We start from the raw sequence: 57,671 nt of genomic DNA, 5'->3' as shown, positions 1-57,671 counted from the left end.
TTAAGAGATTGTCGTAGTAAGTCTTGTAAGAAGAGGCGGAATCAGTGATCCTATGTACGTCGACAGGAAGTCGCGGATGAAGAGAACATCAGGATGATGGCTCTTCTACAGGACCCGTCAGGATGGCGTTGCAAGGACAGGCTTCAGGATGAAGCAAGGATAACGCAGGAAAGCGTAAAGGACACCTCCAGGATGGAGAACGAGAGCCGCTCAGGATGAACGGTGGATCAGGAAGATCTGGACACACTTAGGGATAAGTTATTTCACATCGGGGTGGTGTGAAAGCAGGATGCGCTAGTTTATGGATGAACTTGGTCAGGAGACCTCAGGAAAAGTTTTCAAGGACGAGCAGGGAGCACCAATGTAGCTGGAATGCTGCAAAACGAACCGGGAGCACTGTTTATACAGTGCTCCCTTTTTTTATTTCTCTCGCGGATTTGCTATCCTGCGCCCGGTTTACAATTCATCGAGGTTTCCCCATGACCCTTCACGCTAGCGTGCGCGATCGCCTGCACGCCATTGAAGCGCTGCTGCGCGAAACAAACCACTGGCAGGAACAGGCCCCGGATAGCCGCGCTTTCGCCAGCGAGCAGCCGTTTTGCCTGGACACGCTCGAGCCGCTGGAATGGCTACAGTGGGTGCTGATCCCACGTATGCATCAACTGATTGCCAGCGGTATGCCGCTGCCGCAGAACTTTGCCGTCGCGCCCTATTACGAGATGGCGCTGGATAAAGCCCATCCGGCGCGCGAAGCTATCGTGGCCGAGTTGCTGCTGCTGGATGCATTATTCGCGGACGAAAACGCCTGATGCTGGAGATTATTTATCAGGACCAGTGGCTGGTGGCGGTGAACAAACCATCCGGTTGGCTGGTGCATCGCAGTTGGCTGGATCGCGATGAGAAAGTGGTGGTGATGCAGACCGTGCGCGATCAAATTGGCCAGCACGTTTTCACCGCTCATCGCCTGGACCGGCCGACTTCCGGCGTGCTGCTGATGGGATTATCGAGCGAAGCCGGCAGGCTGCTGGCGCAGCAGTTTGAACAACACCAGATGCAAAAACGCTATCATGCGATCGTTCGCGGCTGGCTGACTGAAGAGGATGTACTGGATTACCCGCTGGTGGAAGAGCTGGACAAAATCGCCGATAAGTTCGCTCGTGAAGATAAAGGCCCGCAGCCGGCGGTGACCCACTATCGCGGGCTGGCGACGGTAGAAATGCCGGTCGCCACCGGCCGTTACCCGACCACCCGCTACGGGCTGGTGGAGCTGGAGCCGAAAACCGGGCGTAAGCATCAGCTGCGTCGCCATTTGGCCCATCTGCGCCATCCGATCCTCGGTGACAGTAAACATGGCGATCTACGGCAAAACCGCAGCGCCGCTGAACATTTCGGCTGTAATCGCCTGATGCTGCATGCCAGTCAGCTGTCATTAACGCATCCGTTTACCGGCGAGCCGCTGACGATTCGCGCGGGTCTGGATGATGTCTGGATGCGCGCGCTGTCGCAGTTTGGCTGGCGCGGGCTTCTCCCGTTAAATGAAAGGGTTGAGTTTGCCGACGACAGCGGTCAGGATGAGAGTATCGCGGATAATCCAGGGAGATAATCACTATGGCAGAAGTCGGAATTTTTGTCGGCACGATGTACGGAAACTCGCTGTTGGTCGCCGAAGAGGCGGAAGCCATTCTGAGCGGGCTGGGGCATAAAGCGACGGTCTTTGAGGACCCGGAAGTAAAAGACTGGGAATCCTATACCGGCAAATACGTGCTGGTCGTGACCTCGACCACCGGGCAGGGCGATCTGCCGGACAGCATCGTTCCGCTATATGAAGGCATTAAAGATATGTATCAACCGCATCTGCGCTACGGCATTATCGCGCTTGGCGATAGTACCTACGCCAACTTCTGCGGCGGCGGTAAAACCTTTGATGCATTGCTACAGGAGCAGGGCGCGCGTCGTATTGGCGAGATGCTCACCATTGACGCCAGCGAAAACCCGGAACCGGAAAGCGTTTCCAACCCTTGGGTAGAAGCGTGGGCTAAACTGCTCGACTAATCCTATTAAGAACGCCCTCTCCCTACGTAGAGGGCGCGCTTAAGCTGCCAGTGGCCGGATAAACGGTCAGGGTTATCTTAACGTTATCCATCGCGCCCGGCTTCGGGCATCTGCCTGATAACCACTTTATCGATATGGCTTTTTTCTTTGCGTTTCCCCGGCGTCAAGAGAGCCGATTCACACTCTGAAGGTAATGTCGTCCATCGACCCATCAGCGGGCGGCGGTTTTCCATTTCCGTGAACTACTCCCCACAACCTTAGGCATACGCCATAAACTAACGCAGTATCACCCGCTAAAGCTGTGTATATGCACGGTGAGCCCGCCGACGCCTCTTTTTATACTTTTCCTGCCAGTGACAAAAGCAGTACGCCAGATATAACGAAAAAAACACTAACACGTCATTCTGATTACCCTACAGGTTGTGCTGTTCAGAATGAACGTAGCTAAACGCTATGATTCAGGAGTACAACGATGAGTTCATTAAGTCAGGCTGCGAGCGCCGCTGAAAAGCGCACCAATGCTCGCTATTGGATAGTGGTGATGCTGTTTATCGTCACATCCTTTAACTATGGCGACCGCGCGACGCTGTCGATCGCCGGTTCTGAAATGGCCAAGGATATCGGCCTCGATCCTGTTGGCATGGGTTACGTTTTCTCCGCGTTTTCATGGGCCTATGTGATCGGACAGATCCCAGGCGGCTGGCTGCTTGACCGCTTTGGTTCTAAACGCGTCTATTTCTGGTCCATCTTTATCTGGTCCGTGTTTACCCTGCTGCAGGGCTTCGTGGATATCTTTAGCGGCTTTGGCATTATCATCGCGCTGTTTACCCTGCGCTTCCTCGTCGGCCTTGCCGAATCGCCCTCGTTCCCGGGTAATAGCCGCATTGTGGCCGCCTGGTTCCCGGCGCAGGAGAGAGGGACGGCGGTATCGATTTTTAACTCCGCGCAGTATTTTGCCACCGTTATTTTCGCGCCGATTATGGGTTGGTTGACCCATGAAGTGGGTTGGTCGCACGTATTCTTCTTTATGGGCGGATTGGGTATTGTCATCAGCTTCGTGTGGCTGAAAGTGATCCACGATCCCAATAACCACCCAGGCGTTAACCAGAAAGAGCTGGACTACATCGCCGAAGGCGGCGCGTTGATCAACATGGATCAGAAGAGCAGTGCGCAGAAGGTGCCCTTTAGCGTAAAAATGGGCCAAATCAAGCAGTTGATCGGCTCGCGAATGATGGTCGGGATCTATATCGGCCAGTACTGCATCAACGCGTTAACCTACTTCTTTATCACCTGGTTCCCGGTTTATCTGGTGCAGGCGCGCGGCATGTCGATCCTCAAAGCGGGCTTTGTCGCCTCGATTCCGGCGGTGTGTGGCTTTGTCGGCGGCGTGTTGGGCGGGATTATTTCCGACTGGTTGATGCGCCGTACCGGCTCGCTGAATATCGCGCGTAAAACGCCGATCGTACTGGGCATGCTGTTGTCCATGACCATGCTGATGTGTAACTACGTCAACGCGGAATGGATGATCATCGGCTTTATGGCGATGGCCTTCTTCGGCAAAGGCATTGGCGCGCTGGGCTGGGCGGTAATGGCTGACACCGCGCCGAAAGAGATCAGCGGCCTGTCCGGCGGTCTGTTCAACATGTTCGGTAATATTTCCGGCATCGTCACCCCTATCGCTATCGGCTATATCGTCGGCACCACCGGCTCTTTCAACGGCGCGCTGATTTACGTCGGTATCCACGCTCTGGTGGCGGTATTCAGCTACCTGGTGCTGGTTGGCGATATCAAACGTATCGAACTTAAACCGATTGCGGGGCGTTAATCATGAATACCCAATCCAGCCCAATCGTTACCGAAATGAAGGTGATTCCGGTCGCCGGGCACGACAGCATGCTGATGAACATCGGCGGCGCGCATAATGCCTGGTTTACCCGCAATATTGTGGTGTTAACCGACAACGCCGGCCATACCGGCGTCGGCGAAGCGCCCGGCGGCGAAGTCATCTACCAGACGTTGGTCGATGCCATACCCCAGGTGGTTGGGCAGGAAGTCGCTCGCCTCAACCGCGTGGTGCAGCAGGTACATAAAGGCAATCAGGCGGCGGATTTCGACACCTTCGGCAAAGGGGCATGGACCTTCGAATTGAAAGTCAATGCGGTAGCGGCGCTGGAAGCCGCGCTGCTCGACCTGCTTGGCAAGGTGTTGAATGTCCCGGTGTGCGAACTATTGGGGCCGGGCAAACAGCGTGATGCGGTGACCGTGCTGGGCTACCTGTTCTATATCGGCGACCGCGAAAAAACCGATTTGGACTATCTTGCGCGGACGCCGGGCGACCACGAATGGTACCGTCTTCGTCACCAGCAGGCGCTGAATAGCGACGCGGTAGTGCGACTGGCGGAGGCGGCGCAGGATCGCTACGGTTTTAAAGACTTTAAGCTAAAAGGCGGCGTATTACCTGGCGAGCAGGAAATCGACACCGCCCGCGCGCTGAAAAAACGCTTCCCTGACGCGCGCATTACCGTTGACCCGAACGGCGCCTGGCTGCTGGATGAAGCGATTACGCTGTGCAAAGGGCTGCAGGATGTCCTGACCTATGCCGAAGATCCGTGCGGCGCTGAACAGGGCTTTTCCGGTCGGGAAGTGATGGCCGAGTTCCGCCGCGCCACCGGGTTGCCGGTGGCGACCAACATGATAGCCACCAACTGGCGCGAGATGGGTCATGCGGTCATGCTCAACGCCGTCGATATTCCGCTGGCGGACCCGCACTTCTGGACGCTCTCCGGCGCGGTGCGGGTAGCGCAGTTGTGCGATGACTGGGGGCTGACCTGGGGCTGTCATTCGAACAACCACTTTGATATTTCGCTGGCGATGTTTACCCACGTCGGCGCCGCGGCGCCGGGCAATCCGACCGCTATCGATACCCACTGGATTTGGCAGGAGGGCGATGCGCGCCTGACGCAAAATCCGCTGCAGATTATCAACGGCAAAATCGCCGTGCCAGACGCGCCGGGACTCGGCGTGGAGCTGGACTGGGAACAGGTGCATAAAGCTCATGAGGCCTATAAGGTGCTGCCAGGCGGCGCGCGTAACGATGCGGGTCCGATGCAGTATCTGATTCCCGGTTGGACATTCGACCGTAAACGCCCCGTTTTCGGCCGTCATTAATTAAAAAGGATTACGCTATGACTACATCATCTTCAACGCCAATTGTGACCGCTATGCAGGTTATCCCGGTCGCCGGGCATGACAGCATGCTGATGAACCTGAGCGGCGCGCACGCGCCGTACTTCACCCGTAATATCGTTATCATCAAAGATAACTCCGGGCACACGGGCGTTGGCGAAATCCCCGGCGGCGAAAAGATCCGCCAGACCCTGGAAGACGCCGCGCCGTTGGTGGTGGGTAAAACGCTGGGCGAGTACAAAAATGTGCTGAGCGCCGTGCGTAACCAGTTTGCCGATCGCGATGCCGGCGGCCGCGGCCTGCAAACCTTCGATCTGCGCACGACCATTCACGTGGTGACCGGGATTGAAGCGGCGCTGCTGGATCTGCTGGGCCAGCATCTGGGCGTGAACGTTGCTTCTCTGCTTGGCGACGGTCAGCAGCGGAGCGAAGTCGAAATGCTGGGCTACCTGTTCTTTGTCGGTAACCGCCACGCGACGCCGCTGGCTTATCAAAGCCAGCCGGATGAACAGTGCGACTGGTATCGTATTCGTCATGAAGAGGCGATGACGCCGGAGGCTGTGGTTCGTCTGGCGGAAGCCGCTTACGAAAAATATGGCTTCAATGACTTTAAACTGAAGGGCGGGGTGTTGGCCGGTTTTGAAGAAGCCGAAGCGATTAGCGCGCTGGCGAAGCGTTTCCCTGATGCGCGCGTGACCCTCGACCCGAACGGCGCCTGGTTGCTGGATGAAGCCATCCAGATAGGTAAACAGCTGAAAGGCGTGCTGGCCTATGCGGAAGATCCTTGCGGCGCTGAACAAGGTTTCTCCGGCCGCGAAGTGATGGCTGAATTCCGTCGGGCGACCGGGCTGCCGACCGCGACCAACATGATCGCCACCGACTGGCGGCAGATGGGCCATACGCTGTCGCTACAATCGGTGGATATTCCGCTGGCGGACCCGCACTTCTGGACCATGCAAGGGTCGGTACGCGTGGCGCAGATGTGTCATGAATTCGGCCTGACCTGGGGTTCGCACTCTAATAATCACTTCGACGTGTCGCTGGCGATGTTTACCCATGTTGCCGCGGCGGCGCCGGGTAAAATTACCGCTATCGATACCCACTGGATCTGGCAGGAGGGCAACCAGCGTCTGACCAAACAGCCGTTTGAAATCAAAGGCGGTATGGTGCAGGTGCCGGCGACGCCGGGTCTGGGCGTTGAGCTGGATATGGACCGCGTGATGCAGGCTAATGAGCTATATAAGAAACATGGCCTGGGCGCGCGTGATGACGCCATGGCGATGCAATATTTAATCCCGAACTGGACCTTTGATAACAAACGTCCTTGCATGGTTCGCTAAGATAACGCCGACCCTGTAAGGGTCGGCAACTGCCGGTCGCCGGGGTTATTCATATTAAGGACACTTATGAAGATAGTGATCGCGCCGGATTCTTACAAAGAGAGCCTGAGTGCGCTGGACGTCGCCACCGCGATAGAAACGGGGTTCCGCGAAATTTATCCCCATGCGGAGTACGTTAAAGTCCCGGTTGCCGACGGCGGCGAGGGTACCGTTGAGGCGATGGTGGCCGCGACTCAAGGGCATATCGTACAGGTCAGCGTTACCGGGCCGCTTGGCGAGCCGGTCAACGCCTTTTACGGCCTCTCCGGCGATATGCGCTGCGCCTATATCGAAATGGCGGCAGCCAGCGGACTGGAAAGCGTGCCGCCCACGCGACGTAATCCGCTACTGACTACCTCCTGGGGAACCGGCGAGCTGATTCGTCACGCGTTGGATGCGGGGGTTTCGCAGATTATTATTGGCATCGGCGGCAGTGCGACCAATGACGGCGGCGCCGGCATGGCGCAGGCGCTGGGGGCAAAACTGTTGAGCGCCGGGCAACAGCAAATTGCGCCGGGCGGCGGCGCGCTGGAGACGCTGGCGCGGATCGATCTCAGTGAACTGGATCCAAGATTGGCGGATTGCCGGATTGATGTCGCCTGCGACGTTACCAATCCGTTAACCGGCCCGCAGGGCGCAAGCGCGGTGTTTGGCCCGCAAAAAGGGGCGACGGCGGCGATGATTGAGCGTCTTGACCGCGGCCTGCAACACTTTGCGCAGATTATCGACCGTGATTTAGATATTGACGTGCTGAGCCTGGAAGGGGGAGGGGCGGCGGGTGGTATGGGGGCGGCGTTGTATGCGTTTTGCGGCGCTAACCTACGTCCGGGAATTGAGATTGTGACCGATGCGCTAGGGTTGGCGGATTTAGTGGCTGATGCCGATTTAGTAATTACCGGCGAAGGTCGCATCGACAGCCAGACCATTCACGGCAAGGTACCGGTGGGGGTGGCGAAGGTTGCGAAACGCTTCAACGTGCCGGTGATTGGGATTGCCGGCAGCCTGACCGCCGATGTTGGCGTCGTGCATCAGCATGGCCTCGATGCCGTCTTTAGCGTGCTCTATTCCGTCTGTACCCTGGACGAGGCGCTGGCGAACGCCGCCGCCAACGTGCGGATGACGGCACGTAACGTGGCGGCGGTATTAGAGATGGGCGGCAAGCGGTAACCTGGCCGGGGCAGTGGTATTGGTAGCCCGGATAAGGCACGTAGCGCCTTATCCGGGAACCCTCCCCGGCGGCGCTTACGCTTACCGGGGCTACCAACCGAGTACCGGATCGTAGCCCGGATAAGACGCGTAGCGCCGCTATCCGGGGTTTACACTCCCATCTTGCACGCTTCGCGGGCGACGTTATCCATCTCGTCTAACAGTTCCAGCAGTTCCGGCTCCAGCTCTTCCGGCGCGGTACCTGCGCGCAACTGGCTTTCAAGGGTATGGCACAGTTTTTTCAGCCGCGGTACGCCGCTATAGCTGCAGCTGCCGTGCAGTTTATGAATTAAATCCAGCAACCCTTCCGGCGTTTCGCCAACCAGCTGTTCTTCAACTTTATTGCGCACCTCCGGCATAAAGGCGAGCAGCATTTGCAGCATCTCCCGCGCGAGGTCTGGTTTCATGGCAGCCTGACGCAGCGCCAGCTGCCAGTTGAGAGTGACGTTATGATCGATAACCGGCTCCACCGGTTCGGCTAATTGCGACGCGGCGACGTGCATGCCGGGCTGATAGCGCAACAGCAGGGTGCTAAGCTTATCTTCTTCAATCGGCTTCGCCAGATAATCGTTCATCCCGGCGGCCAGCAGTTTCTCGCGCTGCCCCTCAAGGGCGTGGGCGGTCACCGCGATCACCGGGGTCTGCTGCTGATGCGGGAGATGGCGGATCAATTCACAGGCGCGAATGCCGTCCATATCCGGCATTTGAATATCCATCAGAATGAGATCCAACTGCGACTGTTTGGCCTGCTCTACGGCATCCTGGCCGCTATCGCACAGAATGACATGCTGCACCAGATCGTCCAGCAGCGCGCCAATAAGCTTGAGGTTGGCCGGGTTATCATCTACCGCCATTACCGTCATCGCCAGTTTATCACTATCGATATAGGGCTGTGGCACCGGCGGCTGCGCGCGGCAAGAGGCCATCAGCACCGGGAAAAGCCGCGTGGAGGTCAATGGTTTAAGCAGGCAGGCGGTAACACCGTTTCTTTTCAGCTCTTCGGCGCTAACCTGCGCGTGGCAAGGCAGCCCCAGCACCAGGGTATCGGAAAGTGAGCAAGCGCGGACCAGTTTTTCCCGCTGGTTGCTGAGATCGCGCATCGACACCGGAATACCGGCCAGTAAAATATCGTAGTGCGCATCCGGCAGCGCTGACAGCGTCGGGCTGTAGACCACTTCCAGCGGTGTGGTTGCCAGCAGTTCCATCGTGCTTTGCGCAGCGGTGGTATTGGCTTCAATGTAGGCCAGCTTCTTGCCCGCCAGGCAATGGGTATCGAAACCGTCGGTAATAGCGTTCGGATTCAGGTCAAGGCTGATATGGAACCAGAAGGTGGAACCGCGGTTCGGCTGACTATGGAATGAGATATCGCCGCCCATCTCTTTGACCAGCCGCTGAGTGATAACCAGCCCCAGGCCGGTGCCGCCGTGGCGGCGTGAGATACTGGCATCGGCCTGACGGAAGGCCTGGAACAACCGCGACTGATCGCGCTCCGGAATGCCGATGCCGGTATCATGAATCTGTACTTCGATTTGTACTCGCGAATTGCTCATCGCCCGCTGTTCAACCAGCACATCAATGTTGCCGTGTTCGGTGAATTTAATCGCGTTACCCACCAGATTGGTGATCACCTGCTGCAGGCGCAGCGGATCGCCAATCACATTATCCGGGACATCGCTTTTAATGTTGAGGGTGAGCTCAAGGCCTTTATCGTGCGCCGAATGTGCCAGCAAGGTCACCACTTCATCCAGGGTATTACGCAGCAGGAAAGGAATGCTTTCCAGAATCAGCTTGCCCGCTTCGAGCTTGGAGAAATCCAGCACATCATTGATGATGGCCAGCAGATTATTCGCCGAACGTTCGATGGTGGTCAGGTGGTCGCGCTGGGTAGCGTTGAGATCGGTTTTCAAGGTCAGGCGGGTAAAGCCAATCACGCCGTTAAGCGGAGTTCGTAGCTCGTGCGACATATTGGCAAGGAACTCGGACTTGATGCGCGCGGCCTCCTGGGCGCGCTTTTTCGCCAGATCCAGCTCGACGTTCTGAATCTCCATCTGCTCCAGCGTTTCGCGCAGATCCGAGGTCGCCTGATCGACATTGTGCTGCATCTCCTCGTGGTAGGCCGCCAGCGACATCGCCATCGAGTTAATGCCGTTTTTCAGCATATCCAACTCGCCGAGCATAAAACCTTCAACGCGGCTATCCAACTGGCCGCGGCGGATGCGGTCAACGGTGTTGACCATATTACGAATCGGTCCGGTCACGTCGCGCATCAGGCGCCAGCCGAAAATCAGCGCAATGCCGATACAAAACAGCATCATGACGCTTGAGATAAATATCTCTTTGTACTGCTGCAGGCGCACAGATTTAAGGTCGAGCTCCAGCGCCACATAGCCGAGCATATTGTCCGGCATTTTAGCATCGCTTTCCGGCGACTCATCGGGCAGATAGCTTTCTGACACAATAGGCGTGCGCAGCACCATGATGTCGCCGTGGCGGGTGACGCTCAGCCGGCGAGGGAAGGGCGCGCCGCGCGGGAGCTGTATTTCCCGCGGATCGAGCTGGAAGTTAGAGGTAACGAACAGCCGGTTTTTAGCATCATAAATAGAAATAGCCCGCACGATATCGGAATGGCGGCGGTGAAGCACGCTGATAAGTTGGCCGATCGCCTCGCGATTTTGCAAATTCATGCCGTACTCACTGGATACCGCCAGCGGTTCGATAATACTGGCGCCGGCATCTTCCAACTGCCGCTGCAGGTCGTTATAGCGGTGGGCAACGAAGAAAATACTGAGCAGCAGACCAATCAAAACGGTCGGCGCCAGAATAAGAATCATCATGCGAGCACGTAGGCTGTAGTTGGTCATGCGGTTCCATTATGGGAGAATATACATATCAACCTTCAGACGGCTTCTGCATTGGTAGCCCGAATGATTTCATGTATAGAGTCAGTATATTTTTGAGATAATCCTCTACGATGGCGCAATTCTACTCTGCAAAACGGCGTGTGACGACGCGCCAGATCATAACCGTGACGGTAAATGACCTTGATCCCTTTGGCCAGGGCGTAGCCCGTCATCAGGGTAAGGCGCTGTTTATCCCCGGCCTGTTGCCGCAAGAGCAGGCGGAAGTCGTGCTGGTAGAGGATAAAAAACAGTATGCCCGCGCTCAGGTTAAACGCCGCCTCAACGACAGTCCACAGCGCGTTGCACCGCGCTGCCCGCATTTCGGCGTCTGCGGCGGATGTCAGCAGCAACATGCGAGCATTGAACTACAGCAGCAAAGCAAGCGCGCCGCGCTCTCCCGCCTGATGAAACGTGACGTTGACGACATTATAGCCGCTGAACCCTGGGGCTACCGGCGTCGGGCGCGTTTGAGCTTGAATTATCAGCCAAAGACCCAACAACTGCAGATGGGTTTTCGCAAGGCCAACTCCAGCGAAATCATCGATGTGGTGCAGTGCCCCGTTTTGGTGCCCCAACTTGAGGCGTTGTTACCCGCGGTGCGCGAGTGTTTAACCAGCCTACAATCACAACGTCAACTTGGCCACGTTGAACTGGTGCAGGCGGATAATGGCCCGCTGATGGTTTTACGCCATACCGCCGCGCTGACGGCGGCGGATAAAGAAAAACTGGAACGTTTTTCGCAAACTCACGGTCTATCCCTGTACCTCGCGCCGCAAAGCGAGATACTTGAACATATTCGCGGCGATGAACCATGGTACACGTCAGACGGACTACGCTTAGTGTTCAGTCCGCGCGATTTTATCCAGGTAAACGATGGCGTAAACCAGAAAATGGTGCGTACGGCGCTGGCCTGGTTAGATATTCAGCCGCAGGACCGCGTTCTGGATCTGTTTTGCGGTATGGGCAATTTCACCCTGCCGCTGGCCAAAGCGGCGGCGAGCGTGGTGGGCGTCGAAGGCGTACCCGCGCTGGTGGCAAAGGGGCGGGAAAATGCCGCCCTCAATGAATTGCAGAACGTGACTTTCTTTCATGAAAACCTGGAAGAAGATGTTACCCGGCAGGCCTGGGCGAAGCATGGCTTTGATAAAATTCTTCTCGACCCGGCAAGAGCCGGGGCGCCGGGCGTGATGGCGCATATTATCAAGCTGGCACCGCGGCGGATGGTCTATGTTTCATGTAACCCGGCGACGCTGGCGCGCGATAGCGAAGCGTTGCTTCAGGCGGGATATCGCATTCAACGTCTGGCGATGCTGGACATGTTCCCGCACACCGGGCACCTGGAATCGATAGTATTGTTTGAGCGCGAGCTTACATAAAATTGTTCAGCCCGCATCGAGGCGACAGTGAAGATGCCTGATGGCGGTGTGGACTGAAGGATGAAGTATGACGGGTATAAAATACGGCTTGCTGACTTCGGTAGGCTGAGTCCCTTAAGGAGAGGACAATGGTTGCGGTAAGAAGTGCACATCTTAATAAAGCTGGTGAGTTTGACCCGAAGAAATGGATCGCGAGTCTGGGGATTTCCAGCCAGCAGTCGTGTGAGCGCTTAGCCGAGACCTGGGATTATTGTCGCGTAACAACGCAGGGACACCCGCAGGCGGATCTCCTGCTTTGGCGCGGCGTGGAGATGGTAGAAATTCTCTCTATGCTCAATATGGATATCGATACCTTGCGGGCCGCTTTACTGTTTCCGCTGGCGGACGGCAACGTCGTCAGCGAAGAGGTCCTGCAAGAGAGTGTCGGCAAATCCGTCGTAACCCTAATTCACGGCGTGCGTGATATGGCGGCGATTCGCCAGCTTAAAGCCACGCACACCGACACCGTCTCCTCAGAACAGGTCGACAATATTCGCCGCATGCTGCTGGCGATGGTCGATGATTTCCGCTGCGTGGTTATCAAGCTTGCGGAACGTATCGCTCACCTGCGCGAGGTAAAAGATGAACCCGAAGATGAGCGCGTACTGGCAGCAAAAGAGTGTACCAACATCTATGCGCCGCTGGCGAACCGCTTAGGCATCGGTCAACTGAAGTGGGAACTGGAAGACTACTGCTTCCGTTACCTGCATCCAGCCGAATATAAGCGTATTGCTAAGTTGCTGCACGAACGCCGTATCGACCGCGAACATTACATCGATGAGTTCGTCGGCCACCTGCGCTCAGAAATGAAAAATGAAGGCGTGAAGGCTGAGGTATACGGGCGTCCGAAGCATATCTATAGCATCTGGCGCAAAATGCAGAAGAAGCATCTCGCTTTTGATGAGCTGTTTGACGTGCGCGCGGTACGTATCGTCGCTGAACGTTTGCAGGATTGCTACGCGGCGCTGGGGATCGTGCATACCCACTATCGTCATCTGCCTGACGAATTTGATGATTACGTCGCCAACCCGAAACCGAACGGCTACCAGTCTATTCACACCGTGGTGCTTGGGCCGGGCGGGAAAACGGTTGAGATCCAAATTCGCACCAAACAGATGCATGAAGACGCCGAGCTCGGCGTGGCGGCGCACTGGAAGTATAAAGAGGGCGCCAGCGCCGGGGCGAGCGGCGGTCGCGGCCATGAAGACCGTATCGCCTGGCTGCGTAAGCTGATCGCCTGGCAGGAAGAGATGGCCGATTCCGGCGAAATGCTCGACGAAGTGCGCAGCCAGGTCTTCGATGACCGGGTCTACGTGTTTACCCCGAAGGGCGACGTGGTTGATCTGCCGGCGGGCTCAACTCCGCTCGACTTTGCCTACCATATCCATAGCGATGTCGGGCACCGCTGCATCGGCGCCAAAATTGGCGGGCGCATTGTGCCGTTCACCTATCAGCTGCAGATGGGCGATCAGATTGAGATAATCACCCAGAAGCAGCCGAACCCAAGCCGCGACTGGCTGAACCCGAACCTTGGCTACGTGACCACCAGCCGTGGACGCTCCAAAATTCACGCCTGGTTCCGTAAACAGGATCGCGATAAAAACATTCTCGCCGGGCGGCAGATCCTCGACGATGAGCTCGAGCATCTGGGCATCAGCCTGAAGGATGCCGAGAAACATCTGCTGCCGCGCTACAACTTTAATGAACTGGATGAACTGCTGGCGGCTATCGGCGGCGGCGATATTCGCCTTAACCAGATGGTCAACTTCCTGCAGGCGCAGTTCAACAAACCGAGCGCCGCCGAGCAGGATGCCGCCGCGCTGAAGCAACTGCAGCAAAAAACCTACACCCCGCAGAACCGCAGCAAAGACAATGGCCGGGTGGTGGTTGAGGGCGTCGGCAATCTGATGCATCACATTGCCCGCTGCTGCCAGCCGATCCCCGGCGACGAAATCGTCGGCTTTATCACCCAGGGGCGCGGGATTTCAGTACACCGCGCCGACTGCGATCAGCTGGCTGAGCTGCAGTCTCACGCGCCGGAACGCATCGTTGATGCGGTATGGGGTGAGAGCTATTCGGCGGGATATTCGCTGGTGGTGCGCGTGGTCGCCAACGACCGCAGCGGCCTGCTGCGCGACATTACCACTATTCTTGCCAACGAGAAGGTGAACGTGCTGGGGGTGGCCAGCCGCAGCGATACGAAACAGCAGCTGGCGACCATCGATATGACCATTGAAATCTACAACCTGCAGGTGTTGGGCCGGGTGCTCGGCAAGCTGAACCAGGTGCCGGATGTGATCGACGCGCGTCGTCTGCACGGCGGTTAATTCGTCTGTAGGCCGGATAAGGCATAGATGCCTTATCCGGCCTACTATTTTTAAATTTCCAGGATTGTTACATGACTCAAATTGACCGCCTGCTCGGTATTATGCGTCGCCTGCGCGACCCGGAAAACGGCTGCCCGTGGGATAAAGAACAGACCTTTGCCACTATCGCCCCTTATACCCTTGAAGAGACCTATGAAGTGCTGGACGCCATTGCGCGCGAAGATTTTGACGATCTGCGCGGCGAGCTTGGCGATCTGCTGTTCCAGGTGGTGTTCTATGCGCAGATGGCGCAGGAAGAAGGGCGTTTTGATTTCAACGATATCTGCGCCGCCATCAGCGACAAACTGGAACGTCGTCATCCGCATATCTTTGGCGATGCTTCGGCCGGGAACAGTGCGGAAGTGCTGGCGCGCTGGGAGCAGATTAAGAGCGCGGAACGAGCGGAAAAGGCGCAACACTCGGCGCTGGATGATATTCCGCATAGCCTGCCGGCGCTGATGCGCGCGCATAAAATTCAGCGTCGCTGCTCGGCTGTGGGCTTTGACTGGACCTCGCTTGGCCCGGTGCTCGATAAAGTGCATGAAGAGATAGATGAAGTCATGCATGAAGCGCAGCAGGCGGTGGTTGATGAAGCTAAACTTGAGGAAGAAGTGGGCGATTTGCTGTTCGCCACGGTGAATTTGTCCCGTCATTTAGGGGTTAAAGCCGAGGTCGCATTGCAGAAAGCGAACCTCAAATTTGAGCGCCGCTTCCGCGAAGTTGAGCGTATTGTCGCCGCCAGAGGTCTGGAAATGACCGGCGTTGACCTCGAAACCATGGAAGAAGTGTGGCAGGAAGTAAAACGCCAGGAAACTGATCTCTAACGGGTTTTCGTGATCAAGCGCTATTTGTGTGATTTTATAAATAACAAGCGCTTGATTTACGTCAAAAACATTTCGCCAAAAGCGGCTATTTTCTCATTCCGTTATGTTGTTGAAACACCATGTAGCCTGCCTCTTCGAGTTGTTCGAGTCGCAACGCAGGTGCGGCTGGTAGAAAGAAGAGGAGGGGAGAATGAAAGTTTGTGGCGTCACGCATGTTCGGGTATACTACTTTCCCGTCCTGGTTATTCCATCGTTTTACCCTAACTTCTCAGGTTCAGCATGACAACGAACTATATTTTTGTGACCGGCGGGGTCGTATCCTCTCTGGGTAAAGGCATTGCCGCAGCTTCCCTGGCAGCCATTCTTGAAGCCCGTGGGCTCAATGTAACTATCATGAAACTGGATCCGTACATCAACGTCGATCCGGGCACCATGAGCCCAATCCAGCACGGGGAAGTGTTCGTTACTGAAGACGGCGCTGAAACCGATCTGGACCTGGGTCACTACGAGCGTTTCATCCGCACCAAGATGACTCGCCGCAACAACTTCACTACCGGTCGTATCTACTCCGACGTTCTGCGTAAAGAGCGCCGTGGCGACTATCTGGGCGCAACCGTACAGGTTATCCCGCACATCACCAACGCCATCAAAGAGCGCGTACTGGCTGGCGGCGAAGGCCATGACGTGGTGCTGGTTGAAATCGGCGGTACCGTAGGCGATATCGAATCCCTGCCGTTCCTCGAAGCTATTCGCCAGATGGCGGTAGAAATCGGCCGTGAGCATACTCTGTTCATGCACTTAACCCTGGTGCCATACATGGCGGCGGCGGGTGAAGTCAAAACTAAACCGACTCAGCACTCTGTTAAAGAGCTGCTCTCCATCGGTATCCAGCCAGATATCCTGATTTGCCGCTCCGATCGCGCGGTTCCGGCCAACGAACGTGCAAAAATTGCATTGTTCTGTAACGTCCCGGAAAAGGCTGTGATTTCTCTGAAAGACGTCGATTCCATTTATAAAATTCCAGGCCTGTTGAAATCTCAGGGGCTGGACGATTATATTTGTAAACGATTCAGCTTAACTTGTCCGGAAGCAAACCTGGCCGAATGGGAACAGGTAATCTATGAAGAAGCTAACCCGGCAGGCGAAGTCACCATTGGTATGGTTGGTAAGTACATTGAACTGCCGGATGCCTACAAATCGGTGATTGAAGCGCTGAAACACGGTGGTCTGAAAAACCGCGTGACCGTCAACATCAAGCTTATCGATTCGCAAGATGTTGAAACGCGCGGCGTCGAAATCCTTAAAGATTTGGACGCGATCCTCATCCCGGGCGGCTTCGGCTACCGCGGCGTTGAAGGTAAGATCGCCACCGCGCGCTATGCGCGTGAGAACAATATTCCATATCTGGGTATCTGCCTGGGTATGCAGGTTGCGCTGATTGAGTTCGCGCGCAACGTAGCGGGCATGGAAAACGCCAACTCTACGGAATTTGTGCCAGACTGTAAGTACCCGGTGGTGGCGCTGATTACCGAATGGCGTGACGAAGAAGGCAACGTTGAAGTTCGTTCCGAGAAGAGCGACCTCGGCGGCACCATGCGCCTTGGCGCGCAGCAGTGCCAGCTGGGTGATGATTCTCTGGTCCGTCAGCTGTACGGCGAGCCGACTATCACCGAGCGCCATCGTCACCGCTACGAAGTCAACAACATGTTGTTGAAACCGATTGAAGCTGCCGGCCTGCGCGTTGCGGGCCGTTCCGGGGATGATCAGTTGGTCGAGATCATCGAAGTGCCGAACCATCCGTGGTTTGTGGCCTGCCAGTTCCACCCGGAGTTTACTTCGACGCCGCGTGACGGCCACCCGCTGTTTGCCGGCTTTGTGAAAGCCGCGAGCGAGTACCAGAAGCGTCAGGCGAAGTAAAAAGAGTTAGAACGGCAATGCACCCAATTGGGTGCATTGTTTGTCTGGAGTTTTAGTTTAACTTGTACTGAGGAAAACCTAATGTCCAAAATCGTTAAAGTCATCGGTCGTGAAATCATCGACTCCCGTGGTAACCCGACTGTTGAAGCCGAAGTACACCTGGAAGGTGGTTTCGTCGGTATGGCAGCTGCTCCGTCAGGTGCTTCTACTGGTTCCCGCGAAGCGCTGGAACTGCGCGATGGCGACAAATCCCGTTTCCTGGGTAAAGGCGTAACCAAAGCTGTTGCTGCGGTAAACGGCCCGATCGCTCAGGCAGTCCTGGGTAAAGATGCTAAAGATCAAGCTGGCATCGATAAGATCATGATCGACCTGGACGGTACTGAAAACAAATCCAACTTCGGTGCGAACGCAATCCTGGCGGTATCCCTGGCGAACGCCAAAGCAGCAGCTGCTTCTAAAGGCCAGCCGCTGTTCGAACACATTGCTGAACTGAACGGCACTCCGGGCAAATACTCTATGCCGGTTCCGATGATGAACATCATCAACGGTGGTGAGCACGCTGACAACAACGTCGACATCCAGGAATTCATGATTCAGCCGGTTGGCGCGCCGACTCTGAAAGAAGCCGTACGTATGGGTTCTGAAGTGTTCCATCACCTGGCGAAAGTTCTGAAATCCAAAGGTATGAACACTGCAGTTGGTGACGAAGGCGGCTACGCGCCGAACCTGGGTTCCAACGCCGAAGCGCTGGCTGTTATCGCTGAAGCGGTTAAAGCAGCAGGCTACGAACTGGGCAAAGACATCACTCTGGCGATGGACTGCGCAGCTTCTGAATTCTACAAAGACGGTAAATACGTTCTGGCTGGCGAAGGCAACAAAGCGTTCACTTCTGAAGAGTTCACCCACTTCCTGGAAGAGCTGACCAAACAGTACCCGATCGTCTCCATCGAAGATGGTCTGGACGAGTCTGACTGGGACGGTTTCGCATACCAGACCAAAGTACTGGGCGACAAAATCCAGCTGGTTGGTGACGATCTGTTCGTAACCAACACCAAGATCCTGAAAGAAGGCATCGAAAAAGGCATCGCTAACTCCATCCTGATCAAATTCAACCAGATCGGTTCTCTGACCGAAACTCTGGCTGCAATCAAGATGGCGAAAGACGCTGGCTACACCGCTGTCATCTCTCACCGTTCTGGCGAAACTGAAGACGCTACCATCGCTGACCTGGCTGTTGGTACCGCTGCAGGCCAGATCAAAACTGGTTCTATGAGCCGTTCTGACCGCGTTGCTAAGTACAACCAGCTGATTCGTATCGAAGAAGCGCTGGGTGAAAAAGCGCCGTACAACGGTCGTAAAGAGATCAAAGGCCAGGCTTAATCCTGACTTTTTGTGAAATAAAAATGCCAGTCTGCGGACTGGCATTTTTTTTACCTGCTAATTGCACTTACTTGAAATCGACGGCCATCTGCTGCGGGATAGAGAGCCCGCGGGTGGTTTGTACGCAGCGGTCGATATAATCGGTGAAGCGCGGCGGTTTGGGCATGCCCAGGCTGAGCAGCTTATCATTGCTGAAGCGGACGTTAAGCGTCGCGAAGGCGCCATACAGGCGCATCGCTTTGAGCATCAGGCGCTCGTTGCACGGGCCAAAAATATCCTTCAACTCACGGCGCATTTTAACCAGCGTCTCGTAGCTGACCTGCGCGTATCGGTCGCCTACCGGAGCCTGCTCCAGCGCTGAGGCCATCGCGCGATCGATTTCCGCAAATTTCACGCTGTTTTCTTCTCCGGCGGAGATATGCACGACTTCACCACGCGCCAACGGGCGTTGTAATAACATCAGCAGCGCATCGGCGCAGTAGTCGACCGGGATCACGTCAACACGGTCTTCCAGGGAGCAGAGGAATTTTTGCAGCATCAGCCCCATGCTGAACACCCAAAAAATGCTGCTTGAGGGCTGGCAACCGTGATGAGTATGACCAACGACGATAGAAGGGCGGGCGATGGCTAACGGTAACGTCGGACATTGCTCCTGCATCAGGCGCTCAATCGTCGATTTGGAATGGGTATACTCCACCAGATGCTCGGCGTGCTCGCGGAATTCAGCGCTTTCTGCGACCAGTGAATCTGGCTCCGGGGTACAGGACATCGCGGTGCCGACGTGGAGAAAACGTTGTAGTCCAGCTACACGGGACATCCGTTGGGCAAATTTGAACGTTCCTTCGACGTTCACTTTCCAGATGAGTGGATTATTACCAAATGAGGCGACGGCGGCGCTGTTGATCACGTGAGTGACCTGCTCCAGACGCGGGTCGCTCAGGAACGTCTCCGGTGATGACAAATCGCCGAGCAGGATCTGCCGGGGGGTTAATGCGGCCAGCTTCTCCTCTGCAATATTGAATTTACGCAGGTTTTCCTTCACCCGGGCCAGAGCCGCTTCATCGTTATTGGCTCGCACCAGGAGCAGTAGATTAATCCCATTTTCATTATTGAGGATATTCTCTAATACCGCTCCACCCAGAAATCCGGTAACGCCTGTAATTAATAATGTATTCATGAATGCAGTCTCTCATGGTTGGTCGACTGGATTCTAGGCGCAGAAAATTAAACGGAGATTAAATAAAAACAGGCGGCAACAAGCGCTTTCTTAAGCTTATTTTAAGCTATGGAAATCAAGTGAATTGAATTTGACCCTGGGCGAAGATAAAAGATTCATTGTTTCATGTATCGGTTTATACATCGTTGATTAATAATTTCTTTTTGTTGCTTTGGACAGCGATGGATAATGTCATTACGATCATCAAAGACATTCTTTGTTACATCTTTATCCGCGCGCAGATACATCTGAAGAAAGTAATAAATAATCCAATTCAATGACCAAGTGCGGCGCATGCTAAAATAATACTCAAAATATCGTAAATACATTTTGTGCTTATTTTATAGTTTGCTAGCTAATATAAAAAGATGGCTTACGAAAAGCTGACGATGGGGTCTGGTAATCGCAGCTGAGGACAAGACCTGAGCGCCTGAATCTGCGATAATACCTTTTTACCACCTGAACAGAGATGACTATGCAGTACCCGATTAACGAGATGTTCCAGACCTTGCAAGGCGAGGGTTACTTTACCGGCGTGCCTGCCATTTTTATTCGTTTGCAGGGATGCCCGGTTGGTTGCGCCTGGTGCGATACCAAACATACCTGGGATAAGCTGGCCGATCGGGAAGTGTCTCTATTTAGTATCCTCGCTAAAACCAAAGAGAGCGATAAGTGGGGCCCGGCGACCAGCGACGATCTGCTGGCGATCATTGGCCGTCAGGGATGGACCGCCCGTCACGTCGTGATTACCGGCGGCGAGCCCTGTATTCACGATCTCACACCGTTGACCGATCTGCTTGAGCAACATGGTTTCAGCTGCCAGATTGAAACCAGCGGTACCCATGAAGTGCGCTGCAGCCACAACACCTGGGTCACGGTCTCGCCGAAAGTGAACATGCGCGGCGGCTATGATGTGCTTTCGCAGGCGCTGCAGCGCGCCGATGAAATCAAGCATCCGGTTGGCCGCGTGCGCGATATCGAAGCGCTGGATGAACTGCTGGAAACGCTGGCCGATGAAAAGCCGCGTATTATTGCCTTGCAGCCGATTAGCCAAAAAGAAGATGCCACGCGGCTGTGCATTGAGACCTGTATCGCCCGAAACTGGCGCTTATCCATGCAGACGCATAAATACCTGAACATCGCCTGATACCCGCTTTCATTGCCGGGTTGGTTGCTAACCGCCCGGCAGCTCTCTTCTTCATATATGAATTCATCTTTGCACTCGATTTCAGCGCCGGGGTTGAGATACGCCTTCATGACAGCAGTGCTATCATTGGCGCATTAATTCAGCCGCCTGAAGCGGGCGGCTGATACGTTGACTTAAGGAACGAGTTAACCATGCAGCCAATTGATCCATCCACTGCCTTCTCTATGGACTTCTTCTCGCTCAAGGGGAAAACCGCTATCGTTACCGGTGGTAATAGCGGCCTGGGGCAGGCCTTTGCCGTTGCTTTGGCGACCGCCGGCGCGAATCTGTTTGTTCCCGCTCTGCGCGAAGAACACACGCAAACCCGCAAACTTATCGAACAGCAGGGCGTTGAGCTGGAATTCATGCTGGCGGATATCACCGATGGCGGTATGCCGCAGCGGATTATCGCCGCCTGCTGCGAACGTTTCGGTACCGTTGATATTCTGGTGAACAATGCCGGTATTTGCCAGTTGAATAAGGTGCTGCGCTTTGGGCGAACAGACTGGGATCCGATGATCGAGACTAACCTGACCGCAGCGTTCGAGCTCAGCCACGAAGCCGCGAAAATTATGGTTCCGCGGCGAAGCGGTAAGATTATTAATATCTGTTCGGTGTTTTCTTATCTCGGCGGCAGCTGGTCGCCGGCCTATGCCGCCACCAAGCATGCGCTGGCTGGCTTAACCAAAGCCTACTGCGATGAGCTGGGCCCGCATAATATTCAGGTTAACGGCATCGCGCCTGGCTATTACGAAACCGCCATGACCGCTATCACCCGTAGTATCCCAAAAGAGAACCGACGCGTGCTGGCGCATATACCCGCAGGCCGTTGGGGAGAAGCGCAGGATTTAATGGGCGCCGTTGTGTTCCTCGCCAGCCGGGCCTCGGATTACGTTAACGGTCATATTCTGGCAGTGGATGGCGGCTATCTGGTGCGTTGATTCCAACGGCGTGGGATGAAACAGAAAACCGCCATGGCAGCAGCCCGATGGCGGATAGACAGGGCATTACTCGCCGCGATAGACGCAGCCTGCGGTGCAGGTCTCTTTTACCATTACCGCGCTCAGCAGAGGAACCAGCGGTTTCATTTGATCCCAAATCCACTTGGCCAGCACTTCGCTGGTTGGGTTCTCCAGTCCTGGGATATCGTTCAGGTAATAGTGGTCTAAACGATCGTAGGTCGGTTTAAACGCGGCTTTCAGCTCGGCGAAATCCATGATCCACCCGGTATGGGGATCGACTTCACCGGTAATCTCCAGACGCACCATAAAAGAGTGACCATGCAGGCGACCGCATTTGTGGCCTTTCGGTACGTGCGGCAGGTGGTGGGCGGCTTCGAAGGTGAAATCTTTAAACAGCGTGGTGGACATCATTAACTCTCAACAGGACGAAAAAAACCGCCGTAGGGTACCGGAAAGTACATTTTTTAGCATTAACTAAAACGGCCCTGAACGCAAAATCGCCATTTTTGTGGTGTTTTGATGATTTAATTTATTATTTTTCAACAGGTTAGCTAATCGTTTTTGTTGTTAATAACTATAACTAAAACAGGTTAGTCCATTTGGTTATTTGTTATTTCCATCCCTTCTTTAATTGTTAGTATGCCCGCCGTTAACCTTACAATCTCTTCTGTTTTTGTCGCGCTGACAGGGCGTGAATAACAGCTTTGCTTACTGGAACATAACGACGCATGACGACACAGGCCCCACCTTCCAATCTGCTGCCGCTAAACCCGGAGCAACTGGCGCGCCTACAGGCGGCCACGACTGACTTTACGCCAACCCAACTGGCTTGGGTGTCCGGCTACTTCTGGGGCATGCTGAATCAGCAGCCCGGCGCCGTGGTAAGCGCGCCCGCTCAGGCGGTAGAAGCGCCGGCCATCACCCTGATTTCCGCTTCGCAGACCGGCAACGCGCGTCGGGTTGCCGAAGCGCTGCGCGACGATTTGCAGGCCGCGCAGCTGAACGTGAAACTGGTGAACGCTGGCGACTATAAATTCAAACAAATCGCCGGTGAAAAACTGCTGGTCGTGGTGACGTCGACCCAGGGTGAAGGTGAACCGCCGGAAGAAGCCGTCGCATTGCATAAATTCCTGTTTTCAAAGAAAGCGCCGAAGCTCGATGGCACCGCCTTCGCGGTGTTTGGCCTCGGCGATACCTCCTATGAGTTTTTCTGCCAGTCCGGCAAAGATTTCGATAGCAAACTGGCCGAACTGGGCGGCGAACGCCTGCTAGACCGCGTTGATGCCGACGTTGAATATCAAGCCGCGGCGGCGGAATGGCGCGCTCGCGTAGTGGATGTGCTGAAGGCGCGCGCGCCGACGGCTGCGCCTGCCCAGCTTGCGACCAGCGGCGCCGTGAATGAAATTCATACCAGTCCATATACTAAAGAAGCGCCGCTGACGGCGACGCTTGCTGTGAATCAAAAAATAACCGGTCGCGACTCGGAAAAAGATGTCCGTCATATTGAGATCGATCTGGGTGATTCCGGCCTGCGTTATCAGCCGGGAGATGCGCTAGGCGTGTGGTATCAGAACGATCCTGCGCTGGTCAAAGAGCTGGTGGAGCTGCTGTGGCTTAAGGGTGATGAACCGGTCACGGTAGAAGGCAAAACGCTGCCGCTGGCGCAAGCGCTGGAGTGGCATTTTGAGCTGACGGTCAATACCGCCAATATTGTTGAGAACTATGCCACCCTGACCCGCAGTGAAACGCTGCTGCCGCTGGTTGGCGATAAAGCGCAGTTGCAGCACTACGCTGCGACGACGCCTATCGTCGATATGGTGCGCTTCTCGCCGGCACAGTTGGATGCCGAAGCCTTAATCGGTCTGCTGCGCCCGCTAACGCCGCGCCTCTACTCGATTGCGTCCTCACAGGCGGAAGCGGAAAACGAAGTCCACGTTACCGTTGGCGTCGTGCGTTATGACATCGAAGGCCGCGCTCGCGCCGGCGGTGCGTCCAGCTTCCTCGCCGACCGCGTGGAAGAAGATGGCGAAGTGCGCATCTTTATCGAACACAATGACAACTTCCGTCTGCCTGCTAACCCGCAAACCCCGGTTATCATGATTGGCCCTGGAACCGGGATCGCGCCGTTCCGCGCCTTTATGCAGCAGCGCGCGGCGGAAGGGGCGGAAGGGAAGAACTGGTTGTTCTTCGGCAATCCGCACTTCACGGAAGATTTCCTCTATCAGGTGGAATGGCAGAGCTACGTCAAAGAGGGCGTGCTGAGCCGTATCGACCTGGCCTGGTCTCGCGATCAACAACAAAAAATCTATGTACAGGACAAACTGCGCGAGCAGGGGGCTGAAGTGTGGCGTTGGATTAACGACGGCGCCCATATTTATGTCTGCGGCGATGCCAATCGTATGGCGAAAGACGTCGAGCAGGCGTTACTGGAAGTGATTGCCGAATACGGCGCGATGGACGCCGAAGCGGCGGACGAATTTTTAAGTGAGCTGCGCGTTGAGCGCCGTTATCAGCGAGATGTCTACTAATGAGCGAAAAACATCCTGGCCCGCTGGTGGTCGAAGGTAAACTCTCCGACGCCGAGCGTATGAAGATCGAGAGCAACTACCTGCGCGGCACCATCGCGGAAGATTTAAATGACGGCCTGACCGGCGGTTTTAAAGGTGACAACTTCCTGCTCATCCGCTTCCACGGTATGTACCAGCAGGACGACCGCGATATTCGCGCGGAACGCGCGGCGCAGAAACTGGAGCCGCGCCACGCGATGCTGCTGCGCTGCCGTCTGCCGGGCGGCGTTATCACCACCAAACAGTGGCAGGCGATCGATAAATTTGCCGCGGATAACACCATCTACGGCAGTATTCGTCTGACCAACCGTCAGACTTTCCAGTTCCATGGTATTCTGAAGAAGAACGTGAAGCCGGTGCATCAGATGCTGCACTCCGTTGGCCTGGACGCGCTGGCGACCGCCAACGACATGAACCGCAATGTGCTGTGCACCTCGAACCCGTTTGAGTCGCAGCTGCATGCCGAAGCCTACGAGTGGGCGAAGAAGATCTCCGAACATCTGCTGCCGCGTACCCGCGCCTATGCTGAGATCTGGTTGGATCAGGAAAAGGTCGCCACCACCGACGAGGAACCGATCCTCGGCCAGACCTATCTGCCGCGTAAATTCAAAACGACGGTGGTGATCCCGCCGCAGAACGATATCGATCTGCACGCCAATGATATGAACTTCGTGGCGATTGCGGAAAACGGCAAGCTGGTCGGTTTTAACCTGCTGGTGGGCGGCGGGTTGTCTATCGAACACGGTAATAAGAAAACCTATGCGCGTACCGCCAGCGAGTTTGGCTATCTGCCGCTGGAGCATACCCTGGCAGTGGCGGAAGCGGTCGTGACCACCCAGCGCGACTGGGGTAATCGTACCGATCGTAAAAACGCGAAAACCAAATATACCCTTGAGCGCGTCGGCGTGGAGACCTTCAAGGCGGAAGTTGAGCGTCGTGCCGGGATCAAATTCGAACCGATTCGTCCGTACGAGTTTACCGGCCGCGGCGACCGCATCGGCTGGGTTAAGGGTATCGATAATAACTGGCACCTGACGCTGTTTATTGAGAACGGCCGTATTCTGGATTATCCGGGCCGCCCGCTAAAAACTGGCCTGCTGGAGATCGCGAAGATTCACAAAGGTGAATTCCGTATCACCGCCAACCAGAACCTGATCATCGCCAGCGTACCGGAAGATCAGAAAGCGCGGATCGAGAAACTGGCCCGCGATCATGGCCTGATGAATGCCGTCACGGCGCAGCGTGAGAACTCAATGGCCTGCGTGTCGTTCCCGACCTGTCCGTTAGCGATGGCCGAAGCCGAGCGTTTCCTGCCGTCGTTTATCGACAAGGTCGAAGAGGTGATGAGCAAGCACGGCGTTGGCGATGAGCATATCGTAACCCGCGTCACGGGTTGCCCGAACGGCTGCGGCCGCGCGATGCTGGCGGAAGTTGGCCTGGTGGGTAAAGCCCCTGGCCGCTATAACCTGCATATCGGCGGCAACCGCAGCGGGACGCGCATTCCACGAATGTATCGTGAAAATATCACCGAGCCGGAGATCCTTGCTTCGCTCGACGAGCTGGTAGGGCGCTGGGCGAAAGAGCGCGAAGCGGGTGAAGGCTTCGGCGACTTTACGGTGCGTGCGGGCATCATTCGCCCGGTGCTCGACCCGGCGCGTGATTTCTGGGAATAACCTGAATTGCCGGATAGCGGCATGAATGCCTTATCAGGCCTACCGTTCGCGTAGGCCTGATAAGCGAAGCGCCATCAGGCAAGGCACACAGTGAGGAACCTATGTCCAAACTCGATCTAAACGCGCTGAACGATCTGCCCAAAGTAGAACGCGTCATGGCGCTGGCGGAAGTTAACACTCAGCTGGAAAAACTCAGCGCCGAAGAACGCGTGGCATGGGCGCTGGAAAACCTGCCCGGCGACTATGCGCTCTCTTCAAGCTTTGGTATTCAGGCGGCAGTCAGCCTGCATCTGGTGAACCAGCTGCGCCCGGACATTCCGGTGATCCTGACCGATACAGGCTATCTGTTCCCGGAAACCTATCAGTTTATTGATGAATTGACCGAGAAGCTCAACCTGAACCTTAAAGTCTACCGGGCGACGGAAAGCGCCGCCTGGCAGGAAGCGCGTTACGGCAAACTGTGGGAGCAGGGCGTTGAAGGCATTGAGAAGTACAATGAAATCAACAAAGTTGAGCCGATGAACCGGGCGCTGAAGGAGCTCAACACCCGCACCTGGTTTGCTGGCCTGCGCCGCGAGCAGTCCGGCAGCCGGGCACATTTACCGGTGCTGGCTATCCAGCGCGGCGTCTTTAAGCTGCTGCCGATTATCGACTGGGATAACCGGACGGTTTATCAGTATCTGCAAAAGCACGGCCTGAAATACCACCCGCTATGGGAGCAGGGGTATTTGTCCGTTGGTGACACTCACACTACCCGTAAATGGGAACCCGGTATGGCGGAAGAAGAAACCCGATTCTTTGGCCTCAAGCGGGAGTGCGGATTGCACGAAGGCTAAGCGATGCGTTATGCCGGAGAGTGTTATTCCAAAGCGGACACGCGGGCTATACCGCGGGTTCGCTTTGCGCAAATCAGTTTTTCTTCTCAACTTTCGCCAGCTCTTTCACCAGCGGCAGCATCACTTTGACTACATCGCGCCCGCGGCGCTCGATCCTTCCCGGCAGCGCTTTGTCGATATACTGTTGGTTATCCAGTTGTACATCATGCCAGCTGGTCCCCTGCGGGAAGCTACGGGTTTTACTGCGCTGCTGATAGCCATCCTTTTTACCCAATGACCAGTTAGTCGCTTCCACGGAGAGTACCGGGATCCCGGCGCTATCAAAAACGCTGGCATCGTTACAGCAACCGGTGCCTTTCGGGAACTCCGGATTCAGCCCTGGATTGGTGAACGCGGCGATACCGTGACTACGGGCGATAGCCAGCGCGCGATCGCGGGTCAGCTTGCGTACCGATGCCGGCGTGCTGCGCCCGCTATTGAAATAGAGCTTATCGCCGACCACCAGGTTATCGAGATTAATCACCAGTAGCGTATTTTTCTTTTCCGCCTCGCTCATGCGTTTAAGTATGTTTTGCGCGCCCAGGCGGCCTTCTTCCTCGCCGCTGGTGGCGATAAAGCGAATGCCGTAACGGGTGGGGACGTTCTTTAAATGTTCCGCCAGCTCCAGCAGCACGCCGAGCCCCATTGCGTTATCGTCGATCCCCTGCAGCGTCAGGCCGCCAAGGTTGTTCTCAACGTCTTTATCGCTCTGCGGCGCGTAGGTATCGAGGTGCGCCATAATAATGATTTGCTGGCGAGACTGGCCTTCATGCGCGGCGATAACCGTGCTGCCGGTGGCGTTGTGCCAGTTCTTACGTTGATTGCTGTCGGTATAGATGTAGCGGGTATTAAAGCTACGTACGTCGCTCTGATAACCCATCTGGGCAAACTGTTGACGAAGATAATCGGCTGATAGCATCTCGGCCGGCGTACCGGTCATTCTTCCGGGGAAGACGGTAGCAATATGGCGGGCCTGGGTATTGGCGGTGTCGCCCAGGGCGCTGAATGCCGGAGCGGCGGAGAAGACAAAACCTGTGCCAAGCGCCAGCGGCAGCAGACGGCGGCACATCGCGGAAAACATAATGGGTCCTTACACAAGCGAAACATTTCGACCGCGTTAGTATGAAACTGTGACGGCGCTTAAACAATTTCATTTGCTCTTAAATAGCGGAAAATGAGCGTGTTAAGCACTTTTTGATATTTAGATTTCCAGCTCGTTATTCTTTTGCGTCACAACTCATTCCATTTCGTAATTTCATTTGCTCAAGGCCGCGCCCTATAGTCCCTCTATTGCTGAATGTAAGAGAGTTGTTGCGCCGTGGATTACTTGCCCCTGTTTGCCGAGTTGAAAGAGAGACCCGTGCTGGTTATCGGCGGCGGTGAAATTGCCGTCCGTAAGATTAAATTCTTGCTGCGGGCGCAGGCGAAGGTACAGGTGGTCGCCGCCGTCCTGTCGCCGGAGCTCGCTGAACAGGTTGAACGTCAGCAAATCAGCTGGCGGGCAACCGCCTTTGATGAGCAGCAGGTGGACGATGTATTTCTGGTGATTGCCGCCACCGACGATCGTGAACTCAACCAGCGGGTGTTTGCCGCGGCTAACGCGCGTTACCGCCTGGTAAATGTGGTGGATGACCAGCAACTGTGCTCATTCGTCTTTCCTTCTATTGTCGACAGGTCGCCGCTGCTGGTGGCGATCTCCTCCAGCGGCAAGGCGCCGGTGCTGTCGCGCATTCTGCGTGAAAAAATCGAAGCGCTACTGCCCACAAATTTGGGGCGACTGGCTGAAACGGCGAGCTACTGGCGCCATCATCTGAAAACCCGGCTGACCACCACCGAAGCGCGTCGTCGCTTCTGGGAGCGCGTTTTCACCGGGCGTTTTGCCAGCCTGATGGTGGCCGGTAACCACGCGGCGGCGGAACGGGCGCTGCAGGATGAACTCGACAGGCCGGAACGCAGCGTGGGCGAAATTATTCTGGTAGGCGCCGGGCCGGGGGATGCCGGCTTGCTGACGCTACGCGGCCTGCAGGCGATTCAACAGGCGGACGTGGTGTTTTATGACCATCTGGTGACCGAGAGCGTGCGGGAACTGGTGCGCCGCGATGCCGAAATGATCTGCGTTGGCAAGCGCGCGGGCGAGCACTCCGTACCGCAGCACGAAACAAACCAAATGCTGGTGGAGGCCGCCAAAGCGGGGAAAACGGTGGTGCGCCTGAAGGGCGGCGATCCGTTTATTTTCGGACGCGGCGGGGAAGAACTGCAGGCCGCCGCCGCCGCCGGGATCCCGTTCCAGGTGGTGCCAGGCGTTACCGCCGCGGCGGGCGCGACGGCCTATGCCGGCATTCCGCTGACCCATCGCGATTATGCGCAAAGCGCAGTTTTCGTCACCGGTCACTATAAATCTGACAGCGCGCCGTTTGATTGGGCGCTGCTGGCGAAGAGCCAACAAACGCTGGCGATTTACATGGGCACCATGAAAGCGGCGGACATCAGCGCTCAGCTGATCGCCCATGGCCGCGACGCGAATACTCCGGTGGCGGTGATTTCCCGCGGCACTCGCGAGGATCAGCAGACGCTGACAGGCACGTTACAACAGCTCGAACATCTGGCGAAAGATGCCCCAATGCCCGCGCTACTGGTGGTGGGCGAAGTGGTACAGCTGCATCAGCAGCTCGCCTGGTTTCAACACACAACGACAGCGGAAGGGTTTAACTCTTCTGTGGTAAATCTGGCTTAAGGAACGGTTATGGACCAAAAACGACTCACTCACCTGCGGCAACTGGAGGCGGAAAGCATCCATATCATTCGTGAGGTGGCCGCCGAATTCTCTAACCCGGTGATGATGTACTCCATCGGTAAAGATTCCAGCGTAATGCTGCATCTGGCGCGCAAAGCGTTTTATCCGGGGACCCTGCCGTTCCCGCTGCTGCACGTCGATACCGGCTGGAAATTCCGTGAGATGTATGAATTCCGTGACCGTACCGCCAAAGCTTATGGCTGCGAGCTGCTGGTGCATAAAAACCCGGAAGGGGTGGAGATGGGCATCAACCCGTTCGTTCACGGCAGCGCCAAGCACACCGATATCATGAAAACCGAAGGCCTGAAGCAGGCGTTGAACAAATATGGCTTTGATGCCGCATTCGGCGGCGCGCGTCGCGATGAAGAGAAATCCCGCGCCAAAGAGCGAATTTACTCCTTCCGCGATCGTTTCCACCGCTGGGACCCGAAAAATCAGCGTCCGGAGCTGTGGCATAACTACAACGGCCAGATTAACAAAGGCGAAAGCATTCGCGTCTTCCCGCTCTCTAACTGGACCGAGCTGGATATCTGGCAGTACATCTATCTGGAAAATATTGAAATCGTTCCGCTGTACCTGGCGGCAGAGCGCCCGGTACTAGAGCGTGATGGCATGCTGATGATGATTGATGACGATCGTATCGATCTGCAGCCGGGCGAGATGATCAAAAAGCAGATGGTGCGCTTCCGTACCCTCGGCTGTTGGCCGCTGACCGGCGCGGTAGAGTCCAACGCGCAAACGCTGCCGGAAATTATTGAAGAGATGCTGGTATCCACCACCAGCGAACGTCAGGGGCGCGTCATTGACCGCGACCAGGCAGGCTCCATGGAGCTGAAAAAACGTCAGGGGTATTTCTAAGGAGCCGCCATGAACACTACGATTGCACAACAAATTGCTAAAGAAGGTGGCGTAGAAGCTTATCTGCACGCGCAACAGCACAAAAGCCTGCTGCGTTTTCTGACCTGCGGCAGCGTCGATGACGGCAAAAGTACCTTGATTGGCCGCCTGCTGCACGATACGCGCCAGATTTATGAAGATCAGCTCTCTTCCCTGCACAATGACAGCAAGCGTCACGGTACTCAGGGTGAGAAACTGGATCTGGCGCTGCTGGTGGATGGCCTGCAGGCCGAGCGTGAGCAGGGCATCACCATTGATGTCGCCTATCGCTACTTCTCGACTGAGAAACGCAAATTTATCATTGCCGACACGCCGGGCCATGAGCAGTACACCCGTAATATGGCGACCGGCGCGTCCACCTGCGATCTGGCGATCCTGCTGATTGACGCCCGCAAAGGCGTGCTCGACCAGACTCGCCGCCACAGCTTTATCTCTACGCTATTGGGGATTAAGCACCTGGTGGTCGCGGTGAACAAAATGGATCTCGTCGAGTTCAGCGAAGCGCGCTTCAATGAAATTCGTGAAGATTATCTGACCTTCGCCGAACAGCTGCCGGGCAAACTTGATATCCGTTTCGTGCCGCTCTCGGCGCTGGAAGGGGATAACGTCGCCACCCAGAGCGGTAAAATGCCGTGGTACAGCGGCCCGACGCTGCTGGAAGTGCTGGAAACCGTTGACATCCAGCGCGAGGTTGAAAGCCAGCCGCTGCGCTTCCCGGTGCAGTACGTGAACCGTCCGAACCTGGATTTCCGCGGTTTCTCCGGCACCGTCGCTTCCGGTACGGTCACCGTTGGCCAGCGCCTGAAGGTATTGCCGTCGGGCGTCGAGTCGAACGTGGCGCGTATTGTCACCTTTGACGGCGACCTGCCGCAGGCCGGGGCGGGGGAAGCGATCACTATCGTTCTGAAAGATGAAATCGACATCAGCCGCGGCGATTTGCTGGTTGACGCTGAGGCCTCGCTGCCTGCGGTACAAAGCGCCAGCATCGACGTCGTGTGGATGGCGGAACAGGCGCTGTCGCCGGGCCAGAGCTATGACATTAAAGTGGCTGGCAAGAAAACCCGCGCCCGTGTTGACGCTATCCGCTATCAGGTGGACATCAATAATCTGACCCAGCGTGAAGTCGAAACCCTGCCGCTGAACGGCATTGGGCTGGTGGAGCTGACCTTTGACGAGCCGCTGGTGCTCGATCCGTATCAGGACAACCCGGTGACCGGCGGGCTTATCTTTATCGATCGCCTGAGCAACGTGACGGTTGGCGCGGGAATGGTCAACGAACCGCACCTGCAGGCGCAGGCCCCGACGTCGCAGTACAGCGCGTTTGAACTGGAACTGAATCAATTGATTCGTAAACACTTCCCGCACTGGGACGCGCGCGATCTGCTGGGAGGCAAGTAATGGCCCGGCATGACGAAAACGTCGTCTGGCATGCGCATCCGGTGACCCGAGAGCAGCGCGAGCAGCACCATGGCCATCGCGGCGTGGTGCTGTGGTTTACCGGCCTCTCGGGGTCGGGTAAATCCACCGTCGCTGGGGCGCTGGAAGAGGCGCTGCACGAGCTTGGCGTAAGCACCTATTTGCTTGACGGCGATAATGTGCGCCACGGGCTGTGCAGCGATCTGGGATTCAGTGACGACGATCGCAAAGAGAACATTCGCCGCGTCGGTGAAGTGGCTAAGCTGATGGTCGATGCCGGGCTGGTTGTATTGACGGCGTTTATATCTCCGCATCGTGCAGAACGGCAGATGGTACGTGAGCGTTTGGGAGAGGGACGCTTTATCGAGGTCTTTGTCGATACCCCGTTAGCCATCTGTGAGACGCGGGATCCAAAAGGATTGTACAAGAAGGCGCGGGCAGGGGAGTTGCGCAATTTTACCGGTATTGATTCGGTCTATGAATCCCCGGAGAATGCTGAAATTCATCTGGATGGTGAACAATTGGTAACAAATTTGGTGCACCAACTATTAGACCTGCTTCGACAGAGCGATATTATCAGATCCTGAAAAGGCAACGGCATCGAGGGGTGCCGGTCGGCCGGTCAACAGGATTCGATATGCGCAATACCCAGAACCTCAGTATTATTCGTTCAGAACCGCCTCCGGCGGCCAGCGACGAGACCACCTGGTCTTTGTCGGGTGCCGCCGTGGGCTTTATTTCGTGGCTGCTGGCGCTGGGTATTCCCTTCCTCTTGTATGGCGGTAATACGCTCTTTTTCTTCCTCTACACCTGGCCTTTCTTCCTTGCCATTATGCCGGTCGCCGTGGTGGTCGGTATTGCGCTACATTCATTACTGGACGGCAAGCTGATTTACAGCGTTTGCGCGACGATTTTAACCGTCGGGCTGATGTTTGGTCTGCTGTTCCTCTGGCTGTTGGGATAGCCTTTTTGGGATGAATCAAGCCTGGGTATCCATCGCAAAAATGTGGTACAGTCCCCGCGTTACGCGGCATCGTCCGCGCGCCAGGGTAGAGTACTCCGGCGAGTTATGGGATGATGATGCCGTTTTTCAGGGGGCAGGATGGGTAAATTAACGCTGCTATTATTAGCTTTGCTGGTCTGGCTACAGTACTCGCTGTGGTTTGGCAAAAATGGTTTGCACGACTATAGCCGGGTTAATGACGATGTCTCCGCTCAGCAGGCCACTAACGCCAAATTAAAAGCGCGCAACGATCAGCTTTTCGCCGAAATTGACGATCTCAACGGCGGTCAGGAAGCGATCGAAGAACGCGCACGCAATGAACTCAGCATGACCCGCCCGGGCGAAACATTCTATCGTCTGGTGCCGGATGCCTCAAAACGCAATCAGGGTTCTGCGCAGAATAATCGATAAACAAGCCCAGGATGACAATATGGCAGCCACTTTTCCGGGCGTTTGCGCCGTGGTGCCGGCAGCCGGTTTTGGCCGCCGTATGCAAACGGAGTGCCCGAAACAATATCTCTCAATCGGTAACAAAACGATTCTCGAACATTCGGTCGCCGCGCTGCTGGCGAACGAACGCGTTCAGCGGGTGGTGATCGCCGTCAGCCCCGGCGACGTTCGCTTTAGTCAACTTCCCTTAGCCCATCATCCGCAGGTCACCGTCGTTGACGGCGGCGCCGAGCGCGCCGATTCGGTACTGGCGGGGCTCAAAGCGTTAGCGGATGCGCAATGGGTGCTGGTTCATGATGCCGCGCGACCGTGCCTGCATCAGGACGATCTCTCGCGACTGCTGGCGCTGAGCGCGACAAGCCGCGTCGGCGGGATTCTTGCCGCGCCGGTGCGCGATACCATGAAGCGTGCCGAACCGGGCAAAACCGCGATCGCCCATACCGTTGAACGCAATGATTTATGGCATGCGCTGACGCCGCAATTTTTCCCGCGTGAACTGCTATTTGACTGCCTGACGCGCGCGCTGGATGAAGGCGCGACCATCACCGATGAAGCGTCGGCGCTGGAGTACTGCGGCTTCCATCCCGAATTGGTCGCCGGACGAGCTGATAATATTAAAGTAACGCGCCCGGAAGATCTGGCGCTGGCCGAATTTTACCTTACCCGTTCCCGACACCAGGAGAAGGCTTAATGCGAATTGGACACGGTTTTGACGTACACGCTTTTGGCGGTGAAGGGCCAATTATTATTGGCGGGGTACGTATTCCTTATGAGAAAGGGCTGCTCGCCCATTCCGATGGCGATGTCGCGCTACATGCGCTGACCGACGCGCTGCTGGGCGCCGCGGCGCTCGGCGACATCGGCAAACTGTTCCCGGATACCGATCCGGCCTTTAAAGGCGCGGATAGCCGGGAGCTGCTGCGTGAAGCGTGGCGGCGGATTCAGGCGAAGGGATATACCCTTGGCAACGTTGACGTCACCATCATCGCCCAGGCGCCAAAAATGCTGCCGCATATCCCGCAGATGCGCGTGTTTATCGCCGAAGATCTCGGCTGCCATATGGACGATGTCAATGTGAAAGCGACCACCACCGAGAAGCTTGGCTTCACCGGCCGTGGCGAAGGCATCGCCTGTGAAGCGGTGGCGCTGCTGCGTAAGGCTGCGCAATGATCGCCTTTGATGACTTAACATACCTGCACGGCAAGCCGCTGGGCCAGGGGCGGCTGAAGGCCAATCCGGAAGACTTTCTGGTGGTCGAAGACCTCGGTTTCGCCCCTGATGGCGAAGGCGAACATGTGCTGGTGCGGATTCTGAAAAATGGCTGCAACACCCGTTTTGTTGCCGATGCGCTGGCGAAATTCCTTAAAATCCATGCGCGCGAAGTGAGCTTTGCCGGGCAAAAGGATAAGCATGCGGTCACCGAACAGTGGCTGTGCGCCCGCGTGCCGGGCAAAGAGATGCCGGATCTGAGCAAGTTTCAGCTCGAAGGCTGCCAGGTGCTGGAGTATGCACGCCATAAGCGTAAGCTGCGTTTAGGCGCGCTGAAGGGCAACCAGTTCACGCTGATCCTGCGGGAAATCAGCGATCGCGACGATGTCGAAAAGCGCTTGCAGGCGATTGCCGACGGCGGCGTGCCGAACTATTTTGGCGCGCAACGCTTTGGTATCGGCGGCAGTAACCTGCAGGGCGCTTTGCGCTGGGCCGAGAGCGGCGAACCGGTGCGCGATCGCAATAAACGCAGTTTTTGGTTGTCGGCGGCTCGCAGCGCGTTGTTTAATCAGCAAGTTGCAATTAGATTAAAAAAAACGGAATTTAATCAGGTTGTTGATGGCGATGCGCTACAATTAGCGGGGCGCGGAAGCTGGTTTGTGGCAACCACCGAAGAGTTGGCGGAATTGCAGGCGCGGGTCGATAACCGCGAGCTGATGATTACCGCTGCGCTGCCGGGCAGCGGCGACTGGGGCAGCCAACGCGATGCGCTGGCCGCCGAGCAAGCCGCGATAGCCGAAGAAACGTCGCTACAGGCGCTGCTGGCGCGCGAGAAAGTTGAAGCCGCGCGCCGGGCGATGCTGCTGTATCCGCAGCAATTGTGCTGGAACTGGTGGGATGATGTCACTGTTGAACTGCGCTTCTGGCTGCCAGCGGGAAGTTTTGCCACCAGCGTGGTAAGGGAACTTATCAATACAACGGGTGACTATGCGAATATTGCTGAGTAACGATGACGGTATCCACGCGCCGGGGATCCAAACCCTGGCGAAGGCCTTACGCGAATTTGCCGAGGTCCAGGTTGTTGCACCCGATCGTAATCGCAGCGGCGCCTCAAATTCGCTCACGCTGGAATCTTCTCTGCGCACGTTCACCTTTGAAAATGGCGATATCGCCGTCCAGATGGGCACGCCGACCGACTGCGTTTATCTCGGCGTTAACGCGCTGATGCGCCCGCGCCCGGATATTGTGGTCTCTGGAATCAACGCGGGCCCCAATCTTGGCGATGATGTTATCTATTCCGGTACCGTCGCGGCCGCGATGGAAGGCCGCCATCTTGGTTTTCCCGCCCTTGCCGTTTCGCTGAACGGCTATCAACATTACGATACCGCGGCGGCAGTGACGTGCACCATTCTGCGCGCGTTAAGCCGCGAGCCGCTGCGTACCGGGCGGATCCTCAACATCAACGTGCCGGATCTTCCCCTCGAGCAAATCAAAGGCATTCGCGTCACCCGCTGCGGCAACCGGCACCCGGCCGACCAGGTCATCCCGCAAAAAGATCCGCGCGGCAATACGCTGTACTGGATCGGCCCGCCGGGTGATAAGCGCGATGCCGGGCCGGGGACCGATTTTGCGGCGGTGGATGAAGGCTATGTTTCCGTAACGCCATTGCATGTCGATTTAACCGCTCATCAGGCACATGAGGTGGTAACCGATTGGTTAGAACGCGTCGGGGTTGATACGCAATGGTAAGTAAACGTGTTGAAAGTTTGTTGAATCAGCTACGCACTCAGGGCATCGTCGATGAGCGGGTCCTCGAGGCAATCGCGCAGGTTCCGCGCGAAAAATTCGTTGATGAAGCCTTTGAACATAAGGCGTGGGAAAACACCGCGCTGCCGATTGGCCAGGGGCAAACCATCTCGCAGCCTTATATGGTGGCGCGGATGACGGAGCTTCTGGAACTGACGCCGGACTCAAGGGTGCTGGAAATTGGCACCGGCTCCGGCTATCAGACGGCGATCCTGGCGCACCTTGTGCACCACGTCTGCTCGGTTGAGCGGATTAAGAGCCTGCAGTGGCAGGCGCGCCGGCGTCTTAAACAACTTGATTTACATAATGTTTCAACCCGTCATGGCGATGGATGGCAGGGTTGGCAGGCTCGCGCGCCTTTTGACGCGATTATCGTCACCGCCGCGCCGCCGGAAATTCCGGCCGCGCTGATGGCGCAGCTTGATGAAGGCGGCGTGCTGGTTTTGCCTGTCGGTGAAGAACATCAGTACCTGAAGCGGATCCGTCGCCGCGGCGGCGAATTTTTCATCGATACCGTCGAAGCCGTTCGCTTTGTTCCGCTCGTCAGAGGGGAACTGGCCTGAACCCGGATTATTCCAGGTTTTTTTTGCCTAAGTTTAGGCGTAGGGTGGACACATTTTTCAGTGTCCTGGCCGGGCGCTGCCCGGTAAGCAAGATATTGGCAGTTAACATATTCCTGGGGGATAAATGAGCGCGGGAAGCCCAAAATTTACCGTAAGCCGTATTGCGGCGTTGTCACTGGTTTCACTCTGGCTGGCCGGGTGTACAAATACCAATAATCCGCCTGCGCCGGTGAATTCGGCAAGCGGCGCTGCGTCCTCCAGCACCAATTCCGGGATGCTGATTACACCGCCATCCTCCGGCGCGCAGCAAGTTCCGCCGGCTCAGCCGATTCAGCCGATGCAGACCCAGCCAATTCAGACTCAGCCGACCCAGGTTCAGCCGATGGCTCAGCAACCGGTGCAGACGGTGAACGGTAAGATCGTTTACAACCGTAAATATGGCGATATTCCGAAAGGCAGCTACACCGGCGGCAGCACCTATACCGTTAAGCGCGGCGATACCCTGTTCTATATCGCATGGGTCACCGGCAACGATTTCCGCGACCTTGCGGAACGCAACAACGTCCCGGCGCCGTACGCGCTGAACGTGGGCCAGGTGCTGCAGGTCGGCAACTCCGCAGGCCAGCCGATCACCGGCGAAAACCCGGTATCTCAGGCTAGCGCGCAAGCGAGCGGCGGTGCGACGGCCACCACAACTTCTGCACAAAAATCCACCGCAGTGGTTGCGTCACAACCGACTATTACGTATTCTGAATCTTCAGGTGAACAGAGTGCTACTAAGATGTTGCCGAATAATAAACCAGCAACGACCACGACAACGGTCGCTCCGGTTACGGCGCCATCAACTGTTAGCACAACCCAACCGACTGCAAGCAGTACGTCTACCAGTTCGCCGATCTCATCATGGCGCTGGCCGACTGATGGCAAGGTTATCGAGAACTTTAGCGGCGCGGAAGGCGGCAATAAAGGTATCGACATTGCAGGCAGTAAAGGACAGGCTATTGTCGCGACCGCCGATGGGCGCGTCGTCTATGCCGGTAACGCACTGCGCGGTTACGGTAATCTTATTATCATCAAACACAACGATGATTACCTGAGTGCCTACGCTCATAACGATACCATGCTGGTTCGGGAGCAACAGGAAGTCAAAGCGGGGCAGAAAATCGCTACCATGGGTAGCACCGGAACCAGCTCAACAAGATTACATTTTGAAATTCGTTACAAGGGGAAATCCGTCAACCCGCTGCAGTACTTACCGCAGCGATAATTTGGCAAAGTACGGATAAGCGTAACACCATGAAAGGCGCCAGGGCGGTCGCGATATGCCTCCTTCAGTGGAGGCATAAAGAGGATAACTCCGGCGTCGTTTAGTGATGGGTCGCGGAAGGTGCTTTGCTCAGGGATCACGGGTAGGAGCCACCTTTATGAGTCAGAATACGCTGAAAGTTCATGATTTAAATGAAGACGCGGAATTTGATGAGAACGGAATGGAGGTTTTCGACGAGAAAGCCTTAGTAGAAGAGGAACCCAGTGATAGCGATCTGGCTGAGGAAGAGCTGCTGTCGCAAGGCGCCACCCAGCGCGTTCTCGATGCGACACAGCTGTATCTTGGTGAGATTGGTTATTCCCCGCTGCTGACGGCCGAAGAAGAAGTCTATTTCGCCCGTCGCGCACTACGTGGAGATGTTGCTTCACGCCGTCGCATGATTGAAAGTAACCTGCGTCTGGTGGTGAAGATTGCTCGTCGTTACAGCAATCGTGGTCTGGCGCTGCTGGATCTGATTGAAGAAGGTAACCTCGGCCTGATCCGCGCAGTTGAGAAGTTTGACCCGGAGCGTGGGTTCCGTTTTTCAACCTACGCCACCTGGTGGATCCGTCAAACGATTGAACGGGCGATTATGAACCAAACCCGTACCATTCGTTTACCCATCCATATTGTGAAAGAGCTGAACGTTTATCTGCGTACCGCGCGCGAGTTGTCGCATAAGCTGGACCACGAGCCAAGCGCCGAAGAGATAGCCGAACAGCTGGATAAACCGGTTGATGACGTTAGCCGTATGCTGCGTCTGAACGAGCGCATTACCTCAGTGGATACCCCGCTGGGCGGTGACTCAGAAAAAGCGCTGCTGGATATTCTGGCCGATGAAAAAGACAACGGCCCGGAAGACACCACGCAGGACGATGATATGAAACAAAGCATCGTCAAATGGCTGTTCGAACTGAACGCCAAACAGCGCGAAGTACTGGCTCGTCGTTTCGGGCTGCTGGGATATGAAGCCGCAACGCTTGAAGATGTGGGGCGTGAAATCGGCCTGACCCGCGAACGCGTGCGTCAGATTCAGGTGGAAGGCCTGCGCCGCCTGCGGGAGATCCTGCAGGGACAGGGGCTAAACATCGAAGCGCTATTCCGCGAATAAATCGTTTTCTCTCAAAAAGGCCCAATCCAGCGATTGGGCCTTTTCCTTTGCATTAACCGATACGGGTTTCCTGCAGGTGACGCCAGAAGATTTTTCCCTCAATGCGTTGAAATATCGCCGTGGACCAGCGTACGACTTCGCCTTGTTCCGGCAGGGTCTGGCTTTCGCGGTAGAGCACCGCGCCGCCGTCATGCCATTCGCTCAACACTTGCGCATTATCAACCACGATACTTAATCCCGGGCGGCTGCCGCCAGCGCTATGGAAAAAGCCGCTTACCGTCGGGTAATCCATCTTAGCGCCGCTGATAGGAACCATTGTAAACTCTTGTGCAAAACGGCTCATCAGCGCTTGTGCGCTACCTTCTTTCCGGCCCAGCCATTGTTCAATGATCACGTGGGCGTCGATAACTTCTTGGATCCATGGGTTCATGTTTTCTCCGGATTAAGCTGCAGGCAATGCAGGGGATTACTGTAAACCGCGCGTCAGGGGCGGATAAATGCGCTTTTCAGGGATATACTGTCTAAAAATTTTTGACAATAAGCCCTATTCAAATGCTAAACCTGCAGCGCGTTACCATGTTTGTCGCCGTTGTTGATGCCGGAAGCTTTACTGCTGCTGCGGCGGCGCTTGGGCAGACCAAAGCGGTGGTCAGTTTTAACGTTCGCCAGCTAGAGAGTGAACTGGGGGTGACGTTGCTGCTGCGTTCGACGCGCCGGTTAACGCTCACCGAAGCCGGGGGGGTGTTTTACCAGCGCGGCGTCGGGTTGTTGAAAGCCGCGGAGAATTTACAGGATGAGGTGCGCGCCAGCCACGCCGGGTTAAGCGGTGAACTGCGGATCACCACCACCCCGGAATATGGCGCCCAGGTGATTATCCCGGCACTGGCGGAATTTGCTCGTCGACATCCGGCGCTGCGGGTGCGTCACGTCTCATCGTCTTATCACGCGGATTTGATCTCTGAACGTTTTGATGTCGCGATACGCCTCGGGACCCTGGCCGATTCGCGCTATCACGCGGCTCGTATTTCGCGTTTCGCCATCGTGCCCGTGGCCTCGCCGATTTGGCTGGATAAACATCCGCTGCGCACGCTTGCCGACCTGGCGCAGGCGGCGTGGATTGTTAACGAGCGCCTGGCGACGCCGCTACGCTGGCAGCTCCTGACCGCCGAAGGGCAATCGATCGCTTTTGAAATTACGCAACCACCGCGGATCTCAGCCGATAGCGCACAAGCGTTAATGGGCTTCGCGCTGGCGGGAAGCGGAGTGGCGCTACTCCCGGAGTGGCTGGTGGCCGAAGCTATCGCGCGGCAGGAGCTGGTGCGGGTAGTGCCGGAGTATATTTTTCCATCGCAGGGGGTATACGCCGTCTACCCGGACGTGCAGCATGTGCCAACCAAGGTCCGGGCATTTATCGATTTTCTGCGCGAACGAACCGCTTAATCCGCGTTTTTATTTTCCATCATTTTCAGCACCAGCCGGGAAAACTGCGCGCGCTCCTCTTCGTTAAGGCGGCTCAAAAACTCTTCATCGACCCGATTGCCTTGCGGCATGGAATTTGCCAGCAGCGCCTGCCCTTCATTCGTCAGATAGACAAAGCGGCGACGTTTATCGCTCGGATCGTGTTCGCGGCGTACCAGCCCGCGTTTCTCCATCCGGCTAAGCATCTCCGCCAGCGTCGCTTTTGTGCTGACGGCCGCTTCGATAAGCGTCACCTGCTCGATACCAGGATGTTCGGCGACCGAGCGCATCACCGCGTATTGCGGCTTGGTCAGTTCCGGTAATTCATGCTGCCAGCGCGCGGTATGCTGTTGAAAAAGCTGGCGTAGAAGGTGGAACGCCTCGTTACGTAACTCCATGGACACTCCGTCACAAAAATATCACCTTTATGATAGCCGTATTTTCGGCTTCTTTTCACATCTCATTTTTTTGATTATTGATGCGATCGTGTACGAACGATATTGAGATCTCGCAAGAATGAGCGTAGTTTTAATACAAATGTTCGTATGCGAACAATGTATGAGGTAGCGAATGAAACTGATTATTGGGATGACCGGGGCGACCGGCGCGCCGTTAGGCGTCGCGCTGTTACAGGCGCTGAATGAAATGCCGGATGTGGAAACGCATCTGGTCATGTCGAAATGGGCAAAAACCACCATTGAGCTGGAAACGCCCTATAGCGCTCGTGATGTCGCCGCGCTGGCGGACTTCTGCCATAGCCCTGCGGATCAGGCCGCGACCATCTCATCAGGATCGTTTCGTACCGACGGCATGATTGTTATCCCCTGCAGCATGAAAACGCTGGCGGGTATTCGCGCTGGCTATGCGGAAGGGTTAGTCGGCCGCGCGGCGGACGTGGTGCTGAAAGAGGGGCGCAAGCTGGTTCTGGTGCCGCGTGAAATGCCGCTGAGCACCATTCATCTGGAGAACATGCTGGCGCTGTCGCGCATGGGCGTGGCGATGGTGCCGCCCATGCCTGCCTATTACAACCACCCGGAAACGGTAGAGGATATCACCAACCATATCGTGACCCGGGTGCTGGATCAGTTTGGTCTCGAATATCACAAAGCGCGCCGCTGGAACGGCCTGCGCGCGGTCGAGAATTTATCACAGGAGAATTAATCATGGCTTTTGATGATTTACGCAGCTTTTTGCAGGCGCTTGATGAGCAGGGGCAACTGCTAAAAATTAGCGAAGAGGTGAATGCCGAGCCGGATCTCGCCGCTGCCGCTAACGCCACAGGGCGCATCGGTGACGGCGCGCCAGCGTTGTGGTTTGATAACATTCGCGGCTTTACCGACGCCCGTGTCGCCATGAACACCATCGGTTCCTGGCAAAACCACGCGATTTCGCTGGGGCTGCCGCCAAACACGCCGGTGAAAAAGCAGATTGATGAATTTATTCGCCGCTGGGATAAATTCCCGGTAACGCCGGAGCGTCGCGCCAACCCGGCGTGGGCGGAAAACACCGTTGATGGCGACGATATCAACCTGTTCGATATTCTGCCGCTGTTCCGCCTGAACGATGGCGACGGTGGTTTCTATCTCGACAAAGCCTGTGTGGTTTCGCGCGATCCGCTTGACCCGGACCACTTCGGCAAACAGAACGTCGGTATTTACCGGATGGAAGTGAAAGGCAAGCGCAAGCTGGGCCTGCAGCCGGTACCGATGCACGATATCGCGCTGCATCTGCATAAAGCGGAAGAGCGCGGTGAGGATCTGCCCATTGCCATCACCCTGGGTAACGACCCGATTATTACCCTGATGGGCGCCACGCCGCTGAAATATGACCAGTCAGAATATGAGATGGCGGGCGCGCTGCGCGAAAGCCCGTATCCCATCGCCACCGCGCCGCTGACCGGCTTTGACGTTCCCTGGGGCTCAGAGGTTATCCTTGAAGGGGTGATTGAAGGGCGCAAGCGTGAAATCGAAGGGCCGTTCGGCGAGTTCACCGGCCACTACTCAGGCGGCCGCAATATGACGGTGGTGCGTATCGATAAAGTCTCTTATCGCACAAAACCGATTTTTGAATCGTTGTATCTCGGAATGCCGTGGACCGAAATCGACTATCTGATGGGCCCGGCGACCTGCGTGCCGCTGTACCAGCAGCTGAAGGCGGAGTTCCCGGAGGTGCAGGCGGTCAATGCCATGTACACCCATGGTCTGCTGGCGATTATCTCCACCAAAAAACGCTACGGCGGTTTTGCCCGCGCGGTGGGATTACGGGCAATGACTACCCCGCACGGCCTCGGTTACGTGAAAATGGTGATCATGGTCGATGAAGATGTCGATCCGTTCAACCTGCCGCAGGTGATGTGGGCGCTCTCCTCGAAGGTCAACCCGGCGGGCGACCTGGTACAGTTGCCGAACATGTCGGTGCTGGAGCTTGACCCTGGTTCCAGTCCGGCGGGGATCACCGACAAACTGATTATCGACGCCACCACCCCGGTTGCGCCTGACCTTCGCGGTCACTACAGCCAGCCGGTTCAGGATTTACCGGAAACCAAAGCCTGGGCTGAAAAACTGACCGCCATGTTGGCCAACCGTAAATAAGGAGAAGAAGATGATTTGTCCACGTTGCGCTGATGAGCAGATTGAAGTGATGGCGACGTCGCCGGTAAAAGGGGTGTGGATCGTTTACCAGTGCCAGCACTGCCTCTATACCTGGCGTAATACCGAACCGCTGCGTCGTACCAGCCGCGAACATTATCCGGAAGCGTTCCGCATGACGCAGAAAGATATTGATGAGGCGCCGCAGGTGCCGCATATTCCACCGCTGTTGGCGGCAGATAAGCGTTAAATGACTGGCCCGGATATTCCGGGCCTTTTTATTTAGAATTAAAGGGCGTGACAACTATTTTCAATTAGATTATAACTAGTGACTTAATCATTAATGATTATAATTCACATCTTGTCAGCTATCATTACTCATTTCTGCTTCTCTCTGTTTATTTTTTAAACAGTCAACCCTCCATAAGTTTTTAATTAAATGCATCCAATTTGAATCAATCTGTAAATATCTTGTAGTCTAAATATGGACTCGATGGGGTATTTTAAAATGCATATTGACGTCCATTTTTTCTAAACGAGTTAATAAACATTATCACTGAACGTGCATTATTTAATGGGCGTTTGTTGATAATGCTTTTCGGTTGTCATTTTGACAACAATTAATAATTGCGATGTTTATTATTTTTATTGGGATATTAAAGAATGAAACTTACTAAAATCGGCGCAGCTCTGGTTCTGACTTTTGGCATGAGCGCGGCAGCGATGGCATCTAACACCATTACCTTTAACGGTGAAGTGCTGGAGACGGGTTGCAACATCACTGTTGATGGCGGTACTCCGGATGCAACCGTTGAACTGGGCAGCGTGGCAGCAACTGATTTGGTAGCAAAAGGTGACCTCGGCGCGCCGAAACAGTTCGTTTTTAATCTGGACCAGTGCCCGACTGCGTCCAATGTCAATATTGTCTTCTCTGCGCCGGTTGACCCGGTGGCTGGTGATGACTCGTACTTCGCGAATACTGCCTCTGGGGTTGGCGTCACTGCTGCACAAAACGTTGCCGTTCAACTGAAGCAAGGCGGTTCTAATGGCACCATCGTGAAGAACAATGCAGACAACGATCCTATTACCCTGGACTCTGGCTCTGCTACCGAGACCTACACCGCATCGATGATTGCTGTTGATCAGGCTGTTGCTGGTACGGTTCAGTCCGTCGTGACCTATAACGTCCGCTATAACTAATCCTGAAGGAGGGGAAACCCTCCTTATATTTCTGTGAGTGCATTGCATAATGAAACCCATCGCAGCTTTTGTTTTTTGTGTGGCCGCCGTTGCCAGTCTGAATGCGTCTGCCAGTATCGTTACCGGCGGAACGCGGGTGATTTTTGACGGCTCCCATCAGGCCGCCTCGTTATCCGTGGAAAACTCGGACAAAGTTACCAATCTGGTGCAATCCTGGGTCAGTCCCGCCGAAGGTAGCGCGCTGAAAAAAGAAACTATGATTATTACGCCGCCGCTGTTTCGCCTCGAAGCCGGGAAAAAAGCGTCGATCCGGATTGTTCGTTCAGGGATGCCGGTTCCGGAAGATCGCGAATCATTATTGTGGCTAAACGTAAAAGGTATTCCCGCTACGGATGATAGTTCTGCTGGCAAAAATACCATGCAGATTGCCATCAATTCGAAAATTAAGCTGATCTATCGCCCGGTTGCACTCAAAGGCCAGTCGCCGGAAAGCAGTGCAAATAAAGTGGTATGGAAGCCGGTTGCCGGCGGTGTGCAGGTCAATAACCCGACGCCGTTTTATATGAACTTCTCCCGTATAGAAATTAATAATCATGCGCTCAGCGGCCAATATTTTGTCGCACCGTTCTCCACGCTGAATATTTCCGAAGGGAAGATCCCCTCCCACGGCAAAGTGACCTGGTCGCTGATTAATGATTACGGCGTGAAAGGTCAGGACAAAGTCTCTTCATATTAATCGGCACGGTACGTATCCCGTACGGATACAGGGTAATAATGGAAAAAGTTAAGCATACCTATGTCCTTTCTTTAGGGCTGGGGCTCAGTATTGCCTTCAGTTCTTTCAGCGCCATTGCTCAGGAACATTTTAACCCTCGTCTTTTGGAAACGGATAGTACAGAGACGCCAATGATGGATCTCAGTCTGTTTGCCAAAGATGAGGTACCGCCTGGTGACTATAACGTCGATATTTATATCAACGGTAGCCTGGTGGATACTAAAACCATTTCCTTTCGCAAGCTGTCGGACGACAAAAACACCACCGCCGGGCAGGTTGTTGGAGCGTGCCTGAGCGTGTCTGAGCTGAAAGCCTGGAATGTACGGGTCGATAACTACTTTAGCGAACAGGACAAAACCAGCGAGTGCGCCAGCCTGCAGGCTATTCCGGGTCTGGAACAGAAAATGGATCTGGCGAATCAGCGCTTTGATCTCACTATCCCGCAGGTTGCCCTGCTCAACACCGCTCGTGGTTACGTTTCGCCAGAGCGATGGGATGAAGGTATTGCCGCCGGTTTGCTTAACTACAGCGTCTCTGGTCAGCAGGATTTGCACCACCGTAATGGCGTGGACAGTAGCAACCAGTTCGTCAGCCTGCAGCCGGGACTGAACCTGGGGGCGTGGCGTTTGCGTAACTATTCCACCTACAGCCACTCTGAATCCGAAAGTGAGTGGGATTCGGTGTACACCTACGCTTCCCGCGATATTAAATCCCTGAAAAGCCAACTGGTTCTCGGGCAGGGCACCACCCGCGGCGGCGTGTTTGATAGCGTGGGTTTTACCGGGGTACAGATGTATTCCGATAATGATATGAAGCCGGACAGCATGCAGGGCTTCGCGCCGGTGATCCGCGGTATCGCCCGCAGCAACGCCGAGGTCACGGTGTACCAGAACGGACACAGCATCTATAAGGCCACGGTGCCGCCGGGGCCATTCGAATTCAGCGATATGTACCCGACCGGTAGCTCCGGCGACCTGAAAGTGGTGATCAAGGAGTCTGATGGTTCGCAAAGTAGCTTCATCGTCCCTTACGCCACATTGCCGGTGCTACAGCGTGAAGGACAGGTGCAGTATGGCCTGGTGGCGGGTAAAACCCGCCAGGACGGATCGGATTCGCGGGCGGAAGACTTTAACTTTGTCCAGGGATCGGCGGCCTGGGGCGTCGGCAAAGGCGTGACCTTGTACGGCGGCTATATTCAGGCGGAAGACAAATACTCCAACCTGATTGCCGGTACCGGTTTTAACCTCGGCAGCGCCGGGGCGCTCTCTTTTGATATTTCACAGTCGTGGGCGGATGTCCCGCAGCCGGACAATATACGGCAGATGGAACACCATAGCGGCCAGTCGTACCGCGTGCGCTACAGCAAGACGCTGCAGCAGACCAACACCGATATTGCGGTGGCTGGCTACAAATTCTCAACCCGCGGTTATCTGTCGTTCCAGGATTTCCTCAATGATTGGGACCCGGGCAACAGCGCCATCGATAACGGTCGCGAACGTAATCGTTTCGACGTGACTATCTCACAGACGCTGCCTTTCGGTACGTTGTCCCTGACCATGTATGACGCCTCCTACTGGAATAGCCAGCACGCCGACTCGCTGAACCTCGGCTTTAGCAGCACGCTGGGGCCGGTATCGTACTCGCTGAACTATGCGCACACGAAAAACGTTGATGGCGGTTATGGCAACGATTCCGATGAATACGATGACGATAACGTCTTCTCGCTTAACTTTAGCGTACCGTTCAGCGCCTTCAGCAATAGTGAAGCGGCGCAGTCGATTTCGGCTAACTACTCGATGAACAGCAGCAAACACGGCGATACCACGCATAACATCGGTATTTCCGGCACCGCAATGCAGCAAAACCAGCTCAACTGGCAGGTATCGGAAGGCTATAACGCCGATTCAGAAGCGACCAACGGCAACGTTACCGTCGGCTACCAGAGCTCGTATGCCGATGTGTCCGCCGGTTACAGCTACGACGACTACAGCCGACGTCTGAACTATAGCCTGCGCGGCGGAATGGTGGTTCACAGCGGCGGTATTACCCTGGCCCGTCAGTTGAATGACAGCGTAGCGCTGGTGGAAACGCCGGGCGTCTCCGGGGTGCCGATCAATGGCCAGACTAACGTCCATACCGACTACTTTGGTAATGCGATTGTGCCGTACGTGCGTCCGTACCACAGTAATCAGATTTCCCTCAATACCGTGGAGGCCAGCGATGCCACCGCGGCCATTGATAACGTCGCCAAAACCGTGGTGCCGACCAAAGGCGCGGTGGTCCGCGTGAAGTACAACACCTGGATTGGCCGGAAGGCGATGATGACGTTGATCTTCAACGGTAAGCCGGTGCCGTTCGGCGCGGTAGTCACGCAAACCAGCGATGATTCGGACGACACCCGCAGCAGCATCGTCGGCGACAGTGGTGAAGTGTACCTGGTTGGTCTCGCCGATAAAGGGCAACTGATGGTCAAGTGGGGCGACGGGGCGAACAAACAGTGTGCCGTTGACTACACACTGGCGGGCGCGAAGTCGCAGGCCGATATTCTGTTTATCAACGGGATATGCCATCCCGTCCAGGGGGCTCACTGATGTCACGCTTTCATTTTGCTACCGTCCGACGCATGGCGGCGACGAGCCTGCTTTTCGTTGCCGGGCTGCCGTCTGCGCTGGCGTACAACACACAGGATGTCATTAACTTCAGCGTCACGGGGAATATTGTGGCAGGCAGCTGTAATGTTAGCTATCCCGCGACCGTTGAACTGGGAACCTATCTGCCAACGGATTTTATTAATGAAGGCGATAGCACGGACAATGTCCCGTTCACTGTCTCTTTCACTAACTGTTCTCCCTCGCTGACTAAAGCGACGGTAGCGTTTACCGGTGCCGTAGATGGAACCCAGCCATTCTATTTTGCCAACGGGATTACGGCAGAGGGGGGCGGCGCAACCGATGTTGCACTGGAATTATTAACCGATGCGGATCACTGGCAAATGTCTAACGGGCAGAGTCATGACGTCACTCTCGAGTCAGACAGCCATGCCGGTGAAATCATTTTTATCGCAAGAATGGCAACCCCAGGCCACAACCCCGGCACCGGGGAGTTCCAGAGCGTCGTCACCCTGAACGTTGTTTATAACTAGTTACCTGATAAAAGGCAGGAGACATGTCAAAATTTTTATATGCTGTTCTGTTTTTAACGGGGATGCTGGTTAGCGCAATGCCAGCTCTGGCTGGGGATAATAATCTCCGGGAGACTAGTGATATTACCTTTCACGGCAGGATTGCCGCAGGGACCTGTAATGTCACCAATCCTGAAACCGTAGATCTGGGGAAATACTATAAAGGAGACTTTTCTGTTGCCGGCGGTAACACCGGCAACGTTCCAGTCACCATCAGTTTTGACAGCTGTACTGCTGAAATCAGCCAGGCCACCGTCACCTTCACCGGCACGCCCTATTCCGAAGACCCGACCTATGGCTCGGTCATTTATGCCAATCAGGTGACGCCTGATGCCGATGGCGCTACCGATGTTGGATTGCAGTTGTTCGATTATCCCGCTATCCACGTGGCGCTGGCCAATGGGGTGAGTTATCCGGTACCCATTGAAAATGGCGCGGGCGCATTGAAATTTATTGCCCGCATGTACACCCCTCATGGCGCCCCAACGGCGGGTAAATTCAGCTCCGCGGTCACGTTGAACGTGACCTATAACTAACCCCGATTTAAGGCAAACAACGTGTTAAAATTTTTATATGCCACCCTGTTATTGCTGGGGCTGTTTCCGCTGGCGGCCCAGGCGGTTTGTCATCGTACCGACGACACCCCGTCGCAATCTTATGTTGCGATGCCGCAGCAGCTACTGGTCTCCAGTAAAAATTATGCGCCGGGCGAGATCCTGTATGACTCCGGATATATGTCCGGCGGCACGACAACCATCAAGAACTGTGCGGGGACCTATTACGTCGGCTTTCACTACGCCGGCGCGTTAACCACCGCCAGCCCGCTGCAGGATAATGTCTATCCGTTGACCAATGGTTCAACCGCCACCGGGCTCGGTATTCGCGTCTATACCATTAATCAGGCGGGCCCGTTTGATGACGAACGGGCGATCGATAACAGCTGGCAGGAACACGATGCCGGGGCAGGCTCCGACCACACCCTCAATAACTCCGCTTATCGGGTGCAGATTATCGCCACCGGCGGGCCGATAACCAGCGGCACGTTTAACGTACCGAGCCCGCTGGCGCGGGTCGATTATCGCGAAACACAGAGTATTGATAGCAGCGATGGCGACATCGCCTCCACGCTGACGCTGTCGACCACCACGGTTCAAGTACATGCGATGGGCTGTACGGCTTCAGTCTCTTCTTTGCTTTTTGATATGGGGAGTGTCGATGTCTCTTCGTTTGATAACCAGCAAACGGTAGAAGGACCTGAACAGAGCGTGGGGCTTTCATGCGAACCGGGAACTAACGTAACGCTGAAATTTAGTGGCGCGGTGGCGTCGGGAGACAATGACAACGGTTCGGTCTTCGCACTGACCGACGCCGGCTCTGACGGCGTAGCGACCGGCGTTGGCGTGAAAATCCTAACCTATAATCCGAATCGACAATCTTTTATTTCTCTACCTATTGGCCAGACGTTTGGCGTCTTTAGCTCCGATCGTGACGCGGCGGCGGCGGCAAATAGCGGACAGGATGCCGATGGCAATGCCATTTCCGATATTGGCTCCGCAACGACCTATAACGATGATGCGAATAGGGGAGGGGCAGGGGCAAGTGAAGCGATCCGCTTCCGGGCGGATTACTACAAAACCGGTTCGGCGGTGACCCCCGGTACTGCCAATGCCACCGGGACGATCACCCTGCAATATAACTGATGCTAAAAACAAAAAGCCTGACGATGACGCCAGGCTTTTTGTTATTTAACGCTTAATTACGCCAGGCTTTTCAGGCGGTAGATCCACTCCAGCGCCTGACGCGGGCTCAGCGAATCCGGGTCAAGATTCTCCAGCGCTTCCAGCGCCGGCGAGGTCTCTTCCGGCGCGGAGAGCAGCGACATCTGCGTACCATCAACCTGCGTGGCGGCGGCATTTGGCGAAATGCTCTCCAGCTCGCGCAGTTTCTGCCGCGCGCGCTTGATCACCTCTTTCGGCACCCCCGCCAGCGCGGCGACCGCCAGGCCATAGCTCTTGCTGGCCGCGCCGTCCTGCACGCTGTGCATAAAGGCGATGGTATCGCCATGCTCCAGTGCATCGAGGTGCACGTTGGCCACGCCTTCCATTTTTTCCGGCAACTGGGTGAGCTCGAAGTAGTGGGTGGCGAACAGGGTCAACGCCTTGATCTTATTCGCCAGATTCTCGGCGCAGGCCCATGCCAGCGACAGACCGTCGTAGGTGGAGGTGCCGCGACCAATCTCGTCCATCAGCACCAGGCTGTGCTCGGTAGCGTTGTGCAGAATATTGGCGGTTTCGGTCATCTCTACCATGAAGGTGGAACGGCCGCTCGCCAGGTCATCTGCCGCGCCGACGCGGGTAAAGATGCGGTCGATCGGGCCAATTTCTACTTTCTGCGCCGGCACGTAGCTGCCGATATAGGCCAGCAGCGCAATCAGCGCGGTCTGGCGCATATAGGTACTTTTACCGCCCATGTTCGGGCCGGTGATGATCAGCATGCGGCGCTGCGGCGCCAGCTGCAGCGGGTTGGCGATAAACGGCTCTTTTAGCACCTGCTCCACCACCGGGTGACGGCCTTCGGTAATGCGAATACCGGGTTTATCGATAAAGGTCGGGCAGCAGTAGTTCAGGGTCTCCGCGCGTTCCGCGAGGTTCACCAGTACGTCCAGCTCGGCCAGCGCGCTGGCGCTGGTTTGTAAGTCGGCCAGATGCGGCAGCAGCTTTTCGAACAGGTCGTCATAGAGCTGTTTTTCCAGCGCCAGCGCCTTGCCTTTTGAAGTCAGGACCTTATCTTCGTATTCCTTCAGTTCCGGAATAATGTAGCGCTCGGCGTTTTTCAGCGTCTGGCGGCGCACGTAGTGGATCGGCGCGTGCTGGCTCTGGCCGCGGCTGATCTGGATGTAGTAACCGTGAACGGCATTGTAGCCGACCTTCAGGGTATCAAGGCCCAGCCGCTCGCGTTCGCGGATTTCCAGTTTGTCGAGATAATCGGTCGCGCCATCGGCCAGCGCCCGCCACTCATCCAGCTCTTCATTATAACCCGGAGCGATAACGCCGCCGTCACGCACCAGCACTGGCGGCGCGTCGATGATCGCGCGTTCCAGCAGTTCACGCAGTTCGGCGAACTCGCCCATTTTCTCGCGCAGCTGTTGCACCGGCTGACAGTCAACGTCGGCCAGCAGCTCGCGCAGCAGCGGCAGCTGCTGGAAGGCATGGCGCATACGGGCTAAATCGCGCGGGCGGGCGGTACGCAGCGCCAGACGCGCCAGAATACGTTCGAGATCGCCGACCTGACGCAGCACCGGCTGCAGCTCGGTATAGCGTTCCTGTAAGGCGCCAATAGTTTGTTGGCGTTCAACTAGCACCGCGGTATCGCGTACCGGCATATGCAGCCAGCGTTTGAGCATGCGGCTGCCCATCGGCGTGACCGTGCAGTCGAGTACCGAGGCAAGGGTGTTATCAACGCCGCCGGCGAGATTCTGGGTGATCTCCAGATTGCGACGGGTGGCGGCATCCATAATGATGCTGTCCTGCTGGCGTTCCATGGTGATGGAGCGGATGTGCGGCAGCGAGGTGCGCTGGGTATCTTTGACGTATTGCAACAGGCAGCCGGCGGCGCACAGCCCGCGCGGGGCGTTTTCGACGCCGAAGCCCACCAGATCGCGGGTGCCGAACTGCAGGTTGAGCTGCTGGCGCGCGGTATCGATTTCGAACTCCCATAGCGGGCGACGGCGCAGGCCGCGGCGGCCTTCAATCAGTGAAGATTCGGCAAAATCTTCCGCATATAGCAGTTCCGCCGGATTGGTACGTTGTAGTTCCGCCGCCATGGTCTCGCGGTCGGCCGGTTCGCTCAGGCGAAAGCGCCCGGAGCTGATATCCAGCGTCGCGTAGCCGAAGCCCTTGCTGTCCTGCCAGATGGCGGCCAGCAGGTTGTCCTGGCGCTCCTGCAGCAGCGCTTCATCGCTGATGGTGCCCGGCGTGACGATGCGTACCACTTTGCGTTCAACCGGCCCTTTGGTGGTGGCCGGATCGCCAATCTGTTCGCAAATTGCGACCGACTCGCCCTGGTTTACCAACTTTGCGAGATAGTTTTCCACCGCGTGGTGGGGAATGCCGGCCATGGGAATCGGTTCGCCCGCGGAAGCGCCGCGTTTGGTCAGCGAGATATCGAGCAGCTGCGAGGCGCGTTTGGCGTCGTCATAAAACAGCTCGTAAAAGTCGCCCATCCGGTAAAACAGCAGGATCTCCGGATGCTGAGCCTTCAGCTTCAGATACTGCTGCATCATTGGGGTATGGGCGTCTAAATTGTCGATTGTGCTCATAGGGTGGTATCCAGGTCCCTGATTTTTAATAGAGTGCGATTTTATTATTGTCGTCGTTATCGCATGAGGAAGACATGATAACGGAGATAGGCATTTGAGGGAAAGTGACGAAGTGGATGCAGCGATCCTGATTCCACTTCGCGAACGCGCGGCCATCGCTAAGCTGGCCGCGCGTGACGTTCAGGGCGCCAGATAAACCTGTGGAATCGCTTAGTTCGTTTTGCCGGGATACTGACAATATTAGCGGCTGCCATCGAAGCGCGCAGGTGCAGGGCGGGCGGTGATTTTAATATAATGTTTCCATGCCACAGGGCGAGAAACGCCGCGCGGGTCGCCGGTGAATGGGAGCTGAATGAAGGGCCTCGAGGGTATTTCAACCCGCCATGTCGTATCGCCAATAAAACTGAACTCGACTGAGTTTGAATGTATTTTCAGGTCAGTGAACGAACCTGTCAGGTACGCGCCACCCAGCGTTAATATTTCTTTCACGCCATCATTCACATCGAGTAGTACGATTTTGAGTGCTTCTTCATAGGGAACGTCATCAGTAAGAAATAAAAGCAGACGTTTATCATCCACCTGAACAGCAACTTCTACGACCTGCACAGGAACCATGAAACCCGTGCTTTTTCCAGCGATCAGAACTTCATATTTGCCCATGGTTGTTGGCGTTGGTTCTTCCCTGAGTTGAAGTTTTACATTGTGTAGCAGCTTAAACATAGTTAGTCCCAGAACCCGCTGATTTCCCATGCGGCAATCGCGCCGCCAACAAAAGCCCCGATAACAACGCAAACAGGAGCTCCTGGACCACACATCAGCCCCGCGAGCGCTCCCCCGCTCCAGGCTCCGGCAACCCCGGCGCTACTTATGGCAAGTTGCCGTTGAGTCTCAAGAATTCTATCCTCAGCTTCATAGATTTGATAAATGGCTATGGCAAGCGAAAGGAATATCAATCCTCGTCCGGCCCCGGATAAACGCTGCATTTTAATATTTACTTCATGGTTGGATTTGCCGGCGGATTGCACCACGGTGCTGTAAACCGCGTTTTTCTGCGAAACCGAAAGGTTATTAAAATTTACTTTATCGCCGTACAATGCCTTTGTTTTATAGGCTATAAGCTCATTCAGCGTCTTGCCCTGTGCCTTCATTTTTTGCGCCAGCGCTTTACCTACAGGTGTGCTTCGGTAACGGATGAGTTCCATAAGGAGGTTACGCGTTTGGTTCGCTTCCTCGGCTGCTTTTTCCCAGCTAATGATGCTGCGTGAAGCTTTGGAGTAGAGATCGTCAGACATGGTTTTGATACGGCGTGAGTACTCAAGCCTGAGCTTCGGATCAACAAACAATACGCCGGAAGCAGCGTTAACATCACCTTGTAGCGTTGCGATTGCTCGCTCCAGTTTTTTCTTTCCTTCAAGATCAAGAGATGCAAGTAAAGCAGTGTCCATAGCGCTTTTACCTTGAATGTATCGAGCTAACGATAGTAGCAACGAAGGGATGGGTTGAAAACTGTAAGTATCCCGGCAAAACGGTCCATTCACTTTTAGAGATCTTCCGACATACTGATTATGTCCCCTGAGAAGTTCGCTATGCGTAAAGCCCGATTCACTGAACACCAGATCATCGCCGCTCTGAAGTCCTTTGAAGCCGAACGTACCGGCAAGGATGTGTGCCGTGGGGCCGCTATTTCGGAAGCCAGCTATTACAACTGGAAGGCTAAATATGGCGGGATGGAAGCGGCCGATATAAAAAAATTAAAGACCTTGAGGATGAAAATCGACGTTTGAAACAGATGTTTGCCGACCTGAGCCTTGAGTGCCGGGCACTTAAAGACGTTATCGCTGAGCAGGACGGTGTATTTTTATCAGCTTGATACCCGGCGTGATGAACCGGTGAACCATGCGCTGACGGAGCCGGCAGAACGCTATCCGCGCTACGGTTTTAAGAAGCTGATCCAACTGCTGCGCAGGCAGGGTAATACCTGGAACCATAAACGTGTTCACCGGATTTACTGTCTGCTGAAACTGAATTTTCGTCGCAAGGGAAAACAGCGGCTGCCTGTGCATAATCCAGCACCACTGGCGACACCGCAAGCCAAAATGCTTTTATCGAACGGTTCAACCGGACATACCGGACAGAAATCCTGGATTTTTACCTGTTCAGAACACTGAATGAAGCACGGGAGATTACCGGGCGCTGGCTGATAGAATATAACAACGAGCGACCTCATGAATCCCTGAATAACCTGACGCCGGAAGAGTACCGGCTGATGGCTGAAAAAGCGGAACTCTCAAAAGTGCATGGAACTGAAGCTGGGATACTTACGTTTTAACAAGGTTTGCAGTTAATTTGCGTAGAAATTTTGGTATACTGTTTGAACGATGTCTTTCAGCTTAGATTCTGCTTTTCAGGAGTAATTATGAGCAACAACAAAAAAATCAGGCAAGCTACGCTAAGCCATCTCGTGCTGATATTGTTCGCTCAGTAGCAACTTCTACGGCTGTTGAAACAGGGCAGTCATCCGCGAAGATCGAAGCTTCACTTGAAGCCACGCGCAAAAAATTTGCTCATTTGCGTCTTGCGGTTTAACCCCTTCTTAATGCCTCACCGACCCAGTGTTTCATCGGCTTGTAGTCCATTGATATGCCAGCATGGATGGCTGATATATACTGAGTTTTGTTTTGCTCCCAGCTTTGATAATCCAACGGTTTGTATCCTCCCTGAACGGCCATCACGTCGGCTAGCAGTCGCGACAGGCGTCCGTTTCCCTCTCTGAATGGATGGATAAGTATCAGCTCGATATGGGTTATGGCGATAGCGGTGATGAGTTGTTCTTCGTCCATGCCGCTACATGGCGTGAAAGGAGCAAGATATTTGGTATCGAATTCGTTCAGTAGTTTTGGCAACTGTGCAGAGGGGGCAAACATAAAGCCGCCTTTGCTGAAGTTAACCGCTCTTTCTTGTCCAGCCCACTCGTAGATGTTACCTAACCAGTGGTGGTGCCAGCGTTTTAGCATGGCGACAGCTGAGCTGTCCCTTCGGAAACTGTTCTTCAAAAACAGACTAGTAGAGTTGTTCTAACAGGACAAGTTCAGCCTCATCTATCTCATCAGAAGTAGCGATCCCCAGCTTATTAGCCAAAACCTGCTCGTCAGAGTCTTTCTCATACTGACCTTCACTGCTGGATACATGGTATCGGCTCATGGAGATGCCCTGTGTTATTAGAGGGATGGAATAACAGAGGGATTATAACGCTGGATGAGTACAGTAAACAATTTTCGCAAAATCAGATAGTTATAAAATTGTGGGTTAAAATGTAGTTTTATATTATGGTGAAAAATAATCGTTATTAATCAGTGCCAAACATGACTCCACTTCGCGAACGCGCGGCCATCGCTAAGCTGGCCGCGCGTGACGTTCAGGGCGCCAGATAAACCTGTGGAATCGCTTTTTCCGGATGCTGGCCGAGGCGCACGTCCGCGCCGTACCAGCGGCTAATGATTTCCTGCTGGATAACCTGATGCGGCGTGCCCTGCGCCACCACCTGTCCCTGGTGCAGCAGCAGAATCTGGTCGGCCCACAGGGCGGCGAGGTTGAGATCGTGCAGCACCACGCAGACATGTAGCTGGCCGGAAGCGGTCAGCCGCTTGAGCAGGCGTAACAGATGCTGCTGGTAATAGAGATCCAGCGCCGAGGTGGGTTCATCCAGAAATAGCCATCCCTGCGGCGCGCCGTTTTGCCACAGCTGCGCGAGACAGCGGGCCAGCTGTACCCGCTGCTGCTCGCCGCCGGAAAGCGACGGATAGCGCCTGCCGCGCAAATGATCGCAGCCGGTTTTCGCCATAATATCGTGCAGAGTCTGCGGACTGGCGGTCGCTTCCCATGGCGAGCGCCCCATGGCGATAACCGTTTCCACCGTCCAGTCGGCCTGGAGTGGAGTGCGCTGCAACATCACCGCCCGGCGGCGCGATAGCGCCTGCGGCGACCAACGCTCCAGCGCTTTGCCGTCCATCATGCGTTCGCCGCTATCCGGGGTAAGGAAGCCGGTTAACAGCCGCAGCAGGGTGGATTTGCCCGCGCCGTTCGGGCCGATCAGCGCGGTCATCTCGCCGCCGCGAAGCGTCAGCGAAACCTGGTCAATCACCTGTCGTTGGCCGAGCCGCAGCGACAGACTTTGCGCCCGATAGTCTTTATCCATGGATTGGTTTCTCCCGACGAAATATCAGCCACAGGAACCACGGCGCGCCCAACAGGCTGGTTAGCAGCCCCACTGGCATCTCCGCCGGCGCGGCGACGGTGCGCGCCAGGGTATCGGCAATCAGCAGCAGAATCGCGCCCGCCAGCAGCGATCCGGGGATAAGTCCGCGGTGGTCCGCCCCCAGCCACATTCGCATCAGATGCGGCACCACCAGGCCGATAAAGCCGATGACGCCGCTTATCGCCACCGCCGCGGCAACCAGCACCGCGCTGCATAACAACAGCAGCCGCTGTATCG

Annotated in this window: 52 protein-coding genes and 2 pseudogenes (1 of these 54 cut by a window edge); 42 read left to right on the top strand and 12 right to left on the bottom strand. The window is 55.6% G+C overall.

The features are described from left to right. Positions 1-479 precede the first annotated feature (479 nt). The 7 genes from ABLV08_RS09140 to ABLV08_RS09110 all read left to right on the top strand — a co-directional run bounded on the left by ABLV08_RS09140 (position 480) and on the right by ABLV08_RS09110 (position 7,784). Positions 480-809 (top strand): YqcC family protein, encoded by a 330-nt coding sequence (locus tag ABLV08_RS09140; RefSeq protein ID WP_045388938.1) that lies wholly within the window; start codon positions 480-482, stop codon positions 807-809. Next, positions 809-1,603 (top strand): tRNA pseudouridine(65) synthase TruC, encoded by a 795-nt coding sequence (gene truC, locus ABLV08_RS09135; protein ID WP_020078053.1) that lies wholly within the window; start codon positions 809-811, stop codon positions 1,601-1,603. The genes ABLV08_RS09140 and truC overlap by 1 nt, the downstream gene beginning before the upstream one ends. A 5-nt stretch (positions 1,604-1,608) precedes the next feature. Next, positions 1,609-2,052, top strand: a complete 444-nt coding sequence (locus ABLV08_RS09130; RefSeq protein ID WP_020078054.1) for a flavodoxin — start codon at positions 1,609-1,611, stop codon at positions 2,050-2,052. Positions 2,053-2,524: 472 nt separating this feature from the next. Then, positions 2,525-3,877, top strand: a complete 1,353-nt coding sequence (locus tag ABLV08_RS09125; RefSeq protein ID WP_015369959.1) for an MFS transporter — start codon at positions 2,525-2,527, stop codon at positions 3,875-3,877. Between the two features lie 2 nt (positions 3,878-3,879). Then, a complete protein-coding gene (locus ABLV08_RS09120; RefSeq protein WP_020078055.1) occupies positions 3,880-5,220 on the top strand; it encodes an enolase C-terminal domain-like protein in 1,341 nt (446 codons plus the stop codon). Positions 5,221-5,237: 17 nt separating this feature from the next. Further along, positions 5,238-6,578: a glucarate dehydratase gene (gudD, locus tag ABLV08_RS09115; RefSeq protein WP_020078056.1), complete on the top strand. Its 1,341-nt coding sequence runs from the start codon at positions 5,238-5,240 to the stop codon at positions 6,576-6,578. A gap of 66 nt (positions 6,579-6,644) precedes the next feature. Further along, positions 6,645-7,784: a glycerate kinase gene (locus ABLV08_RS09110; RefSeq protein WP_015703309.1), complete on the top strand. Its 1,140-nt coding sequence runs from the start codon at positions 6,645-6,647 to the stop codon at positions 7,782-7,784. 149 nt (positions 7,785-7,933) lie between these two features. Here the strand turns inward: ABLV08_RS09110 and barA are convergent, their stop codons facing one another. Then, positions 7,934-10,684 carry a two-component sensor histidine kinase BarA gene (gene barA, locus ABLV08_RS09105; protein WP_048229377.1) on the bottom strand — a complete coding sequence of 917 codons (2,751 nt, stop codon included), beginning with the start codon at positions 10,682-10,684 and terminating at the stop codon, positions 7,934-7,936. 110 nt (positions 10,685-10,794) lie between these two features. Here barA and rlmD point away from each other — a divergent pair, with 110 nt between their 5' ends. The 5 genes from rlmD to eno all read left to right on the top strand — a co-directional run bounded on the left by rlmD (position 10,795) and on the right by eno (position 18,625). Then, positions 10,795-12,099: a 23S rRNA (uracil(1939)-C(5))-methyltransferase RlmD gene (gene rlmD, locus ABLV08_RS09100; protein WP_045367347.1), complete on the top strand. Its 1,305-nt coding sequence runs from the start codon at positions 10,795-10,797 to the stop codon at positions 12,097-12,099. A gap of 128 nt (positions 12,100-12,227) precedes the next feature. Beyond that, positions 12,228-14,465 carry a GTP diphosphokinase gene (relA, locus tag ABLV08_RS09095; RefSeq protein WP_015369965.1) on the top strand — a complete coding sequence of 746 codons (2,238 nt, stop codon included), beginning with the start codon at positions 12,228-12,230 and terminating at the stop codon, positions 14,463-14,465. A 71-nt stretch (positions 14,466-14,536) separates the two neighbouring features. Then, complete coding sequence (gene mazG / locus ABLV08_RS09090) at positions 14,537-15,328, top strand: nucleoside triphosphate pyrophosphohydrolase (protein WP_015703306.1); 792 nt, start codon at positions 14,537-14,539, stop codon at positions 15,326-15,328. A gap of 279 nt (positions 15,329-15,607) precedes the next feature. After that, on the top strand, positions 15,608-17,245 hold the full coding sequence (gene pyrG, locus ABLV08_RS09085; protein WP_015703305.1) for a glutamine hydrolyzing CTP synthase: 1,638 nt from the start codon (positions 15,608-15,610) through the stop codon (positions 17,243-17,245). 81 nt (positions 17,246-17,326) lie between these two features. Then, complete coding sequence (gene eno / locus ABLV08_RS09080) at positions 17,327-18,625, top strand: phosphopyruvate hydratase (protein WP_015369968.1); 1,299 nt, start codon at positions 17,327-17,329, stop codon at positions 18,623-18,625. Between the two features lie 67 nt (positions 18,626-18,692). Here eno and ABLV08_RS09075 read toward each other — a convergent pair whose 3' ends face one another. Next, positions 18,693-19,802, bottom strand: coding sequence for an SDR family oxidoreductase (locus tag ABLV08_RS09075; RefSeq protein WP_020078059.1), 1,110 nt, complete (start codon positions 19,800-19,802; stop codon positions 18,693-18,695). Positions 19,803-20,316: 514 nt separating this feature from the next. Between ABLV08_RS09075 and queE the strand changes: the two genes are divergently transcribed. Both queE and ABLV08_RS09065 read left to right on the top strand, forming a co-directional pair. Then, complete coding sequence (gene queE, locus ABLV08_RS09070) at positions 20,317-20,988, top strand: 7-carboxy-7-deazaguanine synthase QueE (protein ID WP_015369971.1); 672 nt, start codon at positions 20,317-20,319, stop codon at positions 20,986-20,988. A 191-nt stretch (positions 20,989-21,179) separates the two neighbouring features. Further along, on the top strand, positions 21,180-21,968 hold the full coding sequence (locus ABLV08_RS09065) for an SDR family oxidoreductase (RefSeq protein ID WP_015703303.1): 789 nt from the start codon (positions 21,180-21,182) through the stop codon (positions 21,966-21,968). 66 nt (positions 21,969-22,034) lie between these two features. Here ABLV08_RS09065 and queD read toward each other — a convergent pair whose 3' ends face one another. Continuing rightward, on the bottom strand, positions 22,035-22,400 hold the full coding sequence (gene queD, locus ABLV08_RS09060) for a 6-carboxytetrahydropterin synthase QueD (RefSeq protein ID WP_015369973.1): 366 nt from the start codon (positions 22,398-22,400) through the stop codon (positions 22,035-22,037). A gap of 317 nt (positions 22,401-22,717) precedes the next feature. On the opposite strand from queD, the gene cysJ reads away from it, so the two are divergent. From cysJ to cysH, 3 genes are all read left to right on the top strand, one after another. Next, complete coding sequence (cysJ, locus tag ABLV08_RS09055) at positions 22,718-24,517, top strand: NADPH-dependent assimilatory sulfite reductase flavoprotein subunit (RefSeq protein ID WP_015369974.1); 1,800 nt, start codon at positions 22,718-22,720, stop codon at positions 24,515-24,517. Further along, positions 24,517-26,229 carry an assimilatory sulfite reductase (NADPH) hemoprotein subunit gene (cysI, locus tag ABLV08_RS09050; protein ID WP_015369975.1) on the top strand — a complete coding sequence of 571 codons (1,713 nt, stop codon included), beginning with the start codon at positions 24,517-24,519 and terminating at the stop codon, positions 26,227-26,229. Before cysJ ends, cysI begins: the two co-directional genes overlap by 1 nt. A 101-nt stretch (positions 26,230-26,330) precedes the next feature. Beyond that, the gene (gene cysH, locus ABLV08_RS09045; RefSeq protein ID WP_015369976.1) at positions 26,331-27,065 is read left to right on the top strand and encodes a phosphoadenosine phosphosulfate reductase; all 735 of its coding nucleotides are present in this window, start codon (positions 26,331-26,333) and stop codon (positions 27,063-27,065) included. Positions 27,066-27,138: 73 nt separating this feature from the next. On the opposite strand, the gene ABLV08_RS09040 is transcribed toward cysH, so the two are convergent. After that, positions 27,139-28,185, bottom strand: a complete 1,047-nt coding sequence (locus ABLV08_RS09040) for an aminopeptidase (RefSeq protein WP_163366334.1) — start codon at positions 28,183-28,185, stop codon at positions 27,139-27,141. A 246-nt stretch (positions 28,186-28,431) separates the two neighbouring features. On the opposite strand from ABLV08_RS09040, the gene cysG reads away from it, so the two are divergent. The 13 genes from cysG (at position 28,432) to rpoS (ending at position 39,659) form a co-directional block, all read left to right on the top strand. Beyond that, positions 28,432-29,838, top strand: coding sequence for a siroheme synthase CysG (cysG, locus tag ABLV08_RS09035; RefSeq protein ID WP_162184003.1), 1,407 nt, complete (start codon positions 28,432-28,434; stop codon positions 29,836-29,838). A gap of 9 nt (positions 29,839-29,847) precedes the next feature. Further along, on the top strand, positions 29,848-30,756 hold the full coding sequence (gene cysD / locus ABLV08_RS09030; RefSeq protein WP_047052752.1) for a sulfate adenylyltransferase subunit CysD: 909 nt from the start codon (positions 29,848-29,850) through the stop codon (positions 30,754-30,756). A gap of 9 nt (positions 30,757-30,765) precedes the next feature. Next, positions 30,766-32,193, top strand: coding sequence for a sulfate adenylyltransferase subunit CysN (cysN, locus tag ABLV08_RS09025; RefSeq protein ID WP_348855767.1), 1,428 nt, complete (start codon positions 30,766-30,768; stop codon positions 32,191-32,193). Next, on the top strand, positions 32,193-32,798 hold the full coding sequence (gene cysC, locus ABLV08_RS09020) for an adenylyl-sulfate kinase (RefSeq protein WP_015369981.1): 606 nt from the start codon (positions 32,193-32,195) through the stop codon (positions 32,796-32,798). The genes cysN and cysC overlap by 1 nt, the downstream gene beginning before the upstream one ends. A gap of 50 nt (positions 32,799-32,848) precedes the next feature. Further along, a complete protein-coding gene (locus ABLV08_RS09015; RefSeq protein ID WP_015369982.1) occupies positions 32,849-33,175 on the top strand; it encodes a DUF3561 family protein in 327 nt (108 codons plus the stop codon). A gap of 138 nt (positions 33,176-33,313) precedes the next feature. Continuing rightward, positions 33,314-33,625, top strand: coding sequence for a cell division protein FtsB (gene ftsB, locus ABLV08_RS09010; RefSeq protein WP_015369983.1), 312 nt, complete (start codon positions 33,314-33,316; stop codon positions 33,623-33,625). Positions 33,626-33,644: 19 nt separating this feature from the next. Continuing rightward, entirely contained in the window at positions 33,645-34,355 is a 711-nt protein-coding gene (gene ispD, locus ABLV08_RS09005) for a 2-C-methyl-D-erythritol 4-phosphate cytidylyltransferase (RefSeq protein ID WP_015703297.1), read from the top strand. After that, positions 34,355-34,834, top strand: a complete 480-nt coding sequence (gene ispF / locus ABLV08_RS09000) for a 2-C-methyl-D-erythritol 2,4-cyclodiphosphate synthase (protein ID WP_015703296.1) — start codon at positions 34,355-34,357, stop codon at positions 34,832-34,834. Before ispD ends, ispF begins: the two co-directional genes overlap by 1 nt. Then, complete coding sequence (gene truD, locus ABLV08_RS08995) at positions 34,831-35,880, top strand: tRNA pseudouridine(13) synthase TruD (RefSeq protein ID WP_032712422.1); 1,050 nt, start codon at positions 34,831-34,833, stop codon at positions 35,878-35,880. Before ispF ends, truD begins: the two co-directional genes overlap by 4 nt. After that, positions 35,861-36,622: a 5'/3'-nucleotidase SurE gene (surE, locus tag ABLV08_RS08990; protein ID WP_015369987.1), complete on the top strand. Its 762-nt coding sequence runs from the start codon at positions 35,861-35,863 to the stop codon at positions 36,620-36,622. Before truD ends, surE begins: the two co-directional genes overlap by 20 nt. Further along, on the top strand, positions 36,616-37,242 hold the full coding sequence (locus tag ABLV08_RS08985; RefSeq protein ID WP_015369988.1) for a protein-L-isoaspartate(D-aspartate) O-methyltransferase: 627 nt from the start codon (positions 36,616-36,618) through the stop codon (positions 37,240-37,242). The genes surE and ABLV08_RS08985 overlap by 7 nt, the downstream gene beginning before the upstream one ends. A 124-nt stretch (positions 37,243-37,366) precedes the next feature. Next, on the top strand, positions 37,367-38,509 hold the full coding sequence (gene nlpD / locus ABLV08_RS08980; protein WP_045361378.1) for a murein hydrolase activator NlpD: 1,143 nt from the start codon (positions 37,367-37,369) through the stop codon (positions 38,507-38,509). Between the two features lie 157 nt (positions 38,510-38,666). Next, positions 38,667-39,659 (top strand): RNA polymerase sigma factor RpoS, encoded by a 993-nt coding sequence (gene rpoS / locus ABLV08_RS08975; protein WP_015703292.1) that lies wholly within the window; start codon positions 38,667-38,669, stop codon positions 39,657-39,659. A gap of 52 nt (positions 39,660-39,711) precedes the next feature. Here rpoS and ABLV08_RS08970 read toward each other — a convergent pair whose 3' ends face one another. After that, positions 39,712-40,089, bottom strand: a complete 378-nt coding sequence (locus tag ABLV08_RS08970) for a DUF4440 domain-containing protein (protein WP_049053032.1) — start codon at positions 40,087-40,089, stop codon at positions 39,712-39,714. A gap of 122 nt (positions 40,090-40,211) precedes the next feature. Here ABLV08_RS08970 and ABLV08_RS08965 point away from each other — a divergent pair, with 122 nt between their 5' ends. Next, complete coding sequence (locus tag ABLV08_RS08965) at positions 40,212-41,099, top strand: LysR substrate-binding domain-containing protein (RefSeq protein ID WP_348855766.1); 888 nt, start codon at positions 40,212-40,214, stop codon at positions 41,097-41,099. Here ABLV08_RS08965 and ABLV08_RS08960 read toward each other — a convergent pair. Continuing rightward, positions 41,096-41,515 (bottom strand): MarR family transcriptional regulator, encoded by a 420-nt coding sequence (locus tag ABLV08_RS08960; protein ID WP_015703289.1) that lies wholly within the window; start codon positions 41,513-41,515, stop codon positions 41,096-41,098. The two genes, ABLV08_RS08965 and ABLV08_RS08960, sit on opposite strands and share 4 nt — an antisense overlap. A gap of 172 nt (positions 41,516-41,687) precedes the next feature. On the opposite strand from ABLV08_RS08960, the gene ABLV08_RS08955 reads away from it, so the two are divergent. From ABLV08_RS08955 to ABLV08_RS08915, 9 genes are all read left to right on the top strand, one after another. Continuing rightward, positions 41,688-42,278, top strand: coding sequence for a non-oxidative hydroxyarylic acid decarboxylases subunit B (locus tag ABLV08_RS08955; protein WP_015703288.1), 591 nt, complete (start codon positions 41,688-41,690; stop codon positions 42,276-42,278). A gap of 2 nt (positions 42,279-42,280) precedes the next feature. Further along, complete coding sequence (locus ABLV08_RS08950) at positions 42,281-43,708, top strand: non-oxidative hydroxyarylic acid decarboxylases subunit C (protein ID WP_015369995.1); 1,428 nt, start codon at positions 42,281-42,283, stop codon at positions 43,706-43,708. 10 nt (positions 43,709-43,718) lie between these two features. Next, positions 43,719-43,955, top strand: a complete 237-nt coding sequence (locus tag ABLV08_RS08945; protein WP_015369996.1) for a non-oxidative hydroxyarylic acid decarboxylases subunit D — start codon at positions 43,719-43,721, stop codon at positions 43,953-43,955. 413 nt (positions 43,956-44,368) lie between these two features. After that, entirely contained in the window at positions 44,369-44,905 is a 537-nt protein-coding gene (locus tag ABLV08_RS08940) for a hypothetical protein (protein WP_015703287.1), read from the top strand. Positions 44,906-44,954: 49 nt separating this feature from the next. Further along, the gene (locus ABLV08_RS08935) at positions 44,955-45,641 is read left to right on the top strand and encodes a fimbria/pilus periplasmic chaperone (protein WP_032709003.1); all 687 of its coding nucleotides are present in this window, start codon (positions 44,955-44,957) and stop codon (positions 45,639-45,641) included. Positions 45,642-45,679: 38 nt separating this feature from the next. After that, positions 45,680-48,271 (top strand): fimbria/pilus outer membrane usher protein, encoded by a 2,592-nt coding sequence (locus ABLV08_RS08930; protein WP_015369999.1) that lies wholly within the window; start codon positions 45,680-45,682, stop codon positions 48,269-48,271. Beyond that, on the top strand, positions 48,271-48,822 hold the full coding sequence (locus ABLV08_RS08925) for a fimbrial protein (protein ID WP_015703284.1): 552 nt from the start codon (positions 48,271-48,273) through the stop codon (positions 48,820-48,822). Before ABLV08_RS08930 ends, ABLV08_RS08925 begins: the two co-directional genes overlap by 1 nt. Before the next feature lie 23 nt (positions 48,823-48,845). Continuing rightward, positions 48,846-49,397: a fimbrial protein gene (locus ABLV08_RS08920; RefSeq protein WP_348855765.1), complete on the top strand. Its 552-nt coding sequence runs from the start codon at positions 48,846-48,848 to the stop codon at positions 49,395-49,397. A 21-nt stretch (positions 49,398-49,418) separates the two neighbouring features. Further along, positions 49,419-50,561 carry a type 1 fimbrial protein gene (locus ABLV08_RS08915; RefSeq protein ID WP_100279087.1) on the top strand — a complete coding sequence of 381 codons (1,143 nt, stop codon included), beginning with the start codon at positions 49,419-49,421 and terminating at the stop codon, positions 50,559-50,561. A 56-nt stretch (positions 50,562-50,617) separates the two neighbouring features. Here ABLV08_RS08915 and mutS read toward each other — a convergent pair whose 3' ends face one another. The 3 genes from mutS to ABLV08_RS08900 all read right to left on the bottom strand — a co-directional run bounded on the left by mutS (position 50,618) and on the right by ABLV08_RS08900 (position 54,624). Then, complete coding sequence (gene mutS / locus ABLV08_RS08910; protein WP_015703281.1) at positions 50,618-53,179, bottom strand: DNA mismatch repair protein MutS; 2,562 nt, start codon at positions 53,177-53,179, stop codon at positions 50,618-50,620. A gap of 240 nt (positions 53,180-53,419) precedes the next feature. Continuing rightward, positions 53,420-53,899, bottom strand: coding sequence for a hypothetical protein (locus ABLV08_RS08905; RefSeq protein WP_227512181.1), 480 nt, complete (start codon positions 53,897-53,899; stop codon positions 53,420-53,422). 2 nt (positions 53,900-53,901) lie between these two features. Continuing rightward, positions 53,902-54,624, bottom strand: coding sequence for a hypothetical protein (locus ABLV08_RS08900; protein WP_032712415.1), 723 nt, complete (start codon positions 54,622-54,624; stop codon positions 53,902-53,904). Positions 54,625-54,765: 141 nt separating this feature from the next. Between ABLV08_RS08900 and ABLV08_RS08895 the strand changes: the two are divergent. Both ABLV08_RS08895 and ABLV08_RS08890 read left to right on the top strand, forming a co-directional pair. After that, positions 54,766-55,508 (top strand): annotated as a pseudogene (locus ABLV08_RS08895) (transposase). A gap of 68 nt (positions 55,509-55,576) precedes the next feature. Next, positions 55,577-55,765 carry a hypothetical protein gene (locus tag ABLV08_RS08890; protein ID WP_072001150.1) on the top strand — a complete coding sequence of 63 codons (189 nt, stop codon included), beginning with the start codon at positions 55,577-55,579 and terminating at the stop codon, positions 55,763-55,765. On the opposite strand, the pseudogene ABLV08_RS08885 reads toward ABLV08_RS08890, so the two are convergent. From ABLV08_RS08885 to ABLV08_RS08875, 3 genes and pseudogenes are all read right to left on the bottom strand, one after another. Further along, positions 55,762-56,380: pseudogene (locus tag ABLV08_RS08885) on the bottom strand (Fic family protein). The gene ABLV08_RS08890 and the pseudogene ABLV08_RS08885 overlap by 4 nt on opposite strands. 214 nt (positions 56,381-56,594) lie before the next feature. Next, positions 56,595-57,374 carry a heme ABC transporter ATP-binding protein gene (locus tag ABLV08_RS08880; RefSeq protein WP_086630491.1) on the bottom strand — a complete coding sequence of 260 codons (780 nt, stop codon included), beginning with the start codon at positions 57,372-57,374 and terminating at the stop codon, positions 56,595-56,597. Continuing rightward, positions 57,367-57,671: the final stretch of an iron ABC transporter permease gene (locus ABLV08_RS08875; protein ID WP_047053751.1), read on the bottom strand. The gene runs 691 nt beyond the window's last position; only the last 305 of its 996 coding nucleotides appear in the window; its start codon lies off the right edge, out of view — the gene reads right to left on this strand; the stop codon is at positions 57,367-57,369. Before ABLV08_RS08875 ends, ABLV08_RS08880 begins: the two co-directional genes overlap by 8 nt.

Origin of the sequence: Klebsiella sp. CN_Kp088, from assembly GCF_040064335.1 — a bacterium.
Classification (GTDB): Bacteria; Pseudomonadota; Gammaproteobacteria; order Enterobacterales; family Enterobacteriaceae; genus Klebsiella; species Klebsiella aerogenes.
The sequence above is the reverse complement of the archived record's forward strand: the minus strand, read 5'-3'. Positions and strand labels throughout refer to the sequence as shown.

Coding starts and splice junctions, on each gene's coding strand:
- ABLV08_RS09140 (WP_045388938.1), top strand. CDS start 480: ATGACCCTTCACGCTAGCGTGCGCGATCGCCTGCACGCCATTGAAGCG.
- truC (WP_020078053.1), top strand. CDS start 809: ATGCTGGAGATTATTTATCAGGACCAGTGGCTGGTGGCGGTGAACAAA.
- ABLV08_RS09130 (WP_020078054.1), top strand. CDS start 1,609: ATGGCAGAAGTCGGAATTTTTGTCGGCACGATGTACGGAAACTCGCTG.
- ABLV08_RS09125 (WP_015369959.1), top strand. CDS start 2,525: ATGAGTTCATTAAGTCAGGCTGCGAGCGCCGCTGAAAAGCGCACCAAT.
- ABLV08_RS09120 (WP_020078055.1), top strand. CDS start 3,880: ATGAATACCCAATCCAGCCCAATCGTTACCGAAATGAAGGTGATTCCG.
- gudD (WP_020078056.1), top strand. CDS start 5,238: ATGACTACATCATCTTCAACGCCAATTGTGACCGCTATGCAGGTTATC.
- ABLV08_RS09110 (WP_015703309.1), top strand. CDS start 6,645: ATGAAGATAGTGATCGCGCCGGATTCTTACAAAGAGAGCCTGAGTGCG.
- barA (WP_048229377.1), bottom strand. CDS start 10,684: ATGACCAACTACAGCCTACGTGCTCGCATGATGATTCTTATTCTGGCG.
- rlmD (WP_045367347.1), top strand. CDS start 10,795: ATGGCGCAATTCTACTCTGCAAAACGGCGTGTGACGACGCGCCAGATC.
- relA (WP_015369965.1), top strand. CDS start 12,228: ATGGTTGCGGTAAGAAGTGCACATCTTAATAAAGCTGGTGAGTTTGAC.
- mazG (WP_015703306.1), top strand. CDS start 14,537: ATGACTCAAATTGACCGCCTGCTCGGTATTATGCGTCGCCTGCGCGAC.
- pyrG (WP_015703305.1), top strand. CDS start 15,608: ATGACAACGAACTATATTTTTGTGACCGGCGGGGTCGTATCCTCTCTG.
- eno (WP_015369968.1), top strand. CDS start 17,327: ATGTCCAAAATCGTTAAAGTCATCGGTCGTGAAATCATCGACTCCCGT.
- ABLV08_RS09075 (WP_020078059.1), bottom strand. CDS start 19,802: ATGAATACATTATTAATTACAGGCGTTACCGGATTTCTGGGTGGAGCG.
- queE (WP_015369971.1), top strand. CDS start 20,317: ATGCAGTACCCGATTAACGAGATGTTCCAGACCTTGCAAGGCGAGGGT.
- ABLV08_RS09065 (WP_015703303.1), top strand. CDS start 21,180: ATGCAGCCAATTGATCCATCCACTGCCTTCTCTATGGACTTCTTCTCG.
- queD (WP_015369973.1), bottom strand. CDS start 22,400: ATGATGTCCACCACGCTGTTTAAAGATTTCACCTTCGAAGCCGCCCAC.
- cysJ (WP_015369974.1), top strand. CDS start 22,718: ATGACGACACAGGCCCCACCTTCCAATCTGCTGCCGCTAAACCCGGAG.
- cysI (WP_015369975.1), top strand. CDS start 24,517: ATGAGCGAAAAACATCCTGGCCCGCTGGTGGTCGAAGGTAAACTCTCC.
- cysH (WP_015369976.1), top strand. CDS start 26,331: ATGTCCAAACTCGATCTAAACGCGCTGAACGATCTGCCCAAAGTAGAA.
- ABLV08_RS09040 (WP_163366334.1), bottom strand. CDS start 28,185: ATGTTTTCCGCGATGTGCCGCCGTCTGCTGCCGCTGGCGCTTGGCACA.
- cysD (WP_047052752.1), top strand. CDS start 29,848: ATGGACCAAAAACGACTCACTCACCTGCGGCAACTGGAGGCGGAAAGC.
- cysN (WP_348855767.1), top strand. CDS start 30,766: ATGAACACTACGATTGCACAACAAATTGCTAAAGAAGGTGGCGTAGAA.
- cysC (WP_015369981.1), top strand. CDS start 32,193: ATGGCCCGGCATGACGAAAACGTCGTCTGGCATGCGCATCCGGTGACC.
- ABLV08_RS09015 (WP_015369982.1), top strand. CDS start 32,849: ATGCGCAATACCCAGAACCTCAGTATTATTCGTTCAGAACCGCCTCCG.
- ftsB (WP_015369983.1), top strand. CDS start 33,314: ATGGGTAAATTAACGCTGCTATTATTAGCTTTGCTGGTCTGGCTACAG.
- ispD (WP_015703297.1), top strand. CDS start 33,645: ATGGCAGCCACTTTTCCGGGCGTTTGCGCCGTGGTGCCGGCAGCCGGT.
- ispF (WP_015703296.1), top strand. CDS start 34,355: ATGCGAATTGGACACGGTTTTGACGTACACGCTTTTGGCGGTGAAGGG.
- truD (WP_032712422.1), top strand. CDS start 34,831: ATGATCGCCTTTGATGACTTAACATACCTGCACGGCAAGCCGCTGGGC.
- surE (WP_015369987.1), top strand. CDS start 35,861: ATGCGAATATTGCTGAGTAACGATGACGGTATCCACGCGCCGGGGATC.
- ABLV08_RS08985 (WP_015369988.1), top strand. CDS start 36,616: ATGGTAAGTAAACGTGTTGAAAGTTTGTTGAATCAGCTACGCACTCAG.
- nlpD (WP_045361378.1), top strand. CDS start 37,367: ATGAGCGCGGGAAGCCCAAAATTTACCGTAAGCCGTATTGCGGCGTTG.
- rpoS (WP_015703292.1), top strand. CDS start 38,667: ATGAGTCAGAATACGCTGAAAGTTCATGATTTAAATGAAGACGCGGAA.
- ABLV08_RS08970 (WP_049053032.1), bottom strand. CDS start 40,089: ATGAACCCATGGATCCAAGAAGTTATCGACGCCCACGTGATCATTGAA.
- ABLV08_RS08965 (WP_348855766.1), top strand. CDS start 40,212: ATGCTAAACCTGCAGCGCGTTACCATGTTTGTCGCCGTTGTTGATGCC.
- ABLV08_RS08960 (WP_015703289.1), bottom strand. CDS start 41,515: ATGGAGTTACGTAACGAGGCGTTCCACCTTCTACGCCAGCTTTTTCAA.
- ABLV08_RS08955 (WP_015703288.1), top strand. CDS start 41,688: ATGAAACTGATTATTGGGATGACCGGGGCGACCGGCGCGCCGTTAGGC.
- ABLV08_RS08950 (WP_015369995.1), top strand. CDS start 42,281: ATGGCTTTTGATGATTTACGCAGCTTTTTGCAGGCGCTTGATGAGCAG.
- ABLV08_RS08945 (WP_015369996.1), top strand. CDS start 43,719: ATGATTTGTCCACGTTGCGCTGATGAGCAGATTGAAGTGATGGCGACG.
- ABLV08_RS08940 (WP_015703287.1), top strand. CDS start 44,369: ATGAAACTTACTAAAATCGGCGCAGCTCTGGTTCTGACTTTTGGCATG.
- ABLV08_RS08935 (WP_032709003.1), top strand. CDS start 44,955: ATGAAACCCATCGCAGCTTTTGTTTTTTGTGTGGCCGCCGTTGCCAGT.
- ABLV08_RS08930 (WP_015369999.1), top strand. CDS start 45,680: ATGGAAAAAGTTAAGCATACCTATGTCCTTTCTTTAGGGCTGGGGCTC.
- ABLV08_RS08925 (WP_015703284.1), top strand. CDS start 48,271: ATGTCACGCTTTCATTTTGCTACCGTCCGACGCATGGCGGCGACGAGC.
- ABLV08_RS08920 (WP_348855765.1), top strand. CDS start 48,846: ATGTCAAAATTTTTATATGCTGTTCTGTTTTTAACGGGGATGCTGGTT.
- mutS (WP_015703281.1), bottom strand. CDS start 53,179: ATGAGCACAATCGACAATTTAGACGCCCATACCCCAATGATGCAGCAG.
- ABLV08_RS08905 (WP_227512181.1), bottom strand. CDS start 53,899: ATGTTTAAGCTGCTACACAATGTAAAACTTCAACTCAGGGAAGAACCA.
- ABLV08_RS08900 (WP_032712415.1), bottom strand. CDS start 54,624: ATGGACACTGCTTTACTTGCATCTCTTGATCTTGAAGGAAAGAAAAAA.
- ABLV08_RS08880 (WP_086630491.1), bottom strand. CDS start 57,374: ATGGATAAAGACTATCGGGCGCAAAGTCTGTCGCTGCGGCTCGGCCAA.